54 protein-coding genes, 1 other RNA gene and 1 other annotated feature are annotated in these 57671 nt (G+C 50.5%); of the genes, 36 read left to right on the forward strand and 19 right to left on the reverse strand.

From position 1 onward, the window contains the following. Positions 1-31: 31 nt before the first annotated feature. Entirely contained in the window at positions 32-1429 is a 1398-nt protein-coding gene (locus ACJY2G_RS19120) for an MFS transporter (RefSeq protein ID WP_430319830.1), read from the reverse strand. A 239-nt stretch (positions 1430-1668) separates the two neighbouring features. On the opposite strand from ACJY2G_RS19120, the gene kdgR reads away from it, so the two are divergent. After that, positions 1669-2460: a DNA-binding transcriptional regulator KdgR gene (gene kdgR, locus ACJY2G_RS19125; RefSeq protein ID WP_112287986.1), complete on the forward strand. Its 792-nt coding sequence runs from the start codon at positions 1669-1671 to the stop codon at positions 2458-2460. Between the two features lie 72 nt (positions 2461-2532). Here kdgR and ACJY2G_RS19130 read toward each other — a convergent pair whose 3' ends face one another. The 5 genes from ACJY2G_RS19130 to hxpB form a co-directional block, all read right to left on the reverse strand. Then, positions 2533-3924, reverse strand: coding sequence for an L-cystine transporter (locus ACJY2G_RS19130; RefSeq protein ID WP_112287985.1), 1392 nt, complete (start codon positions 3922-3924; stop codon positions 2533-2535). Between the two features lie 188 nt (positions 3925-4112). Beyond that, positions 4113-4670 (reverse strand): metal-dependent hydrolase, encoded by a 558-nt coding sequence (locus ACJY2G_RS19135; protein ID WP_426785293.1) that lies wholly within the window; start codon positions 4668-4670, stop codon positions 4113-4115. 152 nt (positions 4671-4822) lie between these two features. After that, positions 4823-5584, reverse strand: a complete 762-nt coding sequence (gene kduD, locus ACJY2G_RS19140) for a 2-dehydro-3-deoxy-D-gluconate 5-dehydrogenase KduD (RefSeq protein WP_426785294.1) — start codon at positions 5582-5584, stop codon at positions 4823-4825. A gap of 76 nt (positions 5585-5660) precedes the next feature. Beyond that, positions 5661-6497: a 5-dehydro-4-deoxy-D-glucuronate isomerase gene (kduI, locus tag ACJY2G_RS19145; protein WP_112287982.1), complete on the reverse strand. Its 837-nt coding sequence runs from the start codon at positions 6495-6497 to the stop codon at positions 5661-5663. A gap of 295 nt (positions 6498-6792) precedes the next feature. Beyond that, positions 6793-7458 (reverse strand): hexitol phosphatase HxpB, encoded by a 666-nt coding sequence (gene hxpB / locus ACJY2G_RS19150; protein ID WP_430319829.1) that lies wholly within the window; start codon positions 7456-7458, stop codon positions 6793-6795. 191 nt (positions 7459-7649) lie between these two features. Here hxpB and ACJY2G_RS19155 point away from each other — a divergent pair, with 191 nt between their 5' ends. Beyond that, positions 7650-8201, forward strand: a complete 552-nt coding sequence (locus ACJY2G_RS19155) for a YniB family protein (protein WP_112287980.1) — start codon at positions 7650-7652, stop codon at positions 8199-8201. Between the two features lie 125 nt (positions 8202-8326). On the opposite strand, the gene ACJY2G_RS19160 is transcribed toward ACJY2G_RS19155, so the two are convergent. Further along, the gene (locus tag ACJY2G_RS19160; protein WP_439291998.1) at positions 8327-9196 is read right to left on the reverse strand and encodes a fructosamine kinase family protein; all 870 of its coding nucleotides are present in this window, start codon (positions 9194-9196) and stop codon (positions 8327-8329) included. Positions 9197-9518: 322 nt separating this feature from the next. Here ACJY2G_RS19160 and ACJY2G_RS19165 point away from each other — a divergent pair, with 322 nt between their 5' ends. Further along, positions 9519-10154 (forward strand): transglycosylase SLT domain-containing protein, encoded by a 636-nt coding sequence (locus ACJY2G_RS19165; RefSeq protein WP_112287978.1) that lies wholly within the window; start codon positions 9519-9521, stop codon positions 10152-10154. A gap of 23 nt (positions 10155-10177) precedes the next feature. On the opposite strand, the gene ACJY2G_RS19170 is transcribed toward ACJY2G_RS19165, so the two are convergent. Continuing rightward, the gene (locus ACJY2G_RS19170) at positions 10178-10858 is read right to left on the reverse strand and encodes a MarC family NAAT transporter (protein ID WP_120161764.1); all 681 of its coding nucleotides are present in this window, start codon (positions 10856-10858) and stop codon (positions 10178-10180) included. 289 nt (positions 10859-11147) lie between these two features. Between ACJY2G_RS19170 and thrS the strand changes: the two genes are divergently transcribed. The 8 genes from thrS (at position 11148) to ihfA (ending at position 18360) form a co-directional block, all read left to right on the forward strand. Then, positions 11148-13076 carry a threonine--tRNA ligase gene (thrS, locus tag ACJY2G_RS19175; protein WP_120161765.1) on the forward strand — a complete coding sequence of 643 codons (1929 nt, stop codon included), beginning with the start codon at positions 11148-11150 and terminating at the stop codon, positions 13074-13076. A 3-nt stretch (positions 13077-13079) separates the two neighbouring features. After that, on the forward strand, positions 13080-13631 hold the full coding sequence (infC, locus tag ACJY2G_RS19180) for a translation initiation factor IF-3 (protein WP_013576136.1): 552 nt from the start codon (positions 13080-13082) through the stop codon (positions 13629-13631). Between the two features lie 95 nt (positions 13632-13726). Next, positions 13727-13924 carry a 50S ribosomal protein L35 gene (rpmI, locus tag ACJY2G_RS19185; protein ID WP_013576135.1) on the forward strand — a complete coding sequence of 66 codons (198 nt, stop codon included), beginning with the start codon at positions 13727-13729 and terminating at the stop codon, positions 13922-13924. Between the two features lie 40 nt (positions 13925-13964). Next, positions 13965-14321 carry a 50S ribosomal protein L20 gene (gene rplT, locus ACJY2G_RS19190; protein WP_056773451.1) on the forward strand — a complete coding sequence of 119 codons (357 nt, stop codon included), beginning with the start codon at positions 13965-13967 and terminating at the stop codon, positions 14319-14321. A 128-nt stretch (positions 14322-14449) separates the two neighbouring features. Next, positions 14450-14574, forward strand: a sequence feature (Phe leader region). Next, on the forward strand, positions 14455-14499 hold the full coding sequence (gene pheM, locus ACJY2G_RS19195) for a pheST operon leader peptide PheM (protein ID WP_134389264.1): 45 nt from the start codon (positions 14455-14457) through the stop codon (positions 14497-14499). It overlaps the preceding feature by 45 nt. Positions 14575-14673: 99 nt before the next feature. Then, a complete protein-coding gene (gene pheS, locus ACJY2G_RS19200; protein WP_112287976.1) occupies positions 14674-15657 on the forward strand; it encodes a phenylalanine--tRNA ligase subunit alpha in 984 nt (327 codons plus the stop codon). 14 nt (positions 15658-15671) lie between these two features. After that, a complete protein-coding gene (pheT, locus tag ACJY2G_RS19205) occupies positions 15672-18059 on the forward strand; it encodes a phenylalanine--tRNA ligase subunit beta (protein WP_120161766.1) in 2388 nt (795 codons plus the stop codon). A gap of 4 nt (positions 18060-18063) precedes the next feature. Next, positions 18064-18360, forward strand: coding sequence for an integration host factor subunit alpha (gene ihfA, locus ACJY2G_RS19210; protein ID WP_004089944.1), 297 nt, complete (start codon positions 18064-18066; stop codon positions 18358-18360). A 387-nt stretch (positions 18361-18747) separates the two neighbouring features. Here the strand turns inward: ihfA and ACJY2G_RS19215 are convergent, their stop codons facing one another. Continuing rightward, complete coding sequence (locus tag ACJY2G_RS19215) at positions 18748-18876, reverse strand: hypothetical protein (protein WP_274388744.1); 129 nt, start codon at positions 18874-18876, stop codon at positions 18748-18750. A 270-nt stretch (positions 18877-19146) separates the two neighbouring features. Here ACJY2G_RS19215 and ACJY2G_RS19220 point away from each other — a divergent pair, with 270 nt between their 5' ends. From ACJY2G_RS19220 to ACJY2G_RS19280, 13 genes are all read left to right on the forward strand, one after another. Further along, positions 19147-19560, forward strand: a complete 414-nt coding sequence (locus tag ACJY2G_RS19220) for a DUF2502 domain-containing protein (protein ID WP_430319828.1) — start codon at positions 19147-19149, stop codon at positions 19558-19560. Between the two features lie 152 nt (positions 19561-19712). Further along, positions 19713-20720 (forward strand): vitamin B12 ABC transporter permease BtuC, encoded by a 1008-nt coding sequence (gene btuC / locus ACJY2G_RS19225; RefSeq protein WP_120161768.1) that lies wholly within the window; start codon positions 19713-19715, stop codon positions 20718-20720. Positions 20721-20782: 62 nt separating this feature from the next. Further along, positions 20783-21334, forward strand: a complete 552-nt coding sequence (locus ACJY2G_RS19230; protein WP_430319827.1) for a glutathione peroxidase — start codon at positions 20783-20785, stop codon at positions 21332-21334. 19 nt (positions 21335-21353) lie between these two features. Beyond that, positions 21354-22109 carry a vitamin B12 ABC transporter ATP-binding protein BtuD gene (gene btuD / locus ACJY2G_RS19235; RefSeq protein ID WP_120161881.1) on the forward strand — a complete coding sequence of 252 codons (756 nt, stop codon included), beginning with the start codon at positions 21354-21356 and terminating at the stop codon, positions 22107-22109. Between the two features lie 354 nt (positions 22110-22463). Further along, complete coding sequence (gene arnB / locus ACJY2G_RS19240) at positions 22464-23606, forward strand: UDP-4-amino-4-deoxy-L-arabinose aminotransferase (RefSeq protein ID WP_120161770.1); 1143 nt, start codon at positions 22464-22466, stop codon at positions 23604-23606. Beyond that, positions 23606-24586: an undecaprenyl-phosphate 4-deoxy-4-formamido-L-arabinose transferase gene (arnC, locus tag ACJY2G_RS19245; protein ID WP_120161771.1), complete on the forward strand. Its 981-nt coding sequence runs from the start codon at positions 23606-23608 to the stop codon at positions 24584-24586. Before arnB ends, arnC begins: the two co-directional genes overlap by 1 nt. Beyond that, a complete protein-coding gene (arnA, locus tag ACJY2G_RS19250) occupies positions 24586-26568 on the forward strand; it encodes a bifunctional UDP-4-amino-4-deoxy-L-arabinose formyltransferase/UDP-glucuronic acid oxidase ArnA (protein WP_430319826.1) in 1983 nt (660 codons plus the stop codon). Before arnC ends, arnA begins: the two co-directional genes overlap by 1 nt. A 13-nt stretch (positions 26569-26581) precedes the next feature. Further along, the gene (gene arnD / locus ACJY2G_RS19255) at positions 26582-27481 is read left to right on the forward strand and encodes a 4-deoxy-4-formamido-L-arabinose-phosphoundecaprenol deformylase (protein ID WP_120161772.1); all 900 of its coding nucleotides are present in this window, start codon (positions 26582-26584) and stop codon (positions 27479-27481) included. Continuing rightward, on the forward strand, positions 27481-29151 hold the full coding sequence (arnT, locus tag ACJY2G_RS19260) for a lipid IV(A) 4-amino-4-deoxy-L-arabinosyltransferase (protein WP_120161773.1): 1671 nt from the start codon (positions 27481-27483) through the stop codon (positions 29149-29151). The genes arnD and arnT overlap by 1 nt, the downstream gene beginning before the upstream one ends. Then, a complete protein-coding gene (gene arnE, locus ACJY2G_RS19265; RefSeq protein ID WP_430319825.1) occupies positions 29148-29480 on the forward strand; it encodes a 4-amino-4-deoxy-L-arabinose-phosphoundecaprenol flippase subunit ArnE in 333 nt (110 codons plus the stop codon). Before arnT ends, arnE begins: the two co-directional genes overlap by 4 nt. Continuing rightward, positions 29477-29866, forward strand: coding sequence for a 4-amino-4-deoxy-L-arabinose-phosphoundecaprenol flippase subunit ArnF (gene arnF, locus ACJY2G_RS19270; RefSeq protein WP_430319824.1), 390 nt, complete (start codon positions 29477-29479; stop codon positions 29864-29866). Before arnE ends, arnF begins: the two co-directional genes overlap by 4 nt. Before the next feature lie 155 nt (positions 29867-30021). After that, positions 30022-30501 (forward strand): NlpC/P60 family protein, encoded by a 480-nt coding sequence (locus ACJY2G_RS19275; protein WP_082465713.1) that lies wholly within the window; start codon positions 30022-30024, stop codon positions 30499-30501. 95 nt (positions 30502-30596) lie between these two features. Continuing rightward, complete coding sequence (locus tag ACJY2G_RS19280) at positions 30597-31610, forward strand: lipoate--protein ligase (RefSeq protein ID WP_439292000.1); 1014 nt, start codon at positions 30597-30599, stop codon at positions 31608-31610. Positions 31611-31657: 47 nt separating this feature from the next. Here ACJY2G_RS19280 and ACJY2G_RS19285 read toward each other — a convergent pair whose 3' ends face one another. Beyond that, on the reverse strand, positions 31658-32257 hold the full coding sequence (locus ACJY2G_RS19285; protein WP_439292001.1) for a GNAT family N-acetyltransferase: 600 nt from the start codon (positions 32255-32257) through the stop codon (positions 31658-31660). Positions 32258-32691: 434 nt separating this feature from the next. Here ACJY2G_RS19285 and ACJY2G_RS19290 point away from each other — a divergent pair, with 434 nt between their 5' ends. Beyond that, entirely contained in the window at positions 32692-33495 is an 804-nt protein-coding gene (locus ACJY2G_RS19290) for an EAL domain-containing protein (protein WP_244220202.1), read from the forward strand. A 124-nt stretch (positions 33496-33619) separates the two neighbouring features. Further along, the gene (locus ACJY2G_RS19295; protein ID WP_439292002.1) at positions 33620-35074 is read left to right on the forward strand and encodes a protein adenylyltransferase SelO; all 1455 of its coding nucleotides are present in this window, start codon (positions 33620-33622) and stop codon (positions 35072-35074) included. Between the two features lie 53 nt (positions 35075-35127). Here the strand turns inward: ACJY2G_RS19295 and ACJY2G_RS19300 are convergent, their stop codons facing one another. The 6 genes from ACJY2G_RS19300 to ppsR form a co-directional block, all read right to left on the reverse strand. Next, on the reverse strand, positions 35128-35916 hold the full coding sequence (locus ACJY2G_RS19300) for a heme ABC transporter ATP-binding protein (protein ID WP_439292003.1): 789 nt from the start codon (positions 35914-35916) through the stop codon (positions 35128-35130). Next, on the reverse strand, positions 35909-36937 hold the full coding sequence (locus ACJY2G_RS19305) for a FecCD family ABC transporter permease (protein ID WP_165929000.1): 1029 nt from the start codon (positions 36935-36937) through the stop codon (positions 35909-35911). The genes ACJY2G_RS19300 and ACJY2G_RS19305 overlap by 8 nt, the downstream gene beginning before the upstream one ends. After that, on the reverse strand, positions 36934-37764 hold the full coding sequence (locus ACJY2G_RS19310; protein ID WP_120161781.1) for a heme/hemin ABC transporter substrate-binding protein: 831 nt from the start codon (positions 37762-37764) through the stop codon (positions 36934-36936). Before ACJY2G_RS19310 ends, ACJY2G_RS19305 begins: the two co-directional genes overlap by 4 nt. Continuing rightward, complete coding sequence (locus ACJY2G_RS19315; protein ID WP_430319818.1) at positions 37761-38795, reverse strand: hemin-degrading factor; 1035 nt, start codon at positions 38793-38795, stop codon at positions 37761-37763. Before ACJY2G_RS19315 ends, ACJY2G_RS19310 begins: the two co-directional genes overlap by 4 nt. Positions 38796-39132: 337 nt before the next feature. Further along, a complete protein-coding gene (locus ACJY2G_RS19320) occupies positions 39133-40179 on the reverse strand; it encodes a 3-deoxy-7-phosphoheptulonate synthase (protein WP_439292004.1) in 1047 nt (348 codons plus the stop codon). Between the two features lie 128 nt (positions 40180-40307). Beyond that, on the reverse strand, positions 40308-41129 hold the full coding sequence (gene ppsR / locus ACJY2G_RS19325; protein WP_112287956.1) for a posphoenolpyruvate synthetase regulatory kinase/phosphorylase PpsR: 822 nt from the start codon (positions 41127-41129) through the stop codon (positions 40308-40310). 520 nt (positions 41130-41649) lie between these two features. On the opposite strand from ppsR, the gene ppsA reads away from it, so the two are divergent. After that, positions 41650-44025, forward strand: coding sequence for a phosphoenolpyruvate synthase (gene ppsA, locus ACJY2G_RS19330; RefSeq protein WP_132963824.1), 2376 nt, complete (start codon positions 41650-41652; stop codon positions 44023-44025). Positions 44026-44220: 195 nt separating this feature from the next. Here ppsA and rprA read toward each other — a convergent pair. Beyond that, an RNA gene (gene rprA / locus ACJY2G_RS19335) (antisense sRNA RprA) lies at positions 44221-44331 on the reverse strand. 197 nt (positions 44332-44528) lie between these two features. After that, on the reverse strand, positions 44529-45626 hold the full coding sequence (ydiK, locus tag ACJY2G_RS19340) for an AI-2E family transporter YdiK (RefSeq protein WP_112287953.1): 1098 nt from the start codon (positions 45624-45626) through the stop codon (positions 44529-44531). A gap of 403 nt (positions 45627-46029) precedes the next feature. Here ydiK and ydiJ point away from each other — a divergent pair, with 403 nt between their 5' ends. Continuing rightward, entirely contained in the window at positions 46030-49086 is a 3057-nt protein-coding gene (gene ydiJ, locus ACJY2G_RS19345) for a D-2-hydroxyglutarate dehydrogenase YdiJ (protein ID WP_439292005.1), read from the forward strand. Between the two features lie 16 nt (positions 49087-49102). Beyond that, the gene (locus ACJY2G_RS19350) at positions 49103-49522 is read left to right on the forward strand and encodes a hotdog fold thioesterase (protein ID WP_120161786.1); all 420 of its coding nucleotides are present in this window, start codon (positions 49103-49105) and stop codon (positions 49520-49522) included. Between the two features lie 128 nt (positions 49523-49650). Here ACJY2G_RS19350 and ACJY2G_RS19355 read toward each other — a convergent pair whose 3' ends face one another. Continuing rightward, positions 49651-50055: a hypothetical protein gene (locus tag ACJY2G_RS19355; protein WP_112287950.1), complete on the reverse strand. Its 405-nt coding sequence runs from the start codon at positions 50053-50055 to the stop codon at positions 49651-49653. Between the two features lie 458 nt (positions 50056-50513). On the opposite strand from ACJY2G_RS19355, the gene sufA reads away from it, so the two are divergent. The 7 genes from sufA to ACJY2G_RS19390 all read left to right on the forward strand — a co-directional run bounded on the left by sufA (position 50514) and on the right by ACJY2G_RS19390 (position 57554). Continuing rightward, complete coding sequence (gene sufA, locus ACJY2G_RS19360) at positions 50514-50885, forward strand: Fe-S cluster assembly scaffold SufA (protein WP_112287949.1); 372 nt, start codon at positions 50514-50516, stop codon at positions 50883-50885. 51 nt (positions 50886-50936) lie between these two features. Further along, positions 50937-52472, forward strand: coding sequence for a Fe-S cluster assembly protein SufB (gene sufB / locus ACJY2G_RS19365; protein ID WP_120161788.1), 1536 nt, complete (start codon positions 50937-50939; stop codon positions 52470-52472). 123 nt (positions 52473-52595) lie between these two features. Further along, the gene (sufC, locus tag ACJY2G_RS19370; protein ID WP_112287948.1) at positions 52596-53342 is read left to right on the forward strand and encodes a Fe-S cluster assembly ATPase SufC; all 747 of its coding nucleotides are present in this window, start codon (positions 52596-52598) and stop codon (positions 53340-53342) included. Continuing rightward, positions 53317-54618, forward strand: coding sequence for a Fe-S cluster assembly protein SufD (gene sufD, locus ACJY2G_RS19375; RefSeq protein ID WP_120161789.1), 1302 nt, complete (start codon positions 53317-53319; stop codon positions 54616-54618). The genes sufC and sufD overlap by 26 nt, the downstream gene beginning before the upstream one ends. Beyond that, positions 54618-55838 carry a cysteine desulfurase SufS gene (gene sufS, locus ACJY2G_RS19380; protein ID WP_430319812.1) on the forward strand — a complete coding sequence of 407 codons (1221 nt, stop codon included), beginning with the start codon at positions 54618-54620 and terminating at the stop codon, positions 55836-55838. Before sufD ends, sufS begins: the two co-directional genes overlap by 1 nt. Positions 55839-55866: 28 nt before the next feature. After that, on the forward strand, positions 55867-56280 hold the full coding sequence (gene sufE, locus ACJY2G_RS19385) for a cysteine desulfuration protein SufE (RefSeq protein ID WP_129638559.1): 414 nt from the start codon (positions 55867-55869) through the stop codon (positions 56278-56280). A 257-nt stretch (positions 56281-56537) separates the two neighbouring features. Beyond that, positions 56538-57554 carry a L,D-transpeptidase family protein gene (locus ACJY2G_RS19390; protein ID WP_120161792.1) on the forward strand — a complete coding sequence of 339 codons (1017 nt, stop codon included), beginning with the start codon at positions 56538-56540 and terminating at the stop codon, positions 57552-57554. Positions 57555-57671 lie beyond the last annotated feature (117 nt).

Here is a 57671-nt window from a genome sequence, read left to right on the forward strand (position 1 = left end):
CATTATAGCCGGGCTTTTTCATGCCTGAATTTTACAGCTTGGCGTTTTCTGCTTCACGCTGACTGCTGGTTTTTTGCGTCATTCGCAGCAGACTGACCAGAGCGCCGGTGCCTGCGAGAGTTCCGGCGAGGATCAAAGAAGCGTGCGTACCGTGCAGAGGGAACAGGTTAAACATCAGTGCGACCATTGCCGCGCCGGTAGTTTGTCCCAGAAGGCGCGCTGTACCCAACAGGCCACTGGCTCCGCCGCTGCGATTGCGCGGTGCTGAGCTGATAATTGTGTGGTTATTGGGTGACTGAAATAACCCGAAACCGGCTCCGCAGAGTAACATGCGCCAGATAATGTTCAGATGCGAAGGCTCGGGTGGCAGTAATGAAAGTGAAAATAGCCCGAATGAAAAGACCACCAGACCAATTCCGCCCAGCATTCCCGGATGGAAACGCTCCACCAGACGGCCTGCAATCGGCGCCATCACCATCGTCGCCAGCGGCCACGGCGTCAGCAGAAGGCCGGTTTCAACTGAATTCAGACCCAGTGTGTTTTGCAGGAAGAAGGGCAGGGAAACAAATGCCAGCATCTGTGCGCTGAAAGAGCACAGGGATGTCCCGAGCGACATACTGAAAATCGGAATACGCAGCAAATCAACCGGCAGCAGCGGGAAGGGTCTCGTCAGCTGACGGCGAACAAAGAACCAGCCAATGACCAGAAGGGCAATGACTTCGCCGAGGATCAGCATATGATTCATTCCTTGCGCAAACCCGCTGATGGCGCTGATCAGTAAACCAAAGGTCAGAGCGTTCATCACGCTGCTGGTAATATCAAAACGCTGCCCCTGACTGCGTGTGGAGTTCGCCGGCAGAAACTTCAGACCCAGTATCAGAGCAACAATACCGATCGGCACGTTGATGGCAAACAGCCATTGCCAGGACGCGACAGAAAGGATGCCCGCAGCGATGGTCGGTCCGGCAGCAGCAGAAACGGCCACAATCAGCGCATTGATGCCCACGCCGCGCCCTAAGAATCGCTGAGGATAAATAATCCGGATAAGCGCGGTGTTCACACTCATGATCGCGGCGGCGCCAAAACCTTGTAAAACGCGGGCGACCGTCAGTGTCAGCAGAGAATCTGAGAGGGCGCAAAAAAGTGAGGTGATACTAAACACCAACAGCCCGGTCTGATAAATGCGGCGATAGCCGAAAATATCGCCAAGCGATGCCAGAGAAAGCAGCGAAATGGTAATCGCCAGCTGGTAGGCATTCACCACCCAGATTGACGTCGCCGGACTGGCATGGAAATCATTGGCAATTGTCGGGAGCGCGACGTTTGCGATCGCCCCGTCCAGCACAGAAACGGTGATCCCCAGCGCAATCGCCAGGATCGCGCCGTATCGTTGTGGAAGAGGTAAGCCATCAGTGGGTGTTGGAGTCATGAGTTCTGTCAGTGCGTAGTCATCAGTAAGGGGAATATTACTACGCTAATCAACTTAAAGTGACTATTGTCACATGATGAAATGAATTATTTATCTCTTCGCCGGGAATGAAACTGGCTTAACAGTTCTTACATTCTCAATCAATGGGTTGATTGCTTCTGTACAAGGCTTACCACTATAATAAAAACCACGTTCTATTTTTTTTGAAACAAAACCAACGCGAGCAGGTAACTCACCCTATGGCTATCGCAGATCTTGATAAGCAACCCGATTCCGTCTCATCTGTCCTGAAAGTTTTTGGTATTTTACAGGCGCTGGGCGAAGAACGTGAGATTGGTATTACTGAACTTTCTCAACGCGTTATGATGTCTAAAAGCACGGTATACCGTTTCCTTCAGACCATGAAGTCACTCGGCTATGTTGCACAGGAAGGTGAGTCAGAGAAATATTCACTGACTCTGAAATTGTTTGAACTGGGTGCTAAGGCACTGCAAAACGTCGATCTTATCCGCAGCGCTGATATTCAGATGCGCGAATTGTCCCGCCTGACCCGTGAAACTATTCACCTTGGCGCACTGGATGAAGACGGCATCGTCTACATCCATAAAATTGATTCCATGTACAACCTGCGTATGCATTCACGCATTGGTCGCCGCAATCCCCTGCATACCACGGCGATTGGTAAAGTGCTGCTGGCATGGGGCGACAAAGCGGAAGTCAGTACGTTGTTGCAGGAAATTGAATTCACCCGCAGTACCGAAAATACCATCATGAATGCAGCCGATTTGCAGGCTGCATTGGTGCAGGTGCGTGAGCAAGGTTATGGCGAAGATAATGAAGAACAGGAACAAGGTCTGCGTTGTATCGCTGTTCCTGTTTTTGACCGCTTTGGCGTTGTGATTGCCGGGTTAAGCATTTCCTTCCCGACTATCCGTTTCTCTGAAGAAAGCAAAAGCCACTACGTCGAAATGCTGCATACTGCCGCGCGTAATATCTCTGAGCAGATTGGATTCCACGACTATCCGTTCTGAGTAAATGCGGAAATGTAGGCATAAAAAAACCGAAGCCAATGGCTTCGGTTTTTTGTTTTCAGCAATCTGAACTTAGCGGTGTGCCAGTTCTGCTGTTTCTTCTGAATTCATCACTTCTTTGTCGGTCTGTTTCAGTAACTGGCTGGTAATCGTACCGGCAGTCATTGATCCGCTGACGTTAAGCGCAGTACGCCCCATATCAATCAATGGCTCGACAGAGATAAGCAGTGCCACCAGCGTGACCGGCAGACCCATAGCAGGTAATACGATCAGCGCAGCAAAGGTCGCGCCGCCACCGACACCCGCCACACCGGCAGAGCTCAGTGTCACGATACCAACCAGCGTCGCAATCCATACTGGATCAAACGGGTTAATACCGACGGTTGGTGCAACCATCACGGCCAGCATTGTCGGGTACAGACCTGCGCATCCGTTCTGGCCGATAGTGGCACCAAAGGAAGCGGCAAAGCTTGCGATAGATTCCGGAATACCCAGACGACGCGTTTGCGCTTCAACACTCAGCGGAATGGTTGCCGCACTGGAACGACTGGTGAACGCGAAGGTCAGCACCGGCCAGACTTTACGGAAGAATTTCGCAGGATTCACGCCAGTGAAAGAAAGCAGTACGGCATGAACCACAAACATAATCCCCAGACCCAGATAAGACGCGACCACGAAGCTGCCGAGTTTAATGATGTCCTGAATGTTGGAACCGGCAACCACTTTGGTCATCAGCGCCAGAACACCGTACGGAGTCAGTTTCATGACCAGACGTACCAGTTTCATCACCCATGCCTGCAGGGTATCGATGAAGACCAGAACACGAGGGCCTTTTTCTGCGTCATCTTTTACCAGCTGCAAGGCGGCAACACCCACGAAAGCAGCAAAGATAACGACGCTGATGATTGACGTCGGACTTGCGCCAGTCAGGTCAGCAAACGGGTTCTTAGGAATAAAGGAAAGGATTAACTGAGGCACGCTCAGGTCAGCCACTTTGCCTACATAGTTTGACTGAATCGCAGTCAGACGCGCGGTTTCCTGCGTACCTTGTACCAGACCCTCAGCGGTCAGACCAAACAGGCCGGTAACAAAGATACCCACCAGCGAGGCAATCAGCGTGGTGAAAAGCAGGGTACCGATGGTCAGGAAACTGATTTTGCCCAGCGAAGACGCGTTATGCAGTTTTGCTACCGCACTCAGAATCGAAACGAAGACCAGCGGCATGACAATCATTTGCAGCAACTGGACGTAGCCGTTACCAACAATGTTGAACCAGGTAATAGAGGTTTTCAGTACCGGATCGTCGGAACCGTAGATCAGCTGTAAAGCCAGACCAAATACAACACCCATGGCCAGACCGAGTAATACTTTTTTTGCCAGACTCCATTGCTTGTGGCGGGTTTGCGCCAGCAGCAACAGGAGAACAACGAAAACCACTACGTTAAGAACGAGCGGAAGATTCATACCGAACTCCAGACTTATAGTTATGATATTTAAAACGGGTGTCCCCGACAGGGTTTGCACCATCCCAAAGCAATGGTGAGAAGAATATCAGTTTGGACACCTGAACATTTATATCCAAAAAGAATGCTTTATAACTTTTTGGGTTAATTCGTATCAAATATCGCCAAATTGCGCGTATTTCATGCCGGTCAGATGAACAATTTCAGGATGTGATTAAAAATATCAGGATTGATTGCACCAATGATGGGCGTCCAGTCGGGCCAGAACAGCGTTAACCCGACCAGCATCAGACACAACGTCCGTTCCAGTTGATTGCCTTTTTGACTGTTGATGATCGGCAGACGAAAGCGCCAGCGACAGGGCCAGAGCAGGGGAACGCCAGCTGGCGTCAGCATATCCGCAAGAATGTGGCTCAGATAACCAATGATCATGGCGTGGAAAGCGTCTACCGGAATGACCCAGTCGTACGGAAAATGCGTGCGCAAAAGGAAGATACCGCCCGCCACAGCCAGTAGACTGTGGGTAAAACCGCGGTGACCGAACGCCCGGGCGATTGGATGGGAAAGCCACTTCAGACGCTGACCCAGCACGGATTTCGGATGGTCGATGTCGGGCAATAAACAGGTAAGCAGGGACCCTGGAATAATATGCCACCAGTCGCCGTGCGCCAGCTCTGGAGAGAGCTGCGCCTTTTTGGCAAATACCGCACAGGCGATTGAGAAAATGAGATGGCCTTCCGCCGTCATGACGCGTCCGAACTGGATAACTGTTATTTTATCCAGTATAAGTGAAACTGTCACAATCTTGGAAGAGACACCCTGTAACTAATTGTCAACGGACTGATTAAAAAGAAAAAGGCGTATAAAAATACGCCATTTGATTGTCACGTTCTGAGCAGTTATCTCGCCAGCCAGCCGCCATCTACCGCAATCGTGTAACCGTTGACGTAATCGGAGGCTTTTGAGGCAAGAAACACTACCGGCCCCATGACATCTTCCGGTAAACCCCAGCGTCCGGCCGGGATCCTGTCGAGAATTTCTTTGCTGCGATCGCCATCTGCGCGAAGTTGCTCGGTGTTGTTGGTGGACATGTAACCCGGCGCGATCGCATTGACATTAACCTTATGCTTTGCCCATTCGTTAGCCATCAGCCGGGTAATCCCCATGACTGCGCTTTTAGATGCGGTATAGGAAGGAACGCGGATCCCGCCCTGATACGACAACATAGAGGCAATATTAATGATTTTGCCGCCATTGCCTTGTTTAATGAACTGCTTCGCTACTGCCTGAGACATAAAGAACAGCGTCTTACTGTTCACATTCATTACGTCGTCCCAGTTTTTTTCGCTGAACTCAATAGCATCTTCGCGGCGGATAATCCCAGCGTTATTCACCAGGATGTCGATATGGCCGAATTCAGAGACGGCTTTTTCGATAAGCTTCGGGATTTCTATAATACTGCTAAGGTCGGCGCGTAAATCGAGAAAGCGGCGGCCGGTGGCGATAATCTTTTGTTCTGTCTCATCTGGCGCGGACTGGTTGATACCCACAATATCGCAACCCGCCTGAGCGAGACCCAACGCCATGCCCTGGCCAAGTCCGGTGTTACAACCGGTCACGATGGCGACTTTGCCGTTTAATTCAAATGAATCGAGGATCATATTCAGAGTCTCTTTTGCAACGGCATGTTCGCCATAAAAATTGAGTGGCTCCGCCTGCGGTGACAGAGCCCGAAAGTTAGCGCAGTTCGCTGACTTTGACGTGATCCATATCGTCGAATACCTGATTTTCTCCCACCATACCCCAGATGAAGGTGTAATTTTTGGTCCCTACGCCCGCATGAATCGACCAGCTTGGGGAAATTACCGCCTGCTCGTTATGCACTAATAAATGACGGGTTTCCTGCGGCTGCCCCATCATGTGGAATACCGCCGTTTCCGCTTCCATGTTGAAGTAGAAATAGACTTCCATGCGGCGCTCGTGGGTGTGGCAAGGCATGGTATTCCACAGGCTACCTTCTTCAAGCTTGGTCAGTCCCATGGTCAGCTGGCAGGTTTCCAGTACGTCCGGCACGATAAATTTATTGATAGTGCGGCGGTTGCTGGTCGCTGCGTCGCCGATAGTTTGTGGTGAGGCCTCCGCCAGCGTGATCTTTTTGTTTGGAAAAGTGGTATGTGCAGGGGCGCTGTTATAGTAAAACTTGGCAGGTGTAGTCGCATTAACGCTACTGAATTCAACAAGTTTTGCTCCCTTGCCGACATACAGCGCTTCTTCATGACCAATTTCATAGGTCGTGCCATCAACCACAATAAGGCCAGGCCCGCCAATGTTGATCACGCCCAGTTCGCGACGTTCGAGGAAATAGCTCACGCCAAGTTGTTTGCCGACTTCATCGCCCACGGATACCGTTTTTTCAGCAGGCATGACGCCGCCGACAATGATGCGGTCAATATGGCTGTAGGTCATGGTGTAGGCATTTTTTTCAAAGATTTTCTCGATGAGAAATTCGCGGCGTAATTCAGCGGTATCAAGCGTTTTTGCATGGTCGCTGTGAATGCTTTGACGAACTTGCATGTCGGTGCCTCTCGTTGGATATCGGTTAAGGAGGACTTACCGGGCGAGTCTGACCGTTGCGTGGCAGTGACAGCGTACAGAAGCAGGAGAGCTCCCGGCTCGTCCTTGTTGCAGAAAGAATAGGTTCATTGGTATGCGAATTCAATAAAAATGAAATATCGTTTTATTTATTTTATGAGTCAGTTCAAGGTTTGCGAAATTAAACGCAGATTTGACAATTGTGGCAGAGGGCGTAAGTAAAGAAGAAAGCTAAACAGGAAGGATGCGCAGCAGCATGAGCGACTGCGCATAAATTTTAACTGATGTGTGCCACACGTAATTCTTCAAGCGAAGAGAGTTTGACATCCGCCAGCGCCCAGCGAGGATCCGCGCTGTATTCATGGTCTGGCACAACAATCGAACGCATACGCGCGGCTTTGGTAGCGATCATGCCATTAAAGGAGTCTTCCAGCGTGACGCAGTTCAGCGGGTCGATCGCTAACTCACCGGCAGCCAGCAGGTAAACTTCGGGATGGGGTTTGCTGTAAGGCAGTTTCTCGGCAGATACGCGAACCTGGAAATAGGATTGCAGATTGAACATTTCCAGCACGGTATCAAGCATGAATAAAGGTGACGCTGAGGCCAGGCCAATTTTCAGCCCCTGATCACGGCACAATTCCAGCGCGTGATTAACGCCAGGTAACAATGGCCGGGTTTGTTCTACCAGTTCAATGGTATGGGCAATGACCATCGAAGCGACTTCCTCCTGACCCGGTCCCTGCCACGGCAAAACCTGATACCACATTCTGACAACCTGATCGATACGCAACCCAAGCGTGTCGGGCAGCAAATGTCGCTGAGAAATATCGACGCCAAGGCTGCTGAAAACGTCCAGTTCTGCCTGAACCCACAACCGTTCAGAATCAATTAACAGACCATCCATATCGAAAATTGCTGCATTAACAGGGCGGACATAAGCCATGAAAGCGGACTCCCTAACAGTGAATAGATCCTCACTTTAGCATTGGCTTTCGCGCGGACGAAATCCGTTATACGGACAAATGGCATTGTTGCTGGCACTGAAGAGGTGCTAACTGATTAAAACATTGGGCGGAAAAACCTTTCTGTGGGTAAACTTAGCTATTGCTTAAGGTATCCTAACAAGGGGAATTCATGACGTACCAACAGGCCGGACGTGTGGCAGTGATTAAACGGATTGCAGGATGGATTATTTTTATCCCTGCGCTGCTTTCGACGCTGATCTCATTGCTAACCTTTATCAATGAGCATACTAAAACTGAGCAGGGCATCAACGCCGTTATGCTGGACTTTGTCCACGTGATGGTTGATATGATTAAGTTTAACACTTCATTTTTGAACGTTTTTTGGTACAACTCGCCGGTGCCGTCACTTGGACAGGGCGTGACAAGTGCGAATATCATGTTCTTCATCATCTACTGGCTTATCTTTGTGGGGCTGGCACTTCAGGCATCCGGCGCAAGAATGTCCCGTCAGGTGAAACATGTTCGTGAGGGGATCCAGGATCAGCTTATCCTTGAGCAGGCGAAGGGCGCAGAAGGGCGGACTCGTCCTCAGATTGAAGAACGCATTGTGATACCCCGGCACACCATTTTGGTGCAGTATTTTCCGTTGTATATTTTGCCGATCATTATTGCAGTTATCGGATATTTCATTTTGAAATTATTAGGGTTAATTGCCGGATAGCTCATACAACATATTCATAACATTCCGTTGTTGAGTGATAGGTTTATGACGATGTAAGATATTTAAATAAGGCCTGAATATTCACGTATTCCGGCCTTATTTTTTTACGCTAAAAGAGCACTGCGTTAATTGATGTCATCGTGTAGCAATCTCTCTACCGCACGTTGAGCCACCACCAGATGTTGACCGCCGAATAAATTACTGCGGTTAAGTAAATAATATAACTGGTAGAGAGGCTGCCTTGAAATGAAGCCGTCCGGTAAAGGCGTTTTACTCTGATAGCCATCATATAACTGAGGTGGAACATTGGGATACAACGGCAACATGGCCAGATCACATTCTCTGTCGCCCCAGTAACAAGCTGGGTCGAAAATAACGGGACCATTATCAGATAACCCGCAGTTATGCGGCCATAAATCGCCATGTAATAGAGACGGCTGCGGCTGATGATTCTGTAAACGCGCATGTACTAATGCGGTGATATCTTCAATATTACCGAATGTCATGCATTTCTCTGCCGCCAGTTGTAACTGCCAGCCAATCCGCTGCTCAGCAAAAAACGTGGCCCAACGCCGTTGCCAGCTATTAGGTTGCGGGAGTGTCGCGAGTTCATTATCGAAATCAAGACCAAATTGCAGCTGTTCACTCCATTGGTGCAAAGCGGCAAGTTGTTGCCCTAAAACATACGCATTATGCGCATCCAGCGGTTTTTGCGGAATGTATTCAAGCAGAAGAAAGCTGTAATCACGGTCACTGCCCACTCCGTAAACTTCCGGCACCCGGACGGTCTGACTACGCGCAAGCAGGGCGAGTTGATCGGCTTCTGCGGCAAAAATAGGCAACATCTCGCGCGCATTGCATTTCACGAATACATCCCTGTCGCCATAGCTCAGCCGCCAGGCCGGATGGATTTCACCCCCCGGAAGTTCAACACGTTCGCGGATTTCAGCACTGCCAAGGTGTTCACTCAACAAACGATTGACGGCTTGCCACATGGTATTACCCCTTCTGACTGGCCCGATAATTCATTAAGTTAGCGTTTTCTCTGTTTCAAAAACCCGATCCGGCGCACGGCTGAATCAGATGATGACGTTAATTTATGCAATTTACGATGTTGACGGACTGAGAGCGTAATCAATGAATCTGTTATTTTCAGAATATGTGACATAAAAGAGGTTTTATATGCGGAATTGTCTTATCGACATGTTCCTAACCCCCTTGTTTAACAAAACAATAATAATAATAGACTAAAAATATATTCAGGTGTGGAAAGAAGATGTATATGCTACATCTCGTCCCAGTCGCGAGAGAGATAACGTGAAACCAAACATTCTTTATTTGATGGCCGCGCTATTACTGGCGGGTTGCGCTAAAGAAACACCGGTTCAAACTACGCGTTTTTTGAATCCATCACCGCTACCTCAGCGCGATGCTTCATTAATGCACCCGGGGCCTTATGGTGATGTTATTCACCAGGCGGCAAATACTTACGGCGTCGACGAAACACTTGTTAAAGCTATCATTCAGGTCGAATCTGGATATAACCCAACCGTTGTCAGCAAATCGAATGCGATTGGGTTAATGCAGCTAAAGGCCTCAACGGCAGGACGCGATGCCTACCGGATGAAAGGACGTTACGGTCAGCCTACGCCACGTGATTTGAAAGATCCGGCGGTGAACATTGATCTGGGAACGGCGTATCTGAGTATCCTGCAGCAACAGCTGTCGGGCATTAACAACCCTGAAACCCGTCGTTATGCGACCACATTAGCCTATGTGAACGGGGCAGGGGCATTGCTAAGAACGTTTGCGAAAGATAAAACCTACGCCATTGCGAAGATTAATCTGATGACGCCTGCTGAATTTTCCCAGCATGTGCAGAAAAACCATCCGGCACCTCAGGCGCCGCGTTATTTGTGGAAGGTGAACAACGCTTATCTTGCCATGCGATAAGCGTTGATGTTACCGCCAGCAGTTCAGGCTGCTGGCGGTAATGTTTTGATGATTTCAAGGATCCCGTTAATCACAAACTGAACCCCCATACACACCAGTAAGAATCCCATCAGACGTGAAATCGCTTCAATCCCGCTCTTGCCGACCAGGCGCATAATCGCACCTGAACTGCGCAGCGTTAACCATAAAATCAGTCCGACTAAAAAGAAAATAATCACCGGTGCAACGGTAATAACCCAGTGCGGGAAATCAGAATCCCGTACGGTAGACGCGCTGCTGATGATCATCGCAATCGTACCCGGGCCCGCCGTGCTTGGCATCGCCAGCGGAACGAAGGCGATATTTGGCGATTCCTGTTTCCTCATTTCCTCGGTTTTATTCTCAATTAATACTCTTTCTTCCACATGGGGTTGTGGGAAAAGCATTCTGAAACCGATAAAAGTGACGATCAGACCCCCTGCAATTCTTAGACCGGGAATTGAAATCCCAAACGTGTTCATAACCAGCTGGCCTGCGTAATACGCCACCATCATGATGATGAAGACATATACAGAGGCCATTAGCGATTGCTGGTTTCTTTCCTGCGTGGTCATTTTCCCTGAAAGGCCGAGCAACAGCGCCACGGTAGTCAGGGGATTTGCCAGCGGAAGGAGTACCACCAGGCCCAAACCTATTGCTTCAAATAACAGCCTGACTTCAGACATATGCTTCCCTTATCTCATGTTTCTCTGAATAGCTTATCTTGCAGGAGGGGATTACACGAAAAATATCCACATTAAGCAACACAGGTTGCTGGAAATTCGCACTTTACGGGTGTTAAACTCGTTGCCTGTTTTCACGTCGCATCCCGATACATTTACGTGATGTATTTCAGGGTGTCTATATTTGGCAAAGTAAAGCTGGATAGCGTGGATAACTACATGAAATTACACTCAAATATTTTTCTAGATGTGCTCTGTCGTGTGGGGCACCACTGTAGATTAAGGAATTAACATGCCTGTCATTACTCTTCCTGATGGAAGCCAGCGCGTTTTTGATCGTCCCGTTTCTCCTCTTGATGTTGCGCTTGATATCGGTCCGGGTCTGGCGAAAGCCTGTATCGCGGGTCGCGTTAACGGCGAACTGGTTGATGCAACTGATTTGATTGAAACCGATGCACAACTGGCGATCATCACCGCTAAAGACGAAGCCGGTCTTGAAATTTTGCGCCACTCTTGTGCGCACCTTTTGGGTCATGCCATCAAGCAATTGTGGCCAGACACTAAAATGGCTATCGGTCCGGTTATCGATAATGGCTTCTACTACGACGTCGATTTAGATCGCACGTTGACTCAGGAAGACATCGAACTGCTTGAAAAGCGCATGCACGAACTGGCTGAAAAGAATTACGACGTTATTAAAAAGAAAGTCAGCTGGCAGGAAGCGCGCGATACCTTTGCAAGCCGTGGCGAAGAATACAAAGTGGCCATTCTGGATGAAAACATCAGTCATGATGATCGTCCGGGCTTGTACCACCATGAAGAATACGTCGATATGTGCCGTGGTCCGCACGTACCGAACATGCGTTTCTGCCATCATTTCAAACTGCAGAAAACATCCGGTGCCTACTGGCGTGGTAACAGCGACAACAAGATGCTGCAACGTATCTACGGCACCGCATGGGCAGATAAAAAGCAACTCAATGCCTATATTCAGCGTCTGGAAGAAGCCGGTAAACGAGACCACCGTAAAATTGGTAAGCAACTCGACCTGTATCACATGCAGGAAGAAGCGCCAGGTATGGTGTTCTGGCACAACGATGGCTGGACTATTTTCCGTGAGCTGGAAGCCTTCGTGCGCATGAAACTGAAGTCATACGACTATCAGGAAGTGAAAGGTCCGTTCATGATGGACCGCGTGCTGTGGGAAAAAACAGGTCACTGGGAAAACTACAAAGAAGCAATGTTCACTACTTCTTCTGAAAACCGTGAATACTGCATCAAACCTATGAACTGCCCGGGTCATGTTCAGATCTTTAACCAGGGTCTGAAATCCTACCGCGATCTGCCGCTGCGTATGGCGGAGTTCGGCAGCTGCCATCGTAATGAGCCGTCAGGTGCATTGCATGGTCTGATGCGCGTTCGTGGCTTCACTCAGGACGATGCCCACATCTTCTGTACTGAAGAGCAGGTGCGTGATGAAGTGAACAGCTGTATCCGTATGGTTTACGACATGTACAGCACTTTTGGCTTCGAAAAGATTGTGGTGAAATTGTCCACTCGTCCTGAGAAGCGCATTGGTACTGACGAAATGTGGACTCGTGCTGAGGATGATCTGGCAGCCGCGCTGACTGAAAACGACATTCCGTTCGAATATCAGCCTGGTGAAGGGGCGTTCTACGGTCCGAAAATTGAATTTACCTTGCACGATTGTTTGGATCGTGCGTGGCAGTGTGGTACCGTGCAGCTCGACTTTTCATTACCTGGTCGCTTGAACGCCTCTTATATTGGCGAAAGCAACGACCGTCAGGTCCCGGTAATGATTCACCGTGCTATCCTGGGTTCAATGGAGCGTTTCATCGGTATTCTGACTGAAGAATACGCTGGCTTCTTCCCAACATGGATAGCTCCGGTCCAGGTAGTGATCATGAATATCACTGATTCACAAGCTACCTATGTCGAAGAATTAACTAAAAAACTGCAAGATGCAGGCATTCGCGTTAAAGCCGACTTGAGAAATGAGAAGATTGGCTTTAAAATTCGCGAACACACGCTACGCCGTGTTCCTTACATGTTAGTTTGTGGCGATAAAGAGGTCGAAGCAGGCAAAGTTGCTGTTCGTACCCGCCGCGGCAAAGACTTAGGAAGCATGGATGTTAGCGAAGTCGTTGACAAACTGCTGGCGGAAATCCGCAGCAGAAGTCTTCATCAACTGGAGGAATAAAGTATTAAAGGCGGAAAACGAGTTCAACCGGCGCGTCCTAATCGCATTAACAAAGAGATTCGCGCGCAAGAAGTTCGCCTCACAGGCGTCGATGGCGAGCAGATTGGTATTGTCAGTCTGAATGAAGCTCTTGAAAAAGCTGAGGAAGCGGGCGTCGATTTAGTAGAAATCAGTCCGAATGCCGAGCCGCCAGTTTGTCGAATCATGGATTACGGCAAATTCCTCTACGAGAAGAGCAAGTCGACTAAAGAGCAGAAAAAGAAACAAAAAGTTATTCAGGTTAAGGAAATCAAATTCCGACCTGGTACCGATGATGGCGACTATCAGGTCAAACTACGCAACCTGATTCGCTTTCTGGAAGATGGCGATAAAGCCAAAATCACCCTGCGTTTCCGTGGGCGTGAAATGGCGCACCAACAGATCGGTATGGAAGTGCTTAACCGCGTCCGTAAAGACCTGTGTGAAGATTCTGAACTGGCCGTTGTCGAATCCTTCCCTACGAAGATCGAAGGTCGTCAGATGATCATGGTGCTCGCACCTAAGAAGAAACAGTAATGCTTCCAAGTAATCCTGCTGCGCGGTGTTCGCACCGCGCATGCTGGATTCGCCTTTCTGATTCATGTTAATAACAATGCGAAGTGGAATTTAAAATGCCAAAGATCAAAACAGTACGCGGCGCCGCTAAACGCTTCAAAAAAACCGCCAACGGTGGTTTTAAGCGTAAGCACGCAAACCTGCGTCATATTCTGACCAAAAAAGCTACTAAGCGTAAACGTCACTTGCGTCCAAAAGGCCTGGTATCCAAGAACGATTTGGGTCTGGTCTCTGCATGTCTGCCGTACGCATAAATACACTTTTTCATTTAGAATATAAAACTCAGGAGAGCATATGGCTCGCGTAAAACGTGGTGTGATTGCACGTGCACGTCACAAGAAAATCTTAAAACAGGCGAAAGGTTACTACGGTGCCCGTTCTCGCGTATATCGTGTTGCATTCCAGGCTGTTATCAAAGCTGGTCAATACGCCTACCGTGACCGTCGTCAAAAGAAACGTCAGTTCCGTCAGCTGTGGATCGCGCGTATCAACGCAGCAGCTCGTCAGAACGACATGTCTTACAGCAAATTCATTAACGGCTTGAAAAAAGCTTCTATTGAAATTGACCGTAAGATCTTGGCTGACATCGCAGTCTTCGACAAAGTGGTATTTGCCGCTCTGGTTGAGAAAGCGAAAGCAGCACTGGCGTAAGTCAGGTAAAAGAGGGAGCTTGCTCCCTCTTTTATATTTTGTGTTTAAAAACATTCTGTTTCGTTGTTTAATACCCTCTGTAGTGTCATCAGAACGTCAGCACAAAATTTACAACCGATAAGGTAACGCAAGCATGAATCCTGCTATTTTCCGTTTCTTTTTTTACTTTAGCGCCTGACTCAGGAAGGCTTTCGCGCGTAAGAGAAGAAACGAAAAGTAGCGCCTAAGCCTCCCTCGTGGAGGCTTTTTTGTATCTGTGCTTTATACACTAAGGTTCAGGGTCAAAATCGCGCCCCTGATTAATCACGGTTATTTTACATCGGGCCATATTGGCCAGAAGAAGAGGAAAGCAATGCCACATCTCGCAGAGCTGGTTGCCAATGCCAAGGCAGCCGTAGAGAGTGCTCAGGACATCGCCGCGCTGGATAACGTGCGTGTCGAATATCTGGGTAAGAAAGGCCACCTGACACTCCAGATGACAACACTCCGTGAATTACCTGCGGAAGAACGCCCGGCAGCGGGTGCGGTCATCAATGAAGCGAAAGCGCAGGTTCAGGAAGCCCTGAACGCGCGTAAAAATACGCTGGAGTCTGCTGAATTGAATGCACGTCTGGCTGAAGAAACGATTGACGTTTCCCTGCCTGGTCGCCGCATCGAAAACGGTGGTCTGCACCCGGTGACCCGTACTATCGACCGCATTGAAACCTTCTTCGGTGAATTAGGCTTTACCGTGGAAACCGGCCCTGAAATCGAAGATGACTATCATAACTTCGATGCACTGAATATTCCGGGACACCATCCGGCACGTGCTGATCACGATACATTCTGGTTTGATGCCAAGCGTTTGCTGCGCACACAGACTTCCGGTGTTCAGATCCGTACGATGAAAGATCAGCAGCCGCCGATTCGTATCATCGCGCCGGGCCGCGTTTATCGTAACGATTACGACCAGACTCACACCCCGATGTTCCATCAGATGGAAGGCCTGATTGTTGATAAAGACATCAGCTTCTCCAACCTGAAAGGCACGCTGCACGATTTCCTGAACAACTTCTTTGAAGCTGATTTGCAGATCCGTTTCCGTCCTTCCTATTTCCCGTTCACAGAACCTTCTGCGGAAGTGGATGTAATGGGTAAAAATGGCAAGTGGCTGGAAGTACTGGGTTGCGGCATGGTGCATCCGAATGTCCTGCGCAACGTCGGCATTGACCCAGAAGTGTATTCCGGTTTTGCCTTCGGAATGGGAATGGAACGTCTGACTATGTTGCGCTATGGCGTGACTGACCTGCGTGCATTCTTCGAAAATGATCTGCGTTTCCTCAAACAGTTTAAGTAAGGCGGGAATATCACATGAAATTCAGTGAACTCTGGTTGCGTGAGTGGGTAAACCCAGCCATCAGCAGCGAAGCATTATCAGACCAAATCACCATGGCTGGCCTTGAAGTCGATGGCGTTGATCCGGTTTCCGGCGCATTTAATGGCGTGGTTGTCGGTGAAGTTGTCGAATGTGGTCAGCACCCTAACGCAGACAAACTGCGTGTGACTAAAGTGAATGTCGGTGGCGATCGCCTGCTCGATATCGTTTGCGGCGCACCAAACTGCCGTCAGGGCCTTAAAGTTGCCGTCGCGACTGTCGGCGCGGTATTGCCGGGTGATTTCAAAATCAAAGCCGCCAAGCTGCGTGGCGAGCCTTCAGAAGGCATGTTGTGTTCTTTCTCTGAGCTGGGTATTTCGGAAGATCACGACGGTATCATTGAGCTGCCGCTTGATGCGCCAGTCGGGACTGATATCCGTGAATTCCTGAAGCTCGATGACACCATTATCGAAATCAGCGTGACGCCAAACCGTGCTGACTGTCTGGGTATCCTGGGCGTGGCACGTGATGTTGCGGTGATTAATCAGCTGCCGCTGGTCGAGCCGGAAATCAATCCGGTGAAAGCTACCGTTGACGCCACAATCTCCATTGATGTGCAGGCGCCTCAGGCGTGTCCGCGTTATCTGGGCCGTGTGGTAAAAGGCATCAATGTTAAGGCCGCTACGCCGTTGTGGATGCGTGAAAAACTGCGCCGCTGCGGTATCCGTTCTATCGACGCTGTTGTGGATATCACCAACTTCGTGCTGCTGGAACTCGGTCAGCCAATGCATGCGTTCGATCTGAATCGCATCAGCGGTGGCATTGTCGTGCGCATGGCGCAGAAAGACGAAGCATTAACGTTGCTTGATGGCACCAAAGCGAAACTGGCGGAAGACACGCTGGTCATCGCTGACCACGAGAAAGCGCTGGCGATGGCCGGTATCTTTGGTGGCGAACATTCAGGTGTGAATGATGAAACGCAGGATGTCCTGCTGGAATCTGCGTTCTTTGCTCCGCTCTCAATTACTGGCCGTGCACGCCGTCAGGGTCTGCACACAGACGCTTCACATCGCTATGAACGTGGTGTGGATCCAGAGCTGCAATTCAAAGCCATTGAGCGCGCAACTGCGTTGCTGCTGAGCATTTGTGGTGGTGAAGCCGGTCCGGTCATCAACGCGACTTCAGAAGAGCATCTGCCAAAAGCGGCTACCATCACATTGCGTCGTGAAAAACTGGACCGCCTGATTGGCCACCATGTAGAAGACGCACAGGTAACCGATATTCTGACCCGTCTGGGCTGTCAGGTTGAGCATAAAGCCGACCACTGGGTGGCTGTCGCGCCAAGCTGGCGTTTCGATATGCAAATCGAAGAAGACCTGGTGGAAGAAGTGGCCCGTGTTTACGGCTACAACAACATTCCTGATGTGCCAGTGAAAGCCAGTCTGGTGATGACTAAACACCGTGAAGCGAATTTGTCGCTTAAACGTGTGAAAAATCTGCTGGTTGACCGTGGATTCCAGGAAGCGATCACCTACAGTTTTGTGGATCCAAAAGTTCAGGCTCTCCTGCACCCTGGTGAAGAAGCGCTGATTTTGCCAAGCCCGATTTCGGTGGAAATGTCGGCAATGCGTCTTTCCCTGTGGTCTGGCCTGCTGACTGCGGTAGTAAATAACCAAAATCGTCAGCAAAGTCGCGTGCGTTTATTTGAAAGCGGCCTGCGCTTTGTCCCTGATACACAAGCCGATTTGGGTATCCGTCAGGACGTCATGCTGTCTGGTGTGATCTCGGGTACTAAAAATGAAGAGCATTGGGATCTGGCGCGTCAGGCAGTTGACTACTACGATTTGAAAGGTGATCTTGAGGCTATTCTTGAGCTTACCGGCAAAATGAACGACGTACAGTTCAAGGTTGAAGCAAATCCTGCGCTGCATCCTGGGCAAAGCGCGGCGATTTATTTACGCGGCGAACGTATTGGTTTCATTGGTGTAGTACACCCTGAGCTGGAACGTAAACTCGATCTTAATGGTCGTACCGTGGTCTTCGAATTGTTATGGAACAAGGTCGCAGACCGCGTACTGCCTGATGCGAAAGAGATTTCTCGCTTCCCGGCGAACCGTCGTGACATCGCTGTGGTAGTGGCCGAAAATGTGCCCGCAGACGATATTTTGGCAGAGTGCAAGAAAGTTGGCGCAAATCAGGTAGTTGGCGTAAACTTGTTTGATGTGTACCGTGGCAAGGGCGTAGCTGAAGGTTACAAGAGCCTGGCTATCAGTCTGGTGTTGCAGGATACCGGCCGTACACTGGAAGAAGAGGAGATCGCCGCTACCGTTGCAAAATGTGTAGAGGCTCTAAAACAGCGATTCCAAGCATCCTTGAGGGATTGAACCTATGGCGCTTACTAAAGCTGAAATGTCAGAACACCTGTTTGAGAAGCTCGGGCTGAGCAAACGGGATGCCAAAGACCTTGTTGAGATATTTTTCGAAGAAGTACGTCGTGCTTTGGAAAATGGCGAGCAAGTAAAACTGTCTGGCTTTGGCAACTTTGATCTGCGTGACAAAAACCAACGTCCGGGACGTAACCCGAAAACCGGCGAAGATATTCCGATCACGGCGCGTCGTGTGGTGACTTTCCGTCCGGGACAGAAATTGAAAAGTCGTGTAGAGAATGCCACTCCGAAAGAATAAGTGAAAACATCAAAAAGGCCGCGAAAGCGGCCTTTTTTTTGGGCTGAATTTACGGTTCTCTGATAGGAAATAATTTGCGTTAAATTGCGCAGGAAGTGAAAAGATTTCGTTAATGGGGTAGTTGTTTCAGGAATCGTCTGATAGATTAAATCTAACGCCAGATCGAGTCGAAATATTATCTCCACCTTACAGGTTGTTAATTAAGAGCTGAATTTTTTATCAGTGCTGTTTTATTCAACTTTTTATATGAGCCGCAATAAATACAATGGTTGTATAAAACAAAAAAGGGGCCGAAGCCCCTTGATGTTAAACGCATTGGCAAATGTTTATATTCAGATTCGCAGTCAGTAAATAAACAAATGCAATGACGAAAATTCTTAATTAATGTTAGCGCCAGTAATAATGCGGATGACCACCGCCATGGCCGCCACCGTGACCATAAGGCCCCGGGAAGATACAGCCACTGAGGCTTACGACAACCAGAGCAACACCAAAGAAAGCGAGAATACGACGCATAAGAATGTCCTTTATTGGAATAAACAATTTTATTATAAATAAACGGCAGACGGATTATCGTCAGGCTTGCGTTAAGATTTGTTAGTATCGTAATAAGAATTGAATAGTTAACAATCTTCATCCTGTTGATGTATTTCAAACAGGATATGTTTGTATTTTTATTGTAAGGTCACAGCAAGTTATCCGAAAATACGCCGCACTCTTATATTCTCTGTCTTTCCTGCCTGATATAAAAAACGCGTCATAAAAAATAAAGAAGGCGTGACTCTTATGAAAAAATCACTTTTATTGCTTTGTTGTGCACTGGCATTGCCTGTGATCGCGCAGGCAAATGTTTCTGTTGACGTTAACGTACCCGGCGTATCGGTTCATCTCGGGGATCAGGACCAGCGTGGCTATTACTGGGATGGTTACGACTGGCGTCCGCCGCAGTGGTGGCATGACCATCAGGGCCATCATTATGGTGAGCGCAATGAGCATGGTATGTACTGGCATGGCAACCGCTGGGATCCCAAACCGCCGCAGCGTGGTCATAGCAATCCGCAACACGATCAGGGCCACCCGAACAGCGGCAATCATCGTGACAATGGTGATCACCATGATAATCGTGATCATCAGGGCGGGCATAATGACAATCACGGGAACGGCCAGCCAATCCCGCCAGATGGCCATCAGGGCCACTAATTCTCGCGTTTCAATGAAGACTTTTCAGGCCGGTGCCTTGTCACCGGCTTTTTTGTTTCCTGTTTTTATCATTATCCTGTTCACTCACCAGAGCTAACTGACTAATATCGGTAGGATAGTCATCCACGGTGAGTCTCAGGAAACATCCTTACATGCCCATTTCGCAGACCTATTCTGCTCTTGAACAACAACGGGAACGCCGTGACCGCCGCTGGCTGGTCGGGCTGAGCCTGTTGCTGGTAATGATCTGCGTATTCAGCCTGAGTGCGGGTGAAAACTGGTTATGGCCCAATCAGTGGCTGGGCAGTGAGGCGCGACTTTTTGTCTGGCAACTGCGCTTACCCCGGGCTATCGCGGTGATTTTAGTCGGTGCCAGTCTCGCGGTTGCTGGCGCAGTCATGCAGTCATTATTCGAAAACCCGCTCGCCGAACCCGGATTGCTCGGCGTTGCCAATGGTGCCGGTGTGGCGCTGGTATTGTGTGTCATGCTCGGCCAAGGCATTTTACCTGTCTGGGTGATGAGTCTGGCGGCGATTGCCGGGGCACTGATTGTCACATTTTTCCTGTTAACGATTTCCCGTAAACGACGGTTAACTAACGCCCGTATGCTGCTGGTCGGCGTGGCGATTGGTATCGTCTGTAGCGCTTTAATGACCTGGGCCATTTACTTCAGCAGTAATCTTGATTTGCGCCAGCTGATGTACTGGATGATGGGCGGGTTCGGCGGTATTGACTGGAACCAGATCTGGCTGGCAATGCTGTTGTTGCCGGTATTATTGTGGCTGGTTTTTCAGGGCAACGCCCTTAATCTGCTGTCATTGGGTATCGTACAGGCGCAACAACTGGGGATATCTCTGACAACCTGGCGCTATGTGCTCGTTCTCGCGGTCGGCTGGATTGTCGGGCTGAGCGTGGCATTATCCGGCGTTATCGGCTTTATCGGGCTGGTTATCCCGCATATTCTGCGCCTTGCGGGTATCACCGATCAGCGCCGTTTACTGCCAGCCTGTGCGCTTGGCGGCGCCAGCGTGTTACTTCTCGCTGACGTGGTATCAAGAATGGGTCTGTATGCCGCTGAATTACCGGTCGGTGTAGTTACCGCCACGCTGGGGGCTCCGGTCTTCATCTGGCTTCTGATCAGAGTCGGACAAATCCGCTGATTATTTACGGCGGGTCGTCTATGCTCTCCCTTTACCTACCTGCAACTATCAGGATAAAAACGATGAGTAATGACATTTTTGACATCTCCCTGAAAACCATTGATGGCGAAACCACAACGCTGGGTGCTTATAAAGGTTCTGTATTGCTGGTCGTTAACGTAGCGTCACAATGTGGCCTGACCAAACAATATGAAAGTCTGGAGAATATTTATCAGGCCTGGCACGACCAGGGATTTGAGGTTCTGGGCTTCCCGTGTAATGAGTTTGGCGCGCAGGAACCGGGTACAGAAGAGGAAATCAAAACCTTCTGTACCACGAACTTTGGCGTGAAATTTCCTATGTTCAGCAAAATCAACGTCAATGGCGACAACCGCCACCCGCTGTATTCGGCGATGATTGCTGCCCGTCCTGCGGCGGTAAAACCAGAAGACAGTGCTTTCTACGAGCGTCTTGCGAGCAAAGGCCGTCAGCCTTTAAAACCCGATGACATCTTGTGGAACTTTGAGAAATTCCTGATCGGTCGCGATGGCACCGTTGTTCAGCGTTTCGCACCGGACATGTCGCCGGAAGATCCTATTCTGATGGAAACTATTAAAGCGGCTCTGGCAAAATAACTAAGTTATGGAAGCGCAGATGCTGGAATGTCGCGAAATTGCGGTTGAAGGGCGCCTTCAGGCGTTTAGTTCTCACATCTCGCCCGGAAGCCGGATACATATTATCGGGCCGAACGGGGCAGGAAAGAGCACCTTACTGAACCGGCTGGCAGGTATGTCGGCCGGAAAAGGTGAGGTCTGTATCGACGGACAAAGGTTAGCTGAATTATCAGGCCCGCGTCTGGCTCGTCTGCGCGCCTGGCTTTGCCAGCAACTGACACCGGCATCCCTGATGCCGGTTTTCCAATATCTGTCACTTCATCAGCCACAAAACTCTGATCCTGAGGTGCTGGAGCGCACAATTGCACGGTTGTCTGCTGCGCTGCATCTTGACGATAAACTTGCCCGTCCGGTCACACATCTTTCAGGTGGTGAATGGCAGCGGGTTCGCCTCGCGGCGGTCTTATTGCAGGTGTGGCCTGACGTTAATCCCGACAGCCGTCTTTTATTTCTCGACGAACCGATGAACAGTCTTGACGTGGCGCAGCAGCAGGCGCTGGATCAGTTGCTCACGGAATTCTGCGCAGCAGGGCGTTCAGTCGTGATAAGTGACCACGATCTTAATCATACTTTGCATTATGCACATGAGGTCTGGCTGATGACGGCGGGTAAAGTCATTTCAGCGGGGAAATGTTCTGATGTTATGCAGCCGGAATCACTTTCTGCAGTTTATAAAGTGGCATTTCAGGGATATGAACTGGCTGGTCGTCAGTGGATAATGGCCGCGATGGCGTAATGTATTACTTTATCAATAGCGTGGTAACTATTTTATTATCAGCTGTTAGGTTTTTGAATGCCCATTTTCTGTTCATAAAAAGAACAGTGTTTTCTATTTCTAAATAAAGTTCATTTTTTAGTATTACATTAAATACAATTCAATGCATTGTTTTCAAGGCGTTTTTTGGTATTAAGATAATTTCTTTTCTTCTGGTTTAGTTTCTATTTAGCTTCACTAAACTGGAAAATCCTTAAGGTTAAATTAAGATTAAACCGACATCATAAGATTCATAAATTCATGACAGTGTTTACCTGTTGTTAAATAAATGCGGTCTAAAGTTGGTATCAATTAATTACCTTTCGGGATAGCGTAATGGAAAACTTTTTGCCTTTCTCCCGTCCGTCTATGGGCGAAGAAGAGATTGCGGCTGTGGGGCAGGTTTTGCGCTCAGGGTGGATAACCACCGGACCGCAAACAAACCAGCTGGAACAGGATTTCTCTGCCGCTTTCGGTTGTAAACATGCTATCGCAGTCAGTTCCGCAACCGGTGGCATGCATGTTACGTTGATGGCGCTGGGCATAGGCCCCGGCGATGAAGTGATTACCCCTTCCCAGACCTGGGTTTCGACCCTCAATATGATTGTTCTGCTGGGTGCAGAGCCGGTCATGATCGATGTTGACCCGGACACCCTGATGGTAAGTGCAGAATCCATCGCTGCCGCCATCACGCCGAAAACTAAAGCGATTATCCCGGTGCATTACGCGGGCGCGCCTTTAGACCTTGACCCGATTTACGCTGTCGCCAATGAACACGGTATTCCGGTGGTGGAAGATGCTGCGCACGCCGCAGGTACCCGTTACCGTGACCGCTGGATTGGCGCACAGGGAACGGCAATCTTCTCCTTCCACGCCATCAAAAATATGACCTGCGCCGAAGGTGGCCTGATAGCCACGGATGACGATGAGCTGGCGAATAAAGTCCGCGCGTTGAAATTCCACGGTCTGGCCGTTGATGCATTTGACCGTCAGGTACTGGGGCGCAAACCGCAGGCAGAAGTTGTCGAGCCCGGTTTTAAATACAATCTTTCCGATATTCACGCTTCCATCGCTGTCGTCCAGCTTAAACGCCTGCATGAGATCAATGCGCGCCGTACCGAACTGGCACAGCGATATCTGGATAAATTACAGGGCTCACCTTATTTGCCAATGAATGTACCGGCTTACCCGCACCTTCATGCGTGGCACTTATTCATGATCCGCGTGGATGAAGAACGTTGCGGTATCAGCCGTGACGCTCTGATGGAACGCCTGAAAGAGCAGGGGATCGGAACTGGTTTGCATTTCCGCGCAGCTCATACCCAAAAATATTACCGCGAGCGTTATCCGCATCTGAGCCTGCCAAACAGCGAATGGAATTCGGCACGTTTGTGCAGCCTGCCGCTGTTCCCTGATATGCAGGACAGTGATGTGGACCGTGTTGTCGCGGCTCTTTTTTCCCTTCTGGAGGCGCAGTAGTGGCGCAATACGTACCAATCCGTAAAGTCTCGGTGGTTATCCCGGTCTACAACGAAGAAGAAAGCTTGCCGGCGTTGTTATCTCGTACGCAGGCAGCCTGTAAGCAATTAACCCAACAGTACGAAATCATTCTTGTGGATGACGGCAGTTCTGACAGCTCCGGTGACATGCTCGCTGCCGCTGCAGAACAACCGGACAGCCATGTTATTGCCGTTTTGCTCAACCGTAATTACGGCCAGCATTCCGCCATTATGGCCGGTTTTAGCCATGTGACGGGTGATCTGGTCATTACGCTTGATGCTGACCTGCAAAATCCACCGGAAGAAATCCCGCGTCTGGTCGCCACGGCCGATGAAGGCTATGACGTTGTCGGCACGGTACGTGCAAACCGCCGCGATTCCTGGTTCCGTAAATCAGCCTCGAAAATGATCAACATGATGATCCAGCGCGCTACCGGCAAATCGATGGGCGATTACGGTTGCATGTTACGTGCCTACCGCCGCCATATTATCGAAGCCATGCTGCATTGCCATGAGCGCAGTACCTTTATCCCGATTCTGGCAAACACCTTCGCGCGCAAAACGATTGAAATCCCGGTTCAGCATTCTGAGCGCGAATTCGGTGATTCCAAATACAGCCTGATGAAACTCATCAACCTGATGTATGACCTGATCACCTGCCTGACAACGACGCCGCTGAGAATGCTTAGTGTGGTGGGCAGCGCGATCGCCATTTTCGGTTTTGTGCTGGCGGTGTTTCTGATTTTAATGCGCCTCATCAACGGTCCTGCTTGGGCTGCGGATGGCGTATTTACGTTATTTGCATTGTTATTCATGTTTATCGGTGCGCAGTTTGTGGGCATGGGGTTACTCGGTGAATACATCGGGCGTATCTACAATGATGTCCGTGCGCGTCCCCGTTATTTTGTTCAAAAAGTCGTCGGCGTTCGTTCCGAAGATAACAGTCAGGAAGAAGAGTGATGAAAGCGATTGTATTTGCCTACCATGATATTGGTTGTGTTGGTTTACAGGCTCTGGTTGATGCCGGTTATGACGTACAGGCTGTCTTTACGCATACCGATGCCCCGAATGAAAACCAGTTCTTTTCGTCTGTTGCCCGTCAGGGTGCTGAACTGAATCTGCCGGTTTATGCCCCGGAAGATGTTAACCATCCATTGTGGGTCGACCGCATCCGTGCTTTACAGCCTGATGTCATTTTCTCTTTCTACTATCGCAACATGCTGAGCGAAGAGATTTTATCTCTGGCGCCACGCGGCGGTTTTAATCTGCATGGTTCATTGCTGCCACGCTACCGTGGTCGCGCACCGGTTAACTGGGCGCTGCTGAATGGCGAAACCGAAACCGGCGTTACCCTGCATAAAATGGTTAAACGCCCTGATGCGGGTGATATCGTGGGGCAGCGTAAAGTCGCCATCGCTGCCGATGACACTGCACTGAAATTACACGCCAAAGTCCGTGATGCCGCTAAAGCGCTTCTGACAGATGTTCTGCCGGAAATGAAAGCCGGTAAGATCACGCTGACTCCGCAAGACGAGTCTCAGGCAAGCTACTTTGGCCGTCGCACTGCTGCTGATGGTGAAATTCACTGGCATAGATCTGCCACTGAAATTAACAACCTGATCCGTGCTGTGACCGAACCTTACCCGGGTGCATTCTCTTATCTGGGTCAGCGTAAACTGACCGTCTGGCGCGCCCGTCCGCTGGATACTCAGCATGACAAACAACCGGGCACCGTACTTTCTTCTGATCCGCTGACTATCGCCTGTGGCGAAGGCGCACTGGAAATTCTGGCAGGGCAGAGTGAAAACGGCCTGTATGTTCAGGGTTCCCGTCTGGCGCTTGAGCTGGGTATCATGCCGGATATGCGCGTGGCGACATTGCCAACCGCCGTCATGAAGCGTCGTACACGCGTGCTGATTCTGGGTGTGAACGGTTTCATCGGTAACCACCTGAGTGAACGCTTGCTGCGTGAAGACCGTTATGAAATTTATGGTCTGGATATCAGCTCTGACGCGGTCAGCCGCTTCATGGATAACCCGCATTTCCACTTCGTTGAAGGCGATATCAGCATTCATTCTGAGTGGATCGAATATCACATTAAAAAATGTGATGTCGTTCTGCCGCTGGTGGCTATCGCCACGCCAATTGAATATACCCGTAACCCGCTGCGTGTTTTCGAACTGGATTTCGAAGAAAACCTGAAAATCGTTCGCGACTGTGTGAAATACAAAAAACGCATCATCTTCCCGTCGACGTCTGAAGTTTACGGTATGTGTGATGACAAAGAATTCGATGAGGACCATTCCCGTCTGATCGTTGGCCCGATTAACAAACAGCGCTGGATTTACTCTGTTTCTAAACAGCTGCTCGACCGTGTTATCTGGGCATATGGCGCGAAAGAAGGCCTGAAATTCACACTGTTCCGTCCGTTTAACTGGATGGGGCCACGTCTGGATAACCTGGATGCTGCGCGTATCGGCAGCTCCCGTGCGATCACTCAGCTGATCCTGAATCTGGTCGAAGGTTCACCGATCAAACTGGTCGATGGCGGCGAGCAGAAACGTTGCTTCACCGACATCAACGACGGTATCGAAGCGTTGTTCCGCATCATCGAGAACCGCGACAACTTGTGTGACGGTCAGATCATCAACATCGGTAACCCGACGAACGAAGCAAGCATCCGTCAGCTGGCAGAAATGCTACTCAAAAGCTTTGAGGCACACCCGCTTCGCGCCCAGTTCCCGCCGTTTGCCGGTTTCAATCTGGTCGAAAGCAGCACTTACTACGGTAAAGGCTACCAGGACGTTGAGCACCGTACGCCGAGCATCAAAAATGCCCGTCGTCTGCTGGACTGGAAACCTGAAATTGGCATGGATAAAACTGTCGCCGACACGCTGGATTTCTTCCTGCGTTCTGTAAACACTGACGCTGACAAAGCCTGATACGGTGCCAGACATGAAGAAAGTGGGTCTGCGCATTGATGTGGATACCTGGAGCGGCACCCGGGAGGGTGTCCCTCAGCTTCTGCAAACCCTTGCAAAACATAAAATTACCGCCAGTTTCTTCTTCAGCGTTGGCCCGGATAACATGGGGCGCCACTTGTGGCGCCTGCTTAAACCGCGCTTTCTGTGGAAAATGCTGCGCTCTAACGCTGCCTCCCTTTATGGCTGGGATATCCTGCTGGCGGGTACCGCCTGGCCGGGTAAACCCATCGCCCGTGACCTCGGGTATCTGATGAAAGAAACCGCAAAACGGGGCCACGAAGTCGGACTGCACGCCTGGGATCATCAGGGCTGGCAGGCGAAAGTCGGGAAATGGTCAGAGAAACAGCTGGAAGAACAAATCCGGCTGGGGCTGGATGCACTGGAAAAAAGCCTGGGTCATGACGTCGAATGTTCGGCAGTGGCAGGCTGGCGTGCGGATGAACGCGTCATAGAAGTGAAAGAGCGTTTTCATTTCTATTACAACAGTGATTGCCGCGGAACCCATCCTTTCCTGCCGGTTCTGGAAAATGGATCCCCGGGAACCGTACAAATTCCGGTGACGCTGCCGACTTACGATGAAGTGGCGGGTGGCGAAATCACGGCGGATAACTTCAACGATTTTATTCTTGATGCTATCGCCAAAGATACCGGCGTGCCGGTATATACCATCCACGCTGAAGTTGAAGGAATGTCGCTGGCAACGCAATTTGACGAGTTACTGACCCGTGCTGCTGCACAGGGTATCCGGTTTTGCGCGCTGGGCGAGTTACTGCCGCAAGATCTCAGTACGTTGCCAAAAGGCAAAGTGGTTCGCGCCAGTTTCCCTGGTCGGGAAGGTTGGTTAGGCTGTCAGCAAGAAGGTTTCTCCTGATGTCGAAAACAATTAAAGGCGTATGGAGCACCATGATCCTGGTGTTCTTCGCGCTCGTTTACCTTGTTCCTCTTAATACCCGCCTGTTATGGCAACCTGATGAAACCCGATATGCCGAAATCAGCCGCGAAATGCTTCAGCGCGGCGACTGGGTTGTGCCTCATCTGCTCGGATTGCGCTATTTTGAAAAACCGGTGGCAGGTTACTGGTTTAACAATATCAGCCAGATGATTTTCGGTGAAAGCAACTTTGCGGTGCGTTTTGGTTCAGTATTCAGCACTATGCTGAGCGCCATTCTTGTGTTCTGGCTGGCAAATCTGATGTGGCGTAATCGTCAGACCGCTTACACTGCCGTGTTGATCTACCTTTCCACCCTGCTGGTGTTCAGTATCGGTACCTACAGCGTTCTTGATCCGATGATCACGCTTTGGATGACTGCGGCAATGGTGGCGACCTGGTTCTGCCTGCGGGTTTCGCGTACACCGCAAAAAGCCATGAGCTGGATAGCGCTTGGACTGGCCTGCGGTATGGGCTTTATGACCAAAGGGTTTCTGGCGCTGGCGCTGCCGGTGATTGCAGTTCTGCCGATTGTCTGGCGTGAAAAGCGTTTCAAAACCCTGTTTGGCTGGGGACCGCTGGCGATTCTCAGTGCTGTGGTTCTCAGTCTGCCGTGGGTGCTGGCGATTGCGCGGCATGAACCTGATTTCTGGAATTACTTCTTCTGGGTCGAGCATATTCAGCGATTTGCAGAATCGGATGCCCAACATAAAGCGCCGTTCTGGTTCTATTTGCCTGTGCTCTGTCTGGGCGTTCTGCCGTGGCTCGGTCTGTTGCCGGGAGCACTGCGCGAGGGCTGGACTCAGCGCGTCATGCGCCCGGAGCTGTTCTTCCTGCTGAGCTGGGCGATTATGCCGCTGATCTTCTTCAGCATCGCCAAAGGAAAACTGCCGACTTACATTCTGCCGTGCATAGCGCCGGTTGCCTTGCTGATGGCCGATCATCTTGAACAAATCCGTCAGTCAGGGAAGTTACGCGCACTGAAAGCGAATGGCGTCATTAACATCATTTTTGGTGTTCTGATGGCGGTTGCCGTACTGGTGATATCCGGCATTCTGCCGCTCCACGTTAAAGCAGTCTTTACCCGTACGGAGATGCCCCGCGCTCTGATTGGTATTCTCTGTTTTGCGGTATGGGCGCTGGCAGGGGCAATGTCACTGACCGATGTGAAAAAACGCTGGTACTGGGGCGCTATCTGTCCGCTGGTATTGGCGCTGCTGGTCGGGCAGGCTATGCCGCAGAAAATTATAGATTCAAAACAACCTCAGGACTTTTTACAACAGCACAACGACCTGTTGCAGGACAGCCGTTTTATCCTGGCAGATAATGTCGGCGTAGCCACTGCGGTTGCCTGGTCGCTGAAGCGCAGTGATATTCTGATGTTTGATGAAAAAGGCGAGCTGCAATACGGATTAAGTTATCCTGATGCTAAAGATAACTTTATTGATGCAGCTGGCTTCCCGGCATGGCTGCAGAAAGCCCGTCAGGAAGGAAATGTTTCTGTGATCCTCAGACTTGACCGCAATGCGCATGTGAAATCAACAATGCCGGCTGCTGACCAAACAGTGAAGTTTGATCGTCAGGCGATACTGTTCTACAAAAAACTGCCATGACCGGATTCCTTCTGGTGCTGGCAGTCAGTGTGATCACCTGTGCCGGCCAGCTTTGTCAGAAGCAGGCCGCTCAGGTGTCCGCTGACGGTATGGCGCGCGTTCTGCGCTGGCTCGGGCTGGCGGTGCTTTTGCTTGGCATCGGCATGCTCTTGTGGCTGCGGGTGTTACAACTGCTGCCGCTGAGTCTGGCGTATCCGATGCTCAGTCTGAATTTCGTCCTGATCACATTGTGTGCCCGCTGGTTTTTCCATGAACACGTCGACGGGCGCCACTGGTGTGGCGTCGCGTTAATCATGTCAGGGATTGCGCTGATGAGTGTCAGCTTATGAAAGGCTATTTGTGGGGCGGGGGCAGCGTCTTACTGGTAACAGCAGCGCAGTTGCTGATGAAATGGGGGATGTTGCAGATCCCGTGGATTGCTCTGTCTGCCATTGACACCTCGTTTATTCTTAGCCATTTAAGCGCACTGACTGCCGTGTTTTTGGGGTTATGCGGGTATGTATTCTCGATGGGCTGCTGGTTTTTTGCCTTACGGCATCTGCCGCTCAACCGTGCTTATACCTTGCTGAGTCTGAGTTATGCGCTGGTGTATATCGCGGCGGTCACCTTGCCCTGGTTCAATGAAAGCATCAGCTTAACCAAAACGCTGGGCGGTTTACTTATCTTGTCCGGTGTTTGCCTGATCCACAGTAAACCTGTCAAAAAGTCTCAATGAATTTATTCTGAAACGATAAAAATCATCACAAAAGATTGGATGACGGATAAAATAGCGCTAAATTCTATTAGTTCTTAGATAACGGCGACTTATCCGGCCCGCGCAAACCCTCGTGTTCCGGTGATGCCGTGACGCTATTGAGGAAGGAATGCACTATGCGCTGGTCGTCCGTATCCATGTATTCCCTGCTGGCTGTTGCCGCGTTAATTCTTAACGGTTGCAGCAGCCACGCGCCACCGCCAAGTGGCCGGTTTGCTGATTCTATTACCGTGGTTGCCGAGCTTAATGACCAGCTCAGTCAATGGCACGGTGCGCCTTATCGCTATGGCGGTTTACAACCCAGCGGCGTGGATTGCTCGGGCTTTGTCTTTCGTACTTATCGCGATCGTTTTGGTGTGGTTTTGCCAAGAACGACGGCCGATCAAACGAAAATTGGCACAAAAGTTTCCCGTGATGAACTGCTTCCCGGCGATCTGGTTTTCTTTAAAACCGGCAGCGGGGAGAACGGCTTGCACGTCGGGATTTACGATACCGCAGACCAGTTTATTCACGCCTCAACCAGTCAGGGCGTCACGCGTTCTTCGCTCGATAACGTCTACTGGCGCAAAGTGTACTGGCAGGCTCGTCGTATCTGATACGGTATAAAACCCATTCCCCCTGATTTTACTGCGTATTTCATCCTGTTTTTTGCTGTTATTATCAGTGCAGACTCATTCAGGATGAATATGCGATGAAACCTCTCAGACTGTTACTTTCCGATTCTTACGATCCCTGGTTCAACCTTGCCGTAGAAGATTGCATTTTCCGCGAAATGATCACTCAGCGGGTGTTATTCCTCTGGCGGAATGCCGAAACGGTGGTGATCGGGCAGGCGCAAAATCCCTGGAAAGAATGTAATACCCGGAGAATGGAAGAAGACGGCATTCGCCTGGCGCGCCGCAGCAGCGGCGGTGGTGCGGTGTTTCATGATCTGGGCAATACCTGCTTTACGTTTATGGCGGGTAAACCGGAATATGATAAAAGTGTCTCGACCAACATTATCCTCGATGCCTTAAAACGTTTGGGGATAGATGCCAGCGCTTCCGGTCGCAACGATCTGGTGGTTCAGACCGCAGAAGGGGAGCGGAAAATCTCGGGGTCCGCTTACCGTGAAACAGCAGATCGCGGTTTTCATCACGGCACATTGCTGCTTAACGCTGATCTGAGCCGTCTGGCAAACTATCTCAATCCTGATGTCAAAAAGCTGCAGGCGAAGGGAATTACGTCAGTGCGCTCAAGGGTGGCGAATCTTAGTGAATTTGTACCGGACATCAACCACGAGCAGATTTGCGAAGCCGTTACTGCCGCTTTCTTTGACTGGTACGGGGCAAGTGTGGAACCGGAAATCATCTCACCGGATGTCTTCCCTGATATTCCGGGCTTCGCGGAGCGATTTGCTAAACAAAGCAGTTGGGAATGGAATTTTGGCAAGGCACCGGCGTTCAGCCATCTGCTGAACGAGCGTTTTGTCTGGGGCGGCGTGGATATTCACTTTGACGTTGAAAAAGGCAGTATCAGCCGGGCGCAGATTTTCACAGACAGCCTGAACCCTGCGCCGTTACTGGCCTTAGCCGATGCGCTGGTCGGTACGCGCTATCATGCGCAGGATGTGGGGCAAACCGGCCAGGGAATCATTGAGCAGAATCCCGCGATGCGGGCAGAACTGACCGAACTGCAATCCTGGCTGGTGCGTTGTATTCAGTAGGTTTGAATCCCGGAGATGGCCTTTCTTGTGCGTTTCCGGGACGTATTTCAGCCACGGTTCAGCTTGTGTTGCAGGCTTCTCTTCACCATCAGCCATTCATGGTCAATGATGGAAAACACCACGGTGTCACGATAGCTGCCGTCAGCATTTTTGCTGTGATTGCGTAAGACGCCATCCTGTTTAGCCCCCAGGCGGGTAATTGCTGCACGTGATTTATGATTATGCCAGTGAGTCCTGAATTCGACGGCAATCGCCTGAAGTTGTTCAAACGCATACTCCAGCATCAGTGCCTTACATTCGGTATTCACAGAGGTTCGCTGGAAACGTTGCGCATACCAGGTAAACCCAATTTCCAGCCGGTGATTTTTCACATCGGCGTTGGAAAATCGCGTCGTGCCGATGACTTTCCGGGTTTCGTTATGGACAACAACGAACGGCAAAGCGCGTCCTGCCGCCTGTTCATTCAGGGCATCATCAATATACTTTCCAACCGTATCCGGGCGCGGGACGGAGGTAAACCACAGTTCCCATAATTCGCCATCGGCAGCGGCTTCAGCCAGTGCATCTGCATGGTCATGACGTAAGGGATGCAAACTGATTGTACGGCTTTTCAGAACCGTTTCTTTTAACCATAACGCGACTGACATTTTATAATAACCTCTGGTTTTTTACTGGATTAGAGGAGTGACAGAGTCTGCAGTAGATACTTCAATTGCAGGCGGATGGCTTGCGCCATATCTCTTAAGACACTATAACCATTAACTAAAATAGTTGAATACGACTCCCCCCGGACAATAGCGCAATGAGTGACCGTTAATTTGTCTAAATATGTCTGATAGCGCTCAAGCTGCACGTTGCGTGTTTTCCCTGCTGACGATAAGATTAGTCTGAACCCCCTGTATTGACTGACATATCCCTCAAATTAGAAGGTGAGAAAGGGGAATCACATCTTGCAACGCTTTATTACGCAGTTATCAGCACCCTGGTCGCTTTTTACTGACAACCGGGCTGGCTCTTTCTTGATATCAATTTCTCTGACGTTTCGGTTACGCCTCGGGGCTCCGGCATCTTTATGATCTGATTGATAGTCAAAAAGGTTATTAATCAATTAGCAGTGCCGTTGATGTTTTGGATAAAAATGAAAATACAATTCGATACGGCCTTTAACAGTAGCTATCTGTGTCAGCCGGTCTACACCATTGAAGGGAAATTGCTTGCCGTAGAATTAATTTGCCGCTTTTCCAGTGCAGACAGCAAGCTGGTTATGCCCACAGAACTGGTGTTAAACCTTCTCACACCACCGCAATTACTGCGTTTTCTCAATGAACAGCAAGTCTGGGCGGATCAGCATGCCCAATGGTTTAACGATAATCAGGTTATTTTGAATATCAGTGTTGAAGAAAAGCAGGTGGCTTTATTACTCGCGGATGAAAATCTCCGTGAGGCTTTTAAAGCACACCCTTTTATTCATCTCAATCTGAGTGAATCATTTCCGCAGCTTTCTCAGGGCAGAAACAACAACCAACTGGTCACACTGAAGCAAGATTTTACCTTATGGCTGGAGAACTTTGGCTCCGGGAATATTACGATGGCGCCGATTTTCGACCATCTTTTTCAGTGGGTGAAACTGGATAAAAACCTCTTCTGGCAACTTTATGAGGGTGAACATTTTACGATCGTGATGCCGGCATTAATCCGCAATGTAAACCGTTTTTGCCGCAATATTGTGGTGGACGGGCTGGACAGTCAGGAGTATTTCGATGCATTGCATAAAAAGGATATAAAGGGCGTAAAAGGCCTGTTGTGGCCAGGCGTTGATCCCGCTGAGATGGACAGCCTGCTTAACCGGCCTGTTCAATTTCACTCATCGTCACTGCCGTCTTGATATTCAGGATCCCGGTCAGCACCTGCTGTATCGGGATTTTTCATCCCGGGCGTCGGTAATCTCCCTGCATTTACTCCGTGTTAATCACGACGGAGCAGACCTACACTAAAGAAAAGGGGGATTTATGCCACAATTCGAACACCATTATGCAGACCAACTGCCCGGTTTTTACACCGCGCTGCAACCGACGCCACTAAAAGGTGCGCGTCTGCTTTACCATAGCGAGTCGCTGGCGCAGGCGCTGGGGCTGGATGAATCTCTTTTCGGCGCTGACCACCGCGAATACTGGTGCGGTGAGAAATTCTTTCCGGGCATGCAGCCTTTGGCGCAGGTCTACAGCGGGCATCAGTTTGGTGTCTGGGCTGGGCAGCTGGGTGACGGGCGTGGCATTCTGCTTGGCGAACAGGTTTTGCCTGGCGGAAAGCGTTTTGACTGGCACCTGAAGGGCGCCGGACTGACGCCGTATTCGCGCATGGGTGATGGTCGCGCAGTATTACGGTCCGTCGTCCGTGAGTTTCTGGCTTCAGAAGCGCTGCATCATTTATCGATTCCAACCACCCTCGCATTGACGATTGCAACAAGCGATGAGCCTGTATTTCGCGAACAGCCGGAGCGCGGTGCGATGCTGATCCGCGTGGCTGAAAGCCATATTCGTTTCGGGCATTTCGAGCATTTCTATTACCGTAAACAGCCGGAACAGGTGAAGCAACTGGCAGATTATGTCATTGCTCATCATTGGCCGGAATTGCTGGAAAGTGAACCGGTTGAATCTTTGCGTTATCAGCGCTGGTTTACGGAAGTGGTGGAACGCACCGCCAGTTTGATGGCGCAATGGCAAAGCGTTGGATTCGCTCATGGTGTGATGAATACCGACAATATGTCTATTCTCGGGCTGACTATCGACTATGGTCCGTTCGGCTTTCTGGATGATTATCAGCCGGGTTACATCTGTAATCATTCTGACCATCAGGGGCGTTACAGCTACGATAATCAACCTGCCGTAGCCTACTGGAATCTACACCGGTTGGCGCAGACGCTGTCCGGTCTGATGACTACGGAACAGTTACAGGCGGCGCTCGGTGAGTATGAACCGGCGCTGATGAAAGCGTACGGTACACTGATGCGAGGAAAGCTGGGCTTCTTTACCGAGAATAAACAGGACAACGACCTGCTGACCGGTCTGCTGAGCCTGATGGCGAAAGAGGGCAGGGACTTCACTCAAACCTTCAGGTTGTTAAGTCATACTGAGCAACAACAGGCCCGCTCGCCGCTGCGGGATGAATTTATTGATCGTGAGGCTTTCGACAGCTGGTATCAGGCTTATCGCCAGCGTCTGCTGACGGAGGAAGTGACTGACGCGACGCGCCAGGACGCGATGAAACAGTGTAATCCGAGAATTATATTAAGGAATTACCTGGCGCAGCAGGCCATTGAACGTGCCGAAAAAGATGACATCAGTGTGCTGACTCAACTGCATCAGGCGTTGCGCGATCCATACAGTGACGCGCCGCAATATGACACGATGGCGGCACTGCCGCCGGACTGGGGAAAGTATCTGGAAATATCCTGCTCGAGCTGACAAAAAAGCCACAAAGCAACATGCCTTGTGGCTTTTTCCTTTCTGCAGGGCACTTACTGGCGCAGGAAAACCTGAGGCAGCGCGGTGTCCGGATGCGGACAGACGTTTACATCGGCCTGATACCAGCGACTCAGGGTTTCTTCGCTCAGCACCTGAGCCGGCGTCCCGCTGGCGACCACTCTCCCGCTGTGCAGCAAGATAATCCGGTCGGCATACAATGCGGCAAGATTTAGATCGTGCAGGACACAACACACGGCCAGCGGTGTCTGTTGGGTCAGATGACGTAACAGGCGCAGCGCATGTTGCTGATGATATAAATCGAGCGCTGAAGTCGGTTCATCGAGAAACAGCCAGCGCGGGGCAGGCTCAGGTTGCCACAGCTGGATTAATACCCGTGCCAGCTGAACGCGCTGTTGTTCGCCGCCGGATAGCTGGCGATAGTCACGCTCAGCCAGATTCAGACAGCCTGTCTGCGCCATCACCTCTGCCAGCGCGCGCTGCATATTTTGCTGGCCGTGGGGCGAACGGCCAAGTGTCAGCACTTCGCGGACACTAAATCCGAAAGCCAGCGTACTGTTCTGGCGCATTACCGCACGTGTGCGTGCCAGTTCTTGTGGCTGCCAGTCGTTCAGCGGTTTGCCCATCATCGAACATTGTCCTGACTGGGGTGACAGATAACCGGTCAACATCCGCATCAGGGTCGATTTACCGGCACCGTTTGGCCCGATCAGCGCCACCATTTCGCCGCTTTCCAGACTCATCGAAACGTCATCAATCAAACGCCGGCCGTTGACAGAATACGTCAGGTTTTCAGCCATCATAAATGAGGAAATATCAGACATTGCGTGGCACTCCCGGACGCAGGATCAGCCAGAGAAAATACGGACCGCCGATCAAACTGGTCAGCAGTCCCACCGGCATTTCTGCGGGGGCAACCAGTGTACGCGCGAGCGTGTCCGCCAGTAATAACAGGCAGGCTCCGGCCATGGCTGAACCGGGCAACAGCCAGCGGTGATCGGCACCAATACGCATTCGTAAAAGATGCGGGATAACCAGCCCGATAAAACCGATAACGCCCGAAACCGCCACCGCGGCACCGACCAGCAATGCGCTCAGCAGCAACAACTGCAACTGGGTACGGCGGACATTCACGCCCAGATAATGCGCATCTTCCTCCCCCAGTTGCAGAATGTTCAGACGGCGTGCCATGAACAACGCGGCAATGCAGGCAGGCAGGATCAGCGAAGAAGCAACGGCCAGTGTCGGCCATTGTGCTTGTCCCAGACTGCCCATGCTCCAGAGCGAGAACTGACGCAACTGCTGATCATCACTGACATAAGTCAGCACGCCTACGGCTGCGCCGCACAGTGCATTGATGGCGATCCCCGCCAGTAATAAACGCGATAACCCGCCATGCCCGAAACGGCTCAGGGTGAAGACAATAGCTGAAATCGCCAGACTGCCGAAGAAGGCGCTGATCATATGGCTGTAGAGAGCCAGAAGCGGCGGCAGGGCGAGCGGCATGACAATCGTTAGTGCAACCGCCAGCGCTGCACCGCTGCTGATCCCAAGCAGTCCGGGATCTGCGAGGGGATTGCGAAAAAGCCCCTGCATTACCGCACCGGAGCTGGCGAGCGCACAGCCGACCACCACAGCCAGTAACACTCTTGGCAAGCGTATGCTCAGCCAGACCTGCCAAAGGTCATCGTCAAAAGGACGCGAAATTAACGTCCTGAGCGACAATGCCATCGCGCCGGTATTGGCCGCCAGAATAGCCAGTACCAGCAGAGCACCGCCGAGTCCGATCAGCGCCCAAACCGGCGAGCGGCGTCGTGATGGCATTGGGGGGCTCATGCTGCTCATTTCGCTTGTTCCGCCGCCTGACGAAGTTGCGCCATCACGGCCGGAGTTTGCAGACCAAAGCCCAGCAGCGACATATCATCCAGCACTAAAACGCGTTTGTTCTTGCCCGCAGGCGTCATCGCTACACCCGGTAATTTCCACACCTGATCCAGCCCGCCGAGCGTTTTGACACCGTCTGCGGTCAGCAGAAGAATATCCGGCGCACTTGCAATCACCCCTTCCTGAGAAAGCGGGCGGTAGCGGCTGAATCCCTGCATGGCATTTTTTGCGCCAACGGAGGTGATCATCGCATCTGCCGCAGTATTTTGTCCCGCCGCCATAGAAGACATGCCACCGTGGCTCATCACAAACAACATTTTCACCGGCAGCGCATCATGACGTATGGCCGAAAGCTGTGAACGATAAGTGGTGATCAGTTTCTCCCCTTCAGCCTGACGGTTGAGGGCCGCGGCGATTACTTCAATTTTCTCAGGAACGGTATTGATAGAAGGGGTACCCGGCACACGGACAACTTTCACGCCATTTTGTGATAACTGTTGCAATACCAGCGAAGGCTCTGCCAGTTCACTGCTCAGTACCATTGAAGGATGCATTGATAAAATGCCTTCGGTATTCAGCTGGCGCATATAACCCACATCCGGCAGCGCCAGAACGGCCTTCGGACGCAGACTGGTGCTGTCCCGCGCCACCAGTTCATTGCCAGCGCCGAGGGCGTAAACAATTTCAGTGACATCTCCGCCGATAGTGACAAGTTTTTCAGCCGCATGTAGCAAAGGTGCTGCCAGCAAAGTGCTGGCAGCGAACAGGGCTTTCAGAGAGAGTCTCATGCTGCAACGCCTTCGCCACTGAGTTGTGCCAGCTGCTCGCGCCACTGAGTCTGTTCCGGCGTGCCTTCTGTACGCTGTCCGTAAAGCTGGGCAATCTGGGTACCATCGGCAGCAAACAATTCCAGACTGGTGACGAAACCGTCTTTGGTTGGCTTACGGGTTATCCAGCTTTGTGCGATGGCGCTTTCCACCAGATGCAGCGTGAAGCGTTCATTGAACACGTTGATCCACTCACCGTGTGGCATCACTTTTTCAATCTGGCCGGTGAAGATCTGCACACAGCCACGGTTGCCCACGAAAATCATAATTTCGTTTTGGTCTTCTTTGGCGATATTCAGCAAACGGGTCAGGGAACCATTTTCCACGCGCCATGCCAGGTCATCGCCGACTGCTTCAAAGGCCTGCTGACGGGTGATGTCATGGCGTTTCAGCAACTGGAAGAACTGATGAACGTCAGTCATAGCGCGCCAGTCTGCATCGATAGCACTGGCATCAGCCGCTTTCCGGGCCGGAGTCGATGGCGCAGCTTCAATCTGCAATGGCGGATTGACGTCGGTTTTGTACTGCGCAATCAGCGCGTCCCATGCCGCCATATCGGTTTCATCGGTGTTATAGACTTTATGCACTGCATCGCCGTGAGCATCAAAAAACTGAATACTGTGGCGAACGCCACGAGCCGTGGTTTCAGACATACTGAAAATATGCTGCCAGTGTTGCAGGAACAGGCGCAAATCCAGCGCGCGCGGGTTCAGAATCAGGCCAGCATGACCACTCAGATGCTGGTTCTCATAACGACCTTGTTGTTCATGAACGGCAAAATCGTTGCGGGTAATCGATTTTGTTCCACCGACATTTTCCAGGGCAGCCAGCAATGTGCGGGCATCAACATCAAGTCGTGCGGCATCATGGGAAACACGTAATGCAGTTAATTCTGCCTCACTGATACCCAAAATTTCCGCCAGATCGCGGGCATATTTACCCGGGTTCGCGTCTTTAGCCTGTAAATAATCCTGATAGTGAACTGAATGCATTGCTGTCTCCTCGTTAGCCTAAGTCACCCGCCCGCTGGCTGGTAAAAACTCGCGATGTTATGTGAATGATTTGTAATAAAATTCGGGTCAGTAGCCCGTTAACTTATATTTGGTAATGGGAATTAATATCAATTTGATAATCATTATCAAATCATTGCAAGAACACATCAAGAAAATTTTTGTTGATGGAATGTAATTTTTGCCAGGTAACCCTTTAATGTGAGAGGGATAGTGCAGTATTTACAGAGTGAAAAGCGCAGGGGGCAGGAAGGCGCGGCGAACCGCAGGCATAAAAAAGGGCAACGAAGTTGCCCTTTGAAAGGTTGCCAGAAAGTGATCAGAACCGGCTGTCAGTGGCCTCAGCCAGCATCGACAACAGGGTTTCAGTATCTTCCCAGCTCAGGCAAGGGTCAGTCACTGATTTGCCGTAAACCAGCGGCTTACCAGGATGAATCGCCTGAGTGCCTTCAATCAGGAAACTTTCCGCCATAATTCCGGCAATAGCTGAAGAACCACTGCGGATCTGCTGGCAAATATCTTCTGCTACTTCCAGCTGACGGCGGTGCTGTTTCTGACAGTTACCGTGGCTGAAGTCGACCACCAGACGCTGTGGTAAATCAAACTCAGCCAGATTCTGGCAAGCCTGCTCCAGATCCTCTGCATAATAGTTGGGCTTTTTACCGCCACGCATGATCACGTGGCCATAAGGGTTGCCTGCGGTGCGATAAATAGTCATCTGACCGCTTTTATCCGGTGACAGGAACATGTGGCTGGTACGTGAAGAACGAATGGCATCAATGGCGATACGCGTATTGCCGTCGGTACCATTTTTAAAGCCAACAGGGCACGACAGTGCTGACGCCATTTCACGGTGGATCTGGCTTTCTGTGGTGCGTGCGCCTATCGCGCCCCAGCTGATGAGGTCAGCGATATACTGTCCGATCACCATATCCAGAAATTCGGTGGCAGTCGGAATACCCAGCTCATTGACGGCAAGCAGGACTTTGCGCGCCAGCTCGATACCGTCATTAACACGGCACGACCCGTTAAGCTCAGGATCAGAAATTAATCCTTTCCAGCCGACAACGGTACGCGGTTTCTCAAAATACGTGCGCATCAAGATTTCAAGGCGATCCTGATACTTGTCACGTAATACGCGCAGTTTTCCCGCGTAATCAATCGCCGCTTCAATATCGTGGATAGAACAAGGACCAACGACAACCAGCAAGCGCTGATCTTCGCCACTGACAATTTTTTCAATCCGTTTACGTGATTCCATCACGTGTTGTGCGACCGACGGGGAAATTGGCAATTTGTCTGCCAGTGCCTGAGGCGTAATCAGGCTGTCGATGCGCGTCGTACGCAGTTCATCTGTTTGTGACATGGTGCTCTCGAAAATTTGTTTCTTCTCTGCGGCAGGAATACCGGGAAGTGATGTCGATCACAATAACCCAAAAACAGATGAATTCAACCACTGTCAGCAGGATATGCCACCCAAATCAGGAAATGGATTCAGAACATACGACGGCTCATACCGAAGCTGTCCATAATCTTCGCTGATATCTCCTCAACGGAATAATTCGTACTGTTGAGATAGCGTATTTTGTTCTTGCGAAACAACGCCTCAACTTCCGACACTTCCATCCTGCACTGGCGTAAGGAGGCATAACGGCTGTTTTCAACGCGCTCTTGCCGGATAGCGGTCAGACGCTCCGGATCAATCGTCAGGCCAAAAAGTTTATGCATATGCGGTTTGAGTGCTGCTGGCAACTGGATGTTGTCCATATCGTCAGCAGTAAAAGGGTAGTTAGCCGCCCGGATCCCAAACTGAAGCGCAAGATACAGGCTGGTCGGAGTTTTACCGCAGCGCGAGACGCCCAGTAAAATCACTTGTGCCTGATCGAGATTACGCAGGGAAATACCATCGTCGTGTGCCAGTGTGTAATCAATAGCGGCAATACGCGCATCGTACTTGGTGATGTTGCTGGCCGTCAGACCGTGCGTTCTGTTGGCAATGGGCGTGGGGTCAACACCCAGCTCATTTTGCAGAGGCGCCACCAGCGACTGCACTATATCCTGGCAGAATCCTTCACTGCCCTGAATGATATCGCGGATGTTCGGGGAAATAATCGAGTAAAACACCAGCGGACGGGCTCCGGTTTTCTCAAAAATTTCATTGATCTGTTTGCAGACAGCTCTCGCACGTTCCTCACTTTCTACAAAAGGTAACGAGTAAGTGGTCGCATTGACCGGGAATTGAGAAAGCACCGCATGGCCTAAAACCTCTGCTGTAATCGCAGTACCATCGGAAATGTAAAACACGCATCTGTCCACAAATGACTCCTGAATTAAATCACTTCATTTTATTTATTCGCGCCAATCTTTTGGGGCTTATTAAGTAATAACCAGAATTGAAGGAAATAAAAAGAGTAATTCCTCCGCATTTCCATCTTATCTTCATTGCTGCGAGATACTGCGCAAAATGGCTGTAATAAATGAAATGCCATTTTAAATTTTTCGCGATCCCTCGCAGGTTTTTGATTTGCTTCAGCACAACTTCAGCAGCCCTGTTAGCATGAATCACTGACCGGAGACAGAGATAACTTCTTCATGATTCATAAGGAATAATGCTCATTTCCCCTCAGTAACAAAAATACTGATGCTGGATTTTTCCTAAACAAAAATAGTTTGATTTGCTGGAACGATTCACCTGTCCATCTTCTATGGATCATTATGCTAGTCTCAAAAAGACAGCGTTGTTTAATGACACAAAAAGTGTTTCAGGCAACCGTTGAATAACCGGTTTTACACTCCTGTTGACTATTACTGTAAATAAATAAGAAAGGATTGTTTCATGGCTCATCTCGATCCCGATTTACGCAATGTTATCTGGTACAACCAACTGGGTATGAACGACGTTGATAAAGTCGGGGGCAAGAACGCATCCCTCGGGGAAATGATCACCAATTTGTCTGATTTGGGTGTTTCCGTTCCGAACGGTTTTGCAACGACGTCTCAGGCATTTAATGATTTTCTCGATCAGAGCGGCGTAAACCACCGTATCCATGAATTGCTGGATAAAACGGATGTGGACGACATCGCACAACTGACCAAAGCGGGCACGCAAATCCGTCAGTGGATCATTGAGACGCCATTCCAGCCAGAACTCGAGCAGGCTATCCGCGAGGCTTATCAGCAGCTTTCTGAAGGCGAGCCGGAGGCTTCTTTCGCTGTGCGTTCATCGGCAACGGCCGAAGATATGCCCGATGCGTCTTTTGCCGGGCAGCAGGAAACTTTCCTGAACGTTCAGGGATTTGATGCAGTCATGACTGCCGTGAAACATGTTTATGCTTCTCTCTTCAACGACCGCGCCATTTCTTATCGTGTGCATCAGGGCTACGACCACCGCGGTGTGGCGTTATCTGCCGGTGTCCAGCGTATGGTGCGTTCAGACCTCGCCGCAGCTGGCGTGATGTTTACTATCGATACTGAATCGGGTTTTGATCAGGTGGTCTTTATCACTTCTGCCTACGGCCTGGGCGAAATGGTGGTGCAGGGGGCGGTGAATCCCGACGAGTTCTATGTACATAAGCCGACGCTCGACAAGAAAAAACCGTCGATTGTTCGTCGCACCATGGGCTCAAAGAAAATCCGCATGGTTTATGCACCAAGCCAGGAGCACGGCAAGCAAGTCCAGATTGAAGATGTGCCAGCCGAACTGAGCACCCGATTCTCCCTGACTGATGAAGAAGTGCAGGCGCTGGCGCGTCAGGCGATACTGATCGAAAAACATTATGGCCGCCCGATGGATATCGAATGGGCTAAAGATGGTCATAACGGCAAACTCTATATTGTTCAGGCGCGTCCTGAGACCGTACGTTCAAACGGTCAGGTGATGGAACGTTACCAGCTTAATGGCAGCAGCAAAGTGCTGGTGGAAGGACGTGCAATCGGTCACCGCATCGGTGCGGGGCCCGTTAAGATCATCCACGATATCAGCGAAATGCATCACGTTAAGGCAGGCGATATCCTGGTGACCGATATGACGGATCCCGATTGGGAGCCGATCATGAAAAAGGCATCAGCCATCGTGACTAACCGCGGCGGTCGTACCTGTCACGCTGCGATTATTGCCCGTGAACTGGGCATCCCTGCTGTTGTCGGTTGCGGAGACGCCACCGAGAAACTTACCGAAAATCAGAAAGTCACGGTTTCCTGTTCAGAAGGTGATACCGGATATGTGTATCAGGATGAACTGGATTTCAGTGTACAAAGTTCTGAAATCGATGAGCTGCCAAAATTACCGCTGAAAATCATGATGAATATCGGTAATCCGGATCGTGCTTTTGATTTCGCCTGCTTACCGAATGAAGGTGTCGGACTGGCGCGTCTGGAATTTATCATCAACCGCATGATTGGCGTGCACCCAAAAGCCTTGCTGGAGTTTGACCAGCAGCCGGCTGAATTGCAGGAAACCATCAATAAGATGATCCAGGGCTATGACAGCCCGCGCGAATATTATGTGGCGCGCCTGACGGAAGGGATCGCGACGCTCGGCGCGGCTTTCTGGCCAAAACGCGTCATTGTCCGTTTGTCTGATTTCAAATCAAACGAGTATGCCAATCTGGTAGGCGGCGAGAAGTATGAACCGCATGAAGAAAACCCGATGCTCGGTTTCCGCGGAGCTGGCCGTTATGTATCAGACAACTTCCGCGATTGTTTTGCACTGGAATGCGAGGCAATGAAACGCGTGCGTAATGACATGGATCTCACTAACGTTGAGGTGATGATTCCGTTTGTACGCACGGTGGCGCAGGCGGAAGCCGTGGTCGCGGAACTGGCAAACCAGGGACTGAAGCGCGGCGAAAACGGGCTGAAAGTTATCATGATGTGCGAAATTCCGTCGAATGCTTTACTGGCGGATCAGTTCCTCGAACACTTTGATGGATTCTCGATTGGCTCGAATGACATGACTCAGCTTGCTCTGGGGCTGGATCGTGATTCCGGTGTGGTTTCTGAACTCTTTGATGAGCGAAATGACGCCGTCAAAGCGTTGCTGTCGATGGCAATCAAAGCCGCGAAAAAGCAGGGCAAGTATGTCGGCATCTGCGGGCAGGGACCCTCAGATCATCAGGACTTTGCGCAATGGCTGATGGATGAGGGAATCGACAGTTTGTCGCTGAATCCGGATACAGTTGTACAAACCTGGCTGGCGTTAGCGGAAAAGTAAATCGATTCATAAAGCAATTCCTAAATCATAAAATAAAGGCTGTCACTCACGGGTGATGGCCTTTTCATTTTTGTGCAAAGGAACTGGAAAATACTTATTTCAGGAAGGAGGAAACAGAAAACGAAGGTTTTTGGCCGGCAGTTTTATCAGGTAATAATAAAAGGTTACCGGAGAATGAAGTTAGCGGACAATAAATAAAAAAAAGGCCCGTCATAGGAGACAGGCAAAGACTACACACAGCAATTTGGGGTATACCGGCTCAGGGGAAAGCCTGTATATAAATCAGTGAGTTGAAATCCGAACTGTTAATAATACTAAGTTTCTCAAGGTATTTAGTCTGTAAGAATCCTCCTAATAGAGTTTATTCTCATACTATTTAGTGAGGGCAGTTATTGAGGAACGGATGGGACGTAAAATAGGGGGGAGAGGAAAGGAATAAAATAACGGCGCTGCCACATTCAATTTTATGGGCAACGCTGTCAGAAAGTTACTTAATGAAGAGTTTATTCATCCAGTGCTTTTAAGGCTTCTTCCGGATCCATCTCTGGTTCAGGGGCTTCATGTACCCAGAGGGAAATCAGGCGATACGATACGGCCAGTACCACCGGTCCGATGAACAGCCCGATCATACCGAAGGCAAACAATCCCCCGATAACACCAGAGAGAATCAGCAACATAGGTAAATCTGCACCCATGCGGATCAGAACCGGACGCAGCACGTTATCAAGGGACCCGACCACGCAGCTCCAGACCAGAAGCACGGTGCCCCAGGTATTGTCGCCGGACCAGTAAAGCCAGATGATTGCCGGTATCAGTATCAGCAATGGGCCGATTTGCGCAACGCAGCAAACGAACATCACTACCGTCAGCACGGTAGCATAAGGGATGCCCGCAATCGCCAGCCCGATACCGCCAAGAATTGACTGCACAATGGCGGTTACGACCACGCCTAAAGCCACAGCGCGTATGGCCTGACCGGCGAGAATAACGGCAGCGTCACCGCGTTCTGCGGCCAGACGAATGGCAAAGTGGCGGATCCCTAAAGCAACTTGTTCGCCACGGCTGTACAACAAGGCACTGAACAACAGCATCAGCGAACAGTGGACAATAAACCGTCCAAGATGACCGGCCTGAGTGACAAACCACGCGGCTGTTTGTCCGACATACGGCTGAACCTTGGTCACCAGCGCATTCCCGCCGCCATTAATCAGCGCGTGCCAGCCGGTATACAGCTTATGACCCACCAGCGGAATGGAATTAAGCCAGTGGAAATCAGGCATATGCAGTGAGGAAGGGTGGCTGGCGATTTCTACCAGAGGCGCGCCATTTTCAATTGCGCTGCTGACCAGCATCGCAATAGGCAAAACAAATAATAAAATCAGTAACAAAGTCATGATGATGACGGCAAGGAAACGGCGTCCCCAAAGCAGCCGCTGGAGCTTAATCATCAGCGGCCATGTCGCGATAACCACCATGCCTGCCCAGACAAACCCAAGAATAAAAGGCTGAACGATCCAGATACTGGCGATGGTCATCAGTGCAATAAACAACACCCCAAACATAATCTGGGGTAAATCGTAACGTTTAATTGGGAGATTCATTCATGTTTCTCAATGTGATAAACCAAGTAAGGCACGAACCCTGTGCCTCCATACTTTGTATTTCAAACCCGGATATTAAATCCGGGGTATTCAAAATTCAGTGTGCTCATGATCCCATGTGTTCATGATCTGTGTGTTCAAAATCCAGCCGATCTGAAATAAGCATGGAACATCCGGCTGCTTTTGGATAGCCCGCCGCAAGATTAGTTGCAACGCGTTGTGCTGATACGCGATTTTTGCGATTCATCATGAAAGTAATGCAACAAACGGCAACCAGACGGAGCGCGGAAAAACGAAGTATGTTAGTTTTTATTCTGGGTAAATAACAGGTGGATCTGCAAGTCAGATCCGGCAGGTCGCCTCGGGCCCGCCAGGCATACAACAAAGACAGAGTCATAATTCAATGATCCCACAGATTTCTCAGGCGCCGGGTGTCATCCAGCTGGTGCTCGATTTTTTGGAAGCGTTAAAAAAGAATGGTTTTACGGGTGATGTCACAACTACTTATGCTGACCGGCTGACGATGGCGACAGATAACAGCGTCTATCAGTTGTTGCCGGATGCTGTCTTATTCCCGATCGCCACGTCAGACGTGGCACTGATTGCCCGTCTTGCAGGGCAGGAACGTTTTAAAACGCTGGTATTCACCCCGCGCGGTGGCGGTACCGGTACCAACGGTCAGTCGCTGAACCGCGGCATTGTGGTTGATATGTCCCGTCATATGAACCGCATTCTCGATATCAATACAAAGCAGGGATGGGTAAAAGTTGAAGCCGGTGTGATTAAAGATCAGCTCAATGATTATCTGCGCCCGTTGGGGTATTTCTTCTCGCCGGAACTCTCGACCAGTAACCGCGCCACACTCGGCGGGATGATCAATACCGATGCCTCCGGGCAGGGCTCGCTGGTGTACGGTAAAACCTCAGATCACGTGCTTGGTGTCCGGGCCATTGTGCTTGGCGGCGACATGCTGGATACCACGGCGATCCCGACAGAGCTTGCAGATAAACTGGGCGAAGAAGATTCGGTTATCGGGCGGATTTATCGCACGGTGCTCGACAGTTGCCGCGACAACCGTGCGCTGGTAATAGAGAAATTCCCAAAACTTAACCGTTTCCTGACCGGATACGATTTGCGTCATGTGCTGAGTGATGACCTGCAAACCTTCAATCTGACACGAATTCTGACCGGCTCAGAAGGCTCGCTGGCCTTTATTACTGAAGCCCGTCTGAACATCACGCCAATCCCGAAAGTGCGTCGTCTGGTCAATATCAAGTATGACTCTTTCAACTCGGCCCTGCGCAACGCACCTTTTATGGTGGAAGCGAAAGCTCTTTCAGTAGAAACCGTTGACTCAAAAGTGCTGAATCTGGCACGTGAGGATATTGTCTGGCACAGCGTGCGTGACTACATCACGGATGTTGAAGGCAAAGATATGCAGGGGCTTAACATTGTTGAGTTCGCTGGCGATGATGCTGATCTCATCGAAAGCCAGGTGAGCGCATTGTGTGAGCGTCTTGACGGGTTGATGAGTGACAAAGAAGGCGGTGTAATTGGTTATCAGATTTGCGCCGATCTGCCTGGTATAGAGCGCATCTATAATATGCGTAAAAAAGCCGTCGGGCTGCTGGGCAATACCAAAGGGCAGGCTAAACCATTGCCATTTGCCGAAGACACTTGTGTTCCGCCTCAGCATCTGGCGGATTACATCGTCGAATTTCGGGCGCTGCTCGACAGCCATCATCTGAGCTACGGAATGTTTGGTCACGTGGATGCGGGTGTATTACACGTACGTCCGGCGCTGGATATGTGCGATCCGCAGCAGGAAATGTTGCTCAATCAAATTTCCGATGAAGTCGTCGCACTGACGGCAAAATATGGCGGGCTGCTATGGGGCGAGCATGGAAAGGGTTTCCGTGCCGAATACAGTCCGGCCTTCTTTGGTGAAGAATTGTTCCATGAGTTACGCCGGATCAAAACCGTGTTCGACCCGGACAACCGCCTCAACCCAGGTAAGATCTGTGCGCCGCTGGATTGCGATGAACCGATGATGAAAGTGGATGCGGCGAAACGCGGCACACTGGATCGCCGTATTCCGCTGGAAGTTCGTCAGTCATTCCGCGGTGCGATGGAATGTAACGGCAACGGGTTATGTTTCAATTTCGATGTGAAAAGCCCGATGTGCCCGTCGATGAAAATCACCGGCAGCCGCATTCATTCGCCTAAAGGTCGCGCAGGTCTGGTGCGCGAATGGCTGCGTCTGCTGTCAGAACAGGGCGTTGATCCGCTGGCGCTGGAAAATGCGCTGCCTGAAAAAGGGCTAAGTTTCCGCACCCTGATTGACCGCACGCGTAACACCTGGCACGCCAATAAAGGTGAGTATGATTTTTCGCATGAAGTGAAAGAGGCGATGTCAGGCTGTCTGGCCTGTAAAGCCTGTTCCACACAGTGTCCGATTAAAATTGATGTTCCCGGATTCCGATCGCGGTTCCTGCAGCTTTATCACACACGATATCTGCGTCCTGCTCGTGATCACTTTGTGGCCGGCGTGGAAAGCTACGCACCGCTTATGGCAAAAGCACCGAAGTTGTTTAATTTCTTCCTCAAACAACCTTGGGTGCGTGAAATGAGCCGGAAAAGTATTGGCATGGTGGATTTACCTTTACTCTCTTCTCCGACATTGCGCGAGCAGCTACTTGGACATCGCGCCAGTACGATGACGCTTGAGCAACTTGAAGCCATTTCTCCCGCGCAGCGTGGCGAATACGTGTTGGTAGTTCAGGATCCGTTCACCAGTTTCTATGATGCGCAGGTGGTGGCTGATTTTGTCCGGCTGATTGAGAAGCTTGGCCTCAAACCTGTTCTGTTGCCATTCTCTCCGAACGGTAAAGCGCAGCACATTAAAGGCTTCCTCACTCGTTTTGCGAAAACAGCCAAGAAAACGTCGCTGTTCCTCAACCGTGTTTCGCAATTAGGAATGCCGATGGTCGGCGTCGATCCGGCGCTGGTGCTGTGTTATCGCGATGAATATAAAGAGATCCTGGGCGAGTCGCGTGGCTCATTCCAGGTACAACTGGTGCATGAATGGCTTGATGTATGGCTGGCTGAACGCCCGGCACAGCAGCAAAGCGGCGAATCCTGGTATCTGTTTGGTCACTGTACGGAAAGTACGGCGTTGCCAAACAGCGGCAAGCAATGGGGTGATATTTTTGCCCGCTATGGCGCGAAGCTGGAAAATGTCAGTGTCGGCTGCTGCGGAATGGCCGGAACGTACGGCCATGAAACTAAAAATCTTGAGAATTCTCTGGGGATTTACGAGCTATCCTGGCATACCTCTTTGCAGCGGTTGCCGCGCCAGCGCTGTCTGGCAACCGGTTATTCATGCCGTAGTCAGGTTAAGCGTATTGAGGGTAACGGTGTGCGCCATCCGTTACAGGCCTTGCTGGAAATCATTCCCTGACCATTAAGGAAGCATTATGTCACTCTGGAAACGCAGTACCACGCTGGATGCCCTGAATCAGCGCAGTCAGGGATGTATGGTTGGGCACGTGGGAATAGAATTTACCCAGTTGGGCGAAGATTTTCTTGAGGCGACCATGCCCGTGGATAGCCGCACGACACAACCTTTTGGCCTGCTGCATGGCGGGGCATCGGTGGTTCTGGCGGAAACCATGGGATCGATGGCAGGCTATTTGTGCTGCGAAGGCAGCCAGACGGTGGTCGGCGTGGAGATTAACGCCAGCCATATGCACTCAGCACGCGAGGGACATGTGCGCGGTGTGTGTCGTGCATTGCGCGCCGGGCGCCGCAGCCAGGTCTGGCAAATCGAAATTTTTGATGAGAAAGGAAATCTTTGCTGCGTGTCGAGGTTGACCACGATGGTGATTGATCACTGAAACAGGCTCTGTCAGTTATCTTGATTCATCAGTTATCTTGAGTCGTGTTTCAGGGAAGGGCGGATACATTAATCATGTGTCCGCCCTTTTTATTTGTCTTAAAATTGGTGTAACACATTGAAAGTAAGTCAAAGCTGGAAAGGGACGCGTTTCGCAAAGTCAGTTTGAAATGCCGTTGCTTTTTCCCAGATGCCCATCATGGCATAATACTGACAAATGAGTTTTAACGTATGCCGCGCAAAATGATAACTCTGAACACGAAAGAGCTCACAGCGGACAACACTGTTGATTTCCAGAATCAGGCGGTTGTGCAATTTGCAAAGCGCATGCAGATAGCTGTGATCATCGCCGTTTTGCAGGCACAGGTTAGCCATTTCCAGACAAATGTTGTTGAAGCGTTTGAGCTGACATAAATGTGCATCAGGACGTCGTAAGGCCGCATCAGCCATGTAGAAATCTACTGTGGCATCGCGGACATTCGATTTGTATTCGTCGATCTTGCCTTGCAACCACGCATTTACCGATTGAGCCATTCTCAGTATTCCGGGTTATCTGAATGATAATCATTATCAAAGAATGACCATCATATTGGCAAAAAATAACCGGATCAACGTTTTCATCGGGTTTTTTTCATTTTGTTGTGCGAAAGCAGATAAGCAAAAAGAGCTTTAATTTTTTCGGTTGTGGCGAATTCATAAATAGGCATTTCCGATGAATGTTTTATAATAGACACAATGAAAGCTATTAACCCGCAATGTTTATAAGGTTAATTTTAATTTTTAACAAAAAATTGACAATTTATTCAATCAGTTGATGGTTGCGGTGTTCAAGACCCGCCAGCGACCAGGTGTTAACCCGATGCACATTGAGCGACTTTCCTCATGGGCAATCGCTATACCCTCTTAAAACAAGAGGTTGAAGTGGTACCTGTTATCACTAGAATAGAGACAATAGGTCTTGTCTATGACCGTAAAATTACGAGGTAAGACAGATGCAAACTGAAACTGTCGGCTCTTTCTCTTTAGACGACAACGTATGGCAAGGTGTGAGCCTGACTGATTCTGCCGCAAAACAGATTAATACTCTGATGGCGCAGGATCCTGAGGTCAAAGGTCTCCAGCTCTCGGTGAAACAATCGGGCTGTGCCGGCTTTGGCTACGTTCTGGATTTAACCAAACAACCAGCCAGTGATGACCTGGTGTTTGAACATGACGGCGCTTTGCTGTTTGTTCCGCTGAAGGCCATGCCTTTCATCGACGGAACTGAGGTAGATTTTGTCCGTGAAGGACTGAATCAGATATTTAAATTCAATAATCCTAAAGCTCAGCATGCCTGCGGGTGTGGCGAAAGTTTCGGCCTGTAAGAAACGGCTTTCAGTTTTTAAGATTATTGTAAACAAAGCGATGTAACCAACATGTCACGAAGCAACGTAGAAATTCCAGATGATGTGCAGTCTTGGGTCGGCGAGGGAACGAACTATAAAGAAGGGTTCTTTACCCAGCTTGCAACCGATGAATTAGCATCAGGCATCAACGAAGATGTGGTGCGTGCCATTTCCGCGAAGCGTAATGAGCCTGAGTGGATGCTGGAGTTCCGTCTGCAGGCTTATCATGCCTGGTTGAAAATGGAAGAACCGCACTGGCTCAAAGCGTATTACACGCCTCTTGATTACCAAGATTACAGCTATTATTCCGCGCCATCATGTGGCAGCTGCGATGATACCTGCGGTTCTCAGCCTGGCGCCACGCAGCAGCCTCCGGAAAATTCGCACAGCATTCCTGCGCTTGATGGCGCTCTTGACAATAAAAACTACCTCACCAGTGAAGTAGAAAAAGCTTTTGAGCAGCTGGGTGTTCCGGTTCGTGAAGGCAAAGAAGTGGCGGTCGATGCAATTTTCGACTCCGTTTCTGTCTCCACGACTTACCGTGAAAAGCTGGCGGAATCAGGCGTTATTTTCTGCTCATTCGGCGAAGCCATTCACGAATACCCTGATCTGGTGCGCAAATACCTCGGTACTGTGGTGCCTGCGCAGGATAACTTCTTCGCCGCACTGAATGCTGCCGTTGCTTCTGATGGTACCTTTGTCTATGTGCCAAAAGGCGTGCGTTGCCCGATGGAACTGTCGACTTATTTCCGTATCAACGCGGCGAAAACCGGCCAGTTTGAACGCACTATTCTGATTGCCGATGAAGGCAGTTACGTGAGTTACATCGAAGGGTGTTCGGCGCCAGTTCGTGATACCTACCAGCTGCACGCTGCGGTGGTGGAAGTGATTCTGCACAAAGATGCGGAAGTGAAATATTCCACCGTGCAGAACTGGTTCTCCGGCAGCAAAGACAGCAGCGGCGGCATTCTGAACTTCGTGACCAAACGCGCATTGTGCGAAGGCGCGGGTTCGAAAATGTCCTGGACGCAGTCTGAAACCGGCTCAGCGATCACCTGGAAATACCCAAGCGTTATCCTCAAAGGTGATAACTCTATTGGTGAATTCTTCTCGGTTGCACTGACCAGCGGCAAACAGCAGGCAGATACCGGCACCAAAATGATCCACATTGGTAAAAATACCAAGTCGACCATTATCTCCAAAGGTATCTCTGCGGGTCACAGCCAGAACAGCTACCGCGGTCTGGTGAAGATCCTGCCAAGTGCAGAAAACGCGCGTAACTTTACCCAGTGTGACTCAATGCTGATTGGCGCCGACAGCGCAGCGCATACCTTCCCGTATGTGGAAGTGCGTAACAATACTGCGCAGCTGGAACACGAAGCCACAACGTCAAAAATCGGCGATGACCAGCTGTTCTACTGTCTGCAACGTGGTATCAGCGAAGATGACGCGATTTCCATGATTGTTAACGGTTTCTGTAAAGATGTCTTTTCCGAGCTGCCGCTGGAGTTCGCTGTCGAAGCACAGAAACTGCTGGCCATCAGTCTTGAACATAGCGTCGGTTAATTCGCCGACGTTTTTTCCTCCCGGTGTAGCGTGGTGTGACGTCAGCACCGGGCAGGTTTTAGTTCAGCACAGTCAAAGCATAAACAGAATTAAGAGCGCGCAGGCGCAAACTCAAGGATACGTATGTTAAGCATTAAGAATTTGAAGGTCCGTGTCGAAGAAAAGGAAATTCTGAAAGGCCTTGATCTGGAGATCAAACCGGGTGAAGTACACGCCATCATGGGCCCGAACGGCTCAGGTAAAAGTACGCTCTCCGCGACACTGGCTGGCCGCGAAGATTACGAAGTCACCGACGGCTCCGTAATCTTCAACGGTAAAGATTTGCTGGAACTCGCTCCGGAAGACCGCGCTGGTGAAGGCGTCTTTATGGCTTTCCAGTATCCGGTGGAAATTCCCGGTGTGACTAACCATTTCTTCCTGCAAACTGCGGTAAATGCTGTGCGTAAATACCGCGGACAGGAACCGATGGACCGTTTTGACTTCGCTGATTTCATCGAAGAAAAAATCGAAATGCTGAAAATGCCTGCTGATTTGCTGACCCGTTCAGTGAACGTTGGCTTCTCCGGCGGTGAGAAAAAGCGTAACGACATTCTGCAAATGGCAGCCCTTGAGCCAAACCTGTGCATCCTGGATGAAACCGACTCCGGTCTGGATATCGATGCCCTGAAAATCGTTTCTGACGGTGTTAACACACTGCGTGACGGCAAACGTTCATTCGTTATCGTGACCCACTACCAGCGTATCCTCGACTACATCAAGCCTGACTACGTGCACGTTCTGTATCAGGGCCGCATTGTTAAATCCGGCGATTTCACCTTGGTTAAACAGTTAGAGGAGCAGGGTTATGGCTGGCTTACCGACGAAGAGTAATGCACCTGCGGCGGGCAGTTCGCACGCCATGCAGCAGCTTTACCGTCTTTTTGAAAGCCGTGGCGGTGAACAATCCACTCACGCTCATGCACACTGGCAACAGGTGCTGCGCCTGGGTTTCCCGCACGCAAAACTGGAAGACTGGAAGTACACTCCGGTCTCTTCACTGCTGGGTAATCAGTTCTTTGCTCCGCAGCAACAGGCACTGACTGTTGAACAGGTTAAATCGCTGGCGCTGCCAGTGGATTGCTACCGTCTGGTATTCATTGATGGCCGTTTCGATGCGGATCTCAGTGATTCTGATACCGGTGCTTTTGAAATTGAAAAACTGAGCCCGGCGGCGCAACAGACGTTGCCTGATCCGATTCAGTCAGAAGTGTTTTTGCACCTGACCGAAAGCCTGGCGCAAGATTCCCTATCTGTACGTTTGCCCGCGGGCAAGCAGGCCGAGAAGCCGCTGTATCTTTTACATCTGAGCAGCGGTCGTGACCAGTCACGCGAAATGAACACCGTACATCATCGCTATCATCTGGCGATTGAGGGCGGTGCGAATGCAGAAGTGATCGAACATTATCTCAGCCTGAACGATCACGGCCATTTCACCGGAGCACGTATGACGGTGAATGTGGGCGATAATGCCGATTTCACGCATTACAAACTGGCCTTTGAAAGTCAGGCAAGTTTCCACTTCTCGCATAACGATCTGGTTATCGGTCGCGATGCACGTGTTGCCAGCCATAGCTTCCTGCTGGGAGCGGGTCTGACCCGTAATAACACCAGTGCTCAGCTTAACGGTGAAAACAGCGAGCTCAACATTAACAGCCTGGTTCTGCCGGTTGATTCTGAGATTGCTGATACCCGTACTTATCTGGAACACAACAAAGGTTATTGCAACAGCAACCAGTTGCATAAAGTGATCGTGAACGATCGTGCTAAAGCGATTTTCAACGGCATGATCAAAGTGGCGCAGCACGCACTGAAAACCGACGGCAAAATGACCAACAACAACTTGTTGCTGGGCAAACACACTGAGGTTGATACCAAACCGCAGCTGGAAATTTATGCCGATGATGTGAAGTGCAGCCACGGTGCTACTGTGGGTCGTATCGACGACGAACAGCTTTTCTATCTGCGTACCCGTGGGATCAGCGGTCAGGATGCACAGCAAATGATCATCTTTGCTTTTGCCGCTGAACTGACGGAAGCCATTGAGAATGAAACCCTGCGTGAAGTCGTCATTGCCCGTATTGCAGGCCGGCTAAATCGAGGTAAGTAATGAGTTTTCCACTGGAAAGAGTACGTAGCGATTTCCCTGTGCTGAGCCGTGAAGTTAACGGCCAGCCGCTGGCCTACCTTGACAGCGCGGCCAGCGCACAGAAACCGCGTCAGGTCATTCAACGTGAAATGTCTTTCTTCGAGCAAGGTTATGCTGCGGTTCACCGCGGCATTCATACCATGAGCGCGGAAGCCACCGAGCAGATGGAAAACGTCCGCACGCAGGCCGCACAATTCATGAATGCTGCGTCGGCAGAAGAAATTGTCTTCGTGAAAGGTTCCACGGAAGCCATTAACCTGGTCGCCAATACCTGGGGGCGTGAGTTTTTACAGCCCGGCGACCATATCATTCTGACCGAAATGGAACACCACGCGAACATCGTGCCATGGCAGATGCTGGCGAAAGAACGTGATCTGCATATTGATGTCTGGCACCTGACGCCGCAGGGAGAGCTGGATTTATCGCAGCTTGTATCGCTGATCACGCCGCGCACTAAATTGCTGACGCTGGCGCATGTTTCTAACGTGCTGGGCACCGTTAACCCGATCGAAAAAATCATTCCTCAGGCGAAAGCAGCAGGGCTGACCGTTCTGGTGGATGGCGCGCAGGCGGTGATGCATCACGCGGTTGACGTTCAGGCGCTGGGTTGTGATTTCTATGTCTGGTCCGGGCACAAACTTTACGGACCTACCGGTATCGGCATTCTGTACGGTCGCAAAGCGTTGCTGGATCAAATGCCACCGTGGGAAGGCGGCGGCTCAATGATCAAGCATGTCAGTCTGACCGAAGGGACGACCTTTGCCGCGGCTCCGTGGCGCTTTGAAGCGGGTACCCCAAATACCGGCGGTATCATGGGGCTGGGCGCCGCCATTGAATATGTGACTGAACTGGGTCTGGAGAATATCCACGCTTATGAACAGGAACTGATGGCTTACGCGCTGAAAGCGATGGAGCAGGTGCCGGATATTCAGATTTATGGCCCGGCGACGCGTGCAGGAGTGATTGCGTTCAATCTGGGTAAACACCACGCCTATGATGTCGGCAGCTTCCTTGATCAATACGGTATTGCCATTCGCACCGGTCATCACTGTGCGATGCCGTTAATGTCCTTCTACGGTGTACCGGCTATGTGCCGCGCATCGCTCGCGATGTACAATACCCGTGAAGAAGTCGACCGACTGGTCGCAGGACTGCAACGTATTCACCGGCTGTTGGGGTAATCCCGCCAGCCTTGATCAGGATGTTGTTATGGCTTTGCCCGATAAAAATAAGTTAGTCAAAAACTTTTCCCGGTGCCCGAACTGGGAAGAGAAGTATCTGTACGTGATCGAACTGGGTGGCCAGTTACCGGCTTTGGCGGAAGAACATCGTCAGGATAAAAACCTGATTTCCGGTTGCCAGAGCCAGGTATGGATTGTGATGCGTACTGATGAAAACGGTGCGCTGACCTTTGAGGGTGACAGTGATGCTGCCATCGTGAAAGGTCTGGTGGCGATCGTGTTCAGCCTGTATCAGGGTCTGACTCCGCGTGATGTGGTAGAGCTGGATGTGCGTCCGTTCTTCACGGAGCTGGAACTGAGCCAGCATCTGACGCCTTCACGCTCGCAAGGGTTAGAAGCGATGATCCGCTCGATTCGTGCTAAGGCTGCTGAGCTGTCTTAAATCAGCCCCGCAGTGCTGCTTTGCTCATTAGGAATTGTCTGCTAATGAGCAAAGCAAATTCTCCGTTCTGCCTTTCGCAATTCGTTTTTAGTCTGATTTTTCAATTCACTATCTTTGCCATTTTCGCCTGACTCTCTTTCGGTAACTTTCTGATTTTCTGTGGTTTGATTGCCACAAGATTCTGCGCTGCTAGTATTACCAGACGAGATAATGTCTTGCCTCAGATTGTCTGAGCGCAGGCCGAAAAAGGACTGAGTATGAGACGCGCATTACCCCTTCTGGCAATGTTAGTTGGCACGTTTATGGCAACGCATTCCATGACCGCAAGTGCAGCAGAATACCCTTTGCCGCCGGATAATAGCCGCCTGATTGGCGAAAACACGACTTATGTGGTGCCGAATGACGGCAAACCACTGGAAGACGTGGCAGCGAAATACCAGATTGGCCTGATCGCCATGCTGGAAGCCAATCCCGGCACGGATCCTTATCTGCCGAAAGCGGGAACCGTACTGACTATCCCTTCACAAATGCTGTTACCTGACACGAAACGTGAAGGTATCGTGGTGAATCTGGCAGAACTGCGTCTGTACTACTATCCGAAAGGCGAGGATAAAGTCATCGTCTATCCGATTGGTATTGGCCAGCTGGGTCGTAACACGCCGGAAATGGTCACCTCAGTCAGCCAGAAAATCCCTAACCCTACGTGGACGCCGACGGCCAACATCCGCAAAGCGTATCTGAAAGACGGCATTACGTTGCCGGGAATGGTACCTGCTGGTCCGGATAACCCGATGGGACTTTTTGCGATGCGTCTGTCGGCCGGAACAGGGCAGTATCTGATCCACGGTACCAATGCCAACTTTGGTATTGGTATGCGCGTGAGTTCCGGCTGTATTCGTCTGCGTCCGGACGATATCGAAGCGCTGTTTAACTCAGTTCCTAAAGGGACCCGCGTGCAGATTGTGAATCAGCCAATCAAGTATGACGTGGAGCCCGACGGTAAGCGTTATATCGAAGTGCATCAACCTTTATCGCACACCGAAAAGGATGACCCGCAGACCAAACCGATTCCGCTGACTGCAGCAATGAAGAAATTCATCAGGAACGATGAGACTAATGCTGCAATGGTGAAAGAGGCGATTACCCGCCGCTCAGGTATGCCTGTCGTGGTGAGTGTGGGTGATAAGGCAACAGATACGCCACCACCTGTTAATGAGCCGCAGACGGCAGCCTCGGCACAACAATCTGACGTGACAACCGCAAGCACGCAGTAAACGTTACAGAAACGTGTCAGAAATGATTTTCACTGAAGGAGCTATCATGGCTCCTTTTTTTATGTCAGTCGTTCAGGCGTGCCATAGAGAGTGTTTTACGAATGAGTGTTGATGAAG

Source organism: Rahnella sp. ATs2 (assembly GCF_051851855.1).
GTDB lineage: Bacteria > Pseudomonadota > Gammaproteobacteria > Enterobacterales > Enterobacteriaceae > Rahnella > Rahnella variigena.

What these genes read in the sequence shown, in the direction of transcription:
- btuC (WP_120161768.1), top strand. Translation starts at nt 19,713, where the DNA reads ATGCCCATTTCGCAGACCTATTCTGCTCTTGAACAACAACGGGAACGC.
- ACJY2G_RS19160 (WP_439291998.1), bottom strand. Translation starts at nt 9,196, where the DNA reads ATGTGGCAAGCCGTCAATCGTTTGTTGAGTGAACACCTTGGCAGTGCT.
- sufE (WP_129638559.1), top strand. Translation starts at nt 55,867, where the DNA reads ATGGCTTTGCCCGATAAAAATAAGTTAGTCAAAAACTTTTCCCGGTGC.
- arnT (WP_120161773.1), top strand. Translation starts at nt 27,481, where the DNA reads ATGTCGAAAACAATTAAAGGCGTATGGAGCACCATGATCCTGGTGTTC.
- ACJY2G_RS19220 (WP_430319828.1), top strand. Translation starts at nt 19,147, where the DNA reads ATGAAAAAATCACTTTTATTGCTTTGTTGTGCACTGGCATTGCCTGTG.
- ydiK (WP_112287953.1), bottom strand. Translation starts at nt 45,626, where the DNA reads ATGAATCTCCCAATTAAACGTTACGATTTACCCCAGATTATGTTTGGG.
- arnE (WP_430319825.1), top strand. Translation starts at nt 29,148, where the DNA reads ATGACCGGATTCCTTCTGGTGCTGGCAGTCAGTGTGATCACCTGTGCC.
- pheT (WP_120161766.1), top strand. Translation starts at nt 15,672, where the DNA reads ATGAAATTCAGTGAACTCTGGTTGCGTGAGTGGGTAAACCCAGCCATC.
- ACJY2G_RS19390 (WP_120161792.1), top strand. Translation starts at nt 56,538, where the DNA reads ATGAGACGCGCATTACCCCTTCTGGCAATGTTAGTTGGCACGTTTATG.
- sufC (WP_112287948.1), top strand. Translation starts at nt 52,596, where the DNA reads ATGTTAAGCATTAAGAATTTGAAGGTCCGTGTCGAAGAAAAGGAAATT.
- ACJY2G_RS19215 (WP_274388744.1), bottom strand. Translation starts at nt 18,876, where the DNA reads ATGCGTCGTATTCTCGCTTTCTTTGGTGTTGCTCTGGTTGTCGTAAGC.
- rplT (WP_056773451.1), top strand. Translation starts at nt 13,965, where the DNA reads ATGGCTCGCGTAAAACGTGGTGTGATTGCACGTGCACGTCACAAGAAA.
- ACJY2G_RS19285 (WP_439292001.1), bottom strand. Translation starts at nt 32,257, where the DNA reads ATGTCAGTCGCGTTATGGTTAAAAGAAACGGTTCTGAAAAGCCGTACA.
- ACJY2G_RS19230 (WP_430319827.1), top strand. Translation starts at nt 20,783, where the DNA reads ATGAGTAATGACATTTTTGACATCTCCCTGAAAACCATTGATGGCGAA.
- ACJY2G_RS19130 (WP_112287985.1), bottom strand. Translation starts at nt 3,924, where the DNA reads ATGAATCTTCCGCTCGTTCTTAACGTAGTGGTTTTCGTTGTTCTCCTG.
- ACJY2G_RS19300 (WP_439292003.1), bottom strand. Translation starts at nt 35,916, where the DNA reads ATGTCTGATATTTCCTCATTTATGATGGCTGAAAACCTGACGTATTCT.
- kduD (WP_426785294.1), bottom strand. Translation starts at nt 5,584, where the DNA reads ATGATCCTCGATTCATTTGAATTAAACGGCAAAGTCGCCATCGTGACC.
- sufS (WP_430319812.1), top strand. Translation starts at nt 54,618, where the DNA reads ATGAGTTTTCCACTGGAAAGAGTACGTAGCGATTTCCCTGTGCTGAGC.
- ACJY2G_RS19275 (WP_082465713.1), top strand. Translation starts at nt 30,022, where the DNA reads ATGCGCTGGTCGTCCGTATCCATGTATTCCCTGCTGGCTGTTGCCGCG.
- ACJY2G_RS19305 (WP_165929000.1), bottom strand. Translation starts at nt 36,937, where the DNA reads ATGAGCAGCATGAGCCCCCCAATGCCATCACGACGCCGCTCGCCGGTT.
- ACJY2G_RS19120 (WP_430319830.1), bottom strand. Translation starts at nt 1,429, where the DNA reads ATGACTCCAACACCCACTGATGGCTTACCTCTTCCACAACGATACGGC.
- ppsA (WP_132963824.1), top strand. Translation starts at nt 41,650, where the DNA reads ATGGCTCATCTCGATCCCGATTTACGCAATGTTATCTGGTACAACCAA.
- ACJY2G_RS19310 (WP_120161781.1), bottom strand. Translation starts at nt 37,764, where the DNA reads ATGAGACTCTCTCTGAAAGCCCTGTTCGCTGCCAGCACTTTGCTGGCA.
- arnF (WP_430319824.1), top strand. Translation starts at nt 29,477, where the DNA reads ATGAAAGGCTATTTGTGGGGCGGGGGCAGCGTCTTACTGGTAACAGCA.
- pheS (WP_112287976.1), top strand. Translation starts at nt 14,674, where the DNA reads ATGCCACATCTCGCAGAGCTGGTTGCCAATGCCAAGGCAGCCGTAGAG.
- thrS (WP_120161765.1), top strand. Translation starts at nt 11,148, where the DNA reads ATGCCTGTCATTACTCTTCCTGATGGAAGCCAGCGCGTTTTTGATCGT.
- ydiJ (WP_439292005.1), top strand. Translation starts at nt 46,030, where the DNA reads ATGATCCCACAGATTTCTCAGGCGCCGGGTGTCATCCAGCTGGTGCTC.
- sufD (WP_120161789.1), top strand. Translation starts at nt 53,317, where the DNA reads ATGGCTGGCTTACCGACGAAGAGTAATGCACCTGCGGCGGGCAGTTCG.
- ACJY2G_RS19350 (WP_120161786.1), top strand. Translation starts at nt 49,103, where the DNA reads ATGTCACTCTGGAAACGCAGTACCACGCTGGATGCCCTGAATCAGCGC.
- ACJY2G_RS19135 (WP_426785293.1), bottom strand. Translation starts at nt 4,670, where the DNA reads ATGACGGCGGAAGGCCATCTCATTTTCTCAATCGCCTGTGCGGTATTT.
- arnA (WP_430319826.1), top strand. Translation starts at nt 24,586, where the DNA reads ATGAAAGCGATTGTATTTGCCTACCATGATATTGGTTGTGTTGGTTTA.
- arnD (WP_120161772.1), top strand. Translation starts at nt 26,582, where the DNA reads ATGAAGAAAGTGGGTCTGCGCATTGATGTGGATACCTGGAGCGGCACC.
- btuD (WP_120161881.1), top strand. Translation starts at nt 21,354, where the DNA reads ATGCTGGAATGTCGCGAAATTGCGGTTGAAGGGCGCCTTCAGGCGTTT.
- hxpB (WP_430319829.1), bottom strand. Translation starts at nt 7,458, where the DNA reads ATGGCTTATGTCCGCCCTGTTAATGCAGCAATTTTCGATATGGATGGT.
- ACJY2G_RS19155 (WP_112287980.1), top strand. Translation starts at nt 7,650, where the DNA reads ATGACGTACCAACAGGCCGGACGTGTGGCAGTGATTAAACGGATTGCA.
- sufA (WP_112287949.1), top strand. Translation starts at nt 50,514, where the DNA reads ATGCAAACTGAAACTGTCGGCTCTTTCTCTTTAGACGACAACGTATGG.
- rpmI (WP_013576135.1), top strand. Translation starts at nt 13,727, where the DNA reads ATGCCAAAGATCAAAACAGTACGCGGCGCCGCTAAACGCTTCAAAAAA.
- ACJY2G_RS19170 (WP_120161764.1), bottom strand. Translation starts at nt 10,858, where the DNA reads ATGTCTGAAGTCAGGCTGTTATTTGAAGCAATAGGTTTGGGCCTGGTG.
- ACJY2G_RS19355 (WP_112287950.1), bottom strand. Translation starts at nt 50,055, where the DNA reads ATGGCTCAATCGGTAAATGCGTGGTTGCAAGGCAAGATCGACGAATAC.
- ACJY2G_RS19280 (WP_439292000.1), top strand. Translation starts at nt 30,597, where the DNA reads ATGAAACCTCTCAGACTGTTACTTTCCGATTCTTACGATCCCTGGTTC.
- ACJY2G_RS19295 (WP_439292002.1), top strand. Translation starts at nt 33,620, where the DNA reads ATGCCACAATTCGAACACCATTATGCAGACCAACTGCCCGGTTTTTAC.
- ACJY2G_RS19320 (WP_439292004.1), bottom strand. Translation starts at nt 40,179, where the DNA reads ATGTCACAAACAGATGAACTGCGTACGACGCGCATCGACAGCCTGATT.
- kdgR (WP_112287986.1), top strand. Translation starts at nt 1,669, where the DNA reads ATGGCTATCGCAGATCTTGATAAGCAACCCGATTCCGTCTCATCTGTC.
- arnB (WP_120161770.1), top strand. Translation starts at nt 22,464, where the DNA reads ATGGAAAACTTTTTGCCTTTCTCCCGTCCGTCTATGGGCGAAGAAGAG.
- ihfA (WP_004089944.1), top strand. Translation starts at nt 18,064, where the DNA reads ATGGCGCTTACTAAAGCTGAAATGTCAGAACACCTGTTTGAGAAGCTC.
- kduI (WP_112287982.1), bottom strand. Translation starts at nt 6,497, where the DNA reads ATGCAAGTTCGTCAAAGCATTCACAGCGACCATGCAAAAACGCTTGAT.
- sufB (WP_120161788.1), top strand. Translation starts at nt 50,937, where the DNA reads ATGTCACGAAGCAACGTAGAAATTCCAGATGATGTGCAGTCTTGGGTC.
- ACJY2G_RS19315 (WP_430319818.1), bottom strand. Translation starts at nt 38,795, where the DNA reads ATGCATTCAGTTCACTATCAGGATTATTTACAGGCTAAAGACGCGAAC.